Source organism: Streptomyces scabichelini, assembly GCF_011045015.1.
Taxonomy (GTDB): Bacteria; Actinomycetota; Actinomycetes; order Streptomycetales; family Streptomycetaceae; genus Streptomyces; species Streptomyces scabichelini.
In genome coordinates this window covers 1-54153 of record NZ_JAAKZY010000050.1, presented here as the reverse complement: position 1 = coordinate 54153, position 54153 = coordinate 1, and the positions used below count along the sequence as shown (strand labels likewise).

At 70.6% G+C, this 54153-nt stretch carries 45 protein-coding genes and 1 pseudogene; 13 read left to right on the top strand and 33 right to left on the bottom strand.

The genetic code is table 11. From position 1 onward, the window contains the following. Window positions 1-290: 290 nt before the first annotated feature. The 3 genes from G5C60_RS17985 (at window position 291) to G5C60_RS17975 (ending at window position 5143) form a co-directional block, all read left to right on the top strand. The gene (locus tag G5C60_RS17985) at window positions 291-1709 is read left to right on the top strand and encodes a lipase maturation factor family protein (RefSeq protein ID WP_165260403.1); all 1419 of its coding nucleotides are present in this window, start codon (window positions 291-293) and stop codon (window positions 1707-1709) included. Window positions 1710-1824: 115 nt separating this feature from the next. After that, entirely contained in the window at window positions 1825-2601 is a 777-nt protein-coding gene (locus tag G5C60_RS17980) for an ABC transporter ATP-binding protein (protein ID WP_165260401.1), read from the top strand. A gap of 1 nt (window position 2602) precedes the next feature. Continuing rightward, entirely contained in the window at window positions 2603-5143 is a 2541-nt protein-coding gene (locus tag G5C60_RS17975) for an FtsX-like permease family protein (protein ID WP_165260399.1), read from the top strand. Between the two features lie 20 nt (window positions 5144-5163). Here G5C60_RS17975 and G5C60_RS17970 read toward each other — a convergent pair whose 3' ends face one another. The 22 genes and pseudogenes from G5C60_RS17970 to G5C60_RS17870 form a co-directional block, all read right to left on the bottom strand. Further along, on the bottom strand, window positions 5164-7080 hold the full coding sequence (locus G5C60_RS17970) for a BTAD domain-containing putative transcriptional regulator (protein ID WP_165260397.1): 1917 nt from the start codon (window positions 7078-7080) through the stop codon (window positions 5164-5166). Between the two features lie 280 nt (window positions 7081-7360). Further along, the gene (locus G5C60_RS52165; RefSeq protein ID WP_165260395.1) at window positions 7361-8929 is read right to left on the bottom strand and encodes a S8 family serine peptidase; all 1569 of its coding nucleotides are present in this window, start codon (window positions 8927-8929) and stop codon (window positions 7361-7363) included. Window positions 8930-9047: 118 nt separating this feature from the next. Next, a complete protein-coding gene (locus tag G5C60_RS17960; RefSeq protein WP_165260393.1) occupies window positions 9048-9731 on the bottom strand; it encodes a GAF domain-containing protein in 684 nt (227 codons plus the stop codon). After that, window positions 9728-10561, bottom strand: coding sequence for a S8 family peptidase (locus G5C60_RS17955; protein ID WP_165260391.1), 834 nt, complete (start codon window positions 10559-10561; stop codon window positions 9728-9730). Before G5C60_RS17955 ends, G5C60_RS17960 begins: the two co-directional genes overlap by 4 nt. Next, window positions 10558-13866: an AAA family ATPase gene (locus G5C60_RS17950; protein WP_241266886.1), complete on the bottom strand. Its 3309-nt coding sequence runs from the start codon at window positions 13864-13866 to the stop codon at window positions 10558-10560. Before G5C60_RS17950 ends, G5C60_RS17955 begins: the two co-directional genes overlap by 4 nt. 87 nt (window positions 13867-13953) lie before the next feature. Then, window positions 13954-14001: pseudogene (locus tag G5C60_RS54170) on the bottom strand (hypothetical protein); the annotation flags it as partial. Window positions 14002-14098: 97 nt separating this feature from the next. Then, a complete protein-coding gene (locus G5C60_RS17945; protein WP_165260387.1) occupies window positions 14099-14311 on the bottom strand; it encodes an aroma-sacti cluster domain-containing protein in 213 nt (70 codons plus the stop codon). Window positions 14312-14404: 93 nt separating this feature from the next. Beyond that, a complete protein-coding gene (locus G5C60_RS17940; protein WP_165260385.1) occupies window positions 14405-14608 on the bottom strand; it encodes an aroma-sacti cluster domain-containing protein in 204 nt (67 codons plus the stop codon). Window positions 14609-14627: 19 nt separating this feature from the next. Continuing rightward, entirely contained in the window at window positions 14628-14834 is a 207-nt protein-coding gene (locus tag G5C60_RS17935; protein ID WP_165260383.1) for an aroma-sacti cluster domain-containing protein, read from the bottom strand. A gap of 66 nt (window positions 14835-14900) precedes the next feature. Next, entirely contained in the window at window positions 14901-15095 is a 195-nt protein-coding gene (locus G5C60_RS17930) for an aroma-sacti cluster domain-containing protein (RefSeq protein ID WP_165260381.1), read from the bottom strand. 88 nt (window positions 15096-15183) lie between these two features. Continuing rightward, window positions 15184-16668, bottom strand: a complete 1485-nt coding sequence (locus G5C60_RS17925; protein WP_165260379.1) for an MFS transporter — start codon at window positions 16666-16668, stop codon at window positions 15184-15186. A 46-nt stretch (window positions 16669-16714) separates the two neighbouring features. Then, window positions 16715-17506 carry an iron-containing redox enzyme family protein gene (locus tag G5C60_RS17920; RefSeq protein ID WP_338145853.1) on the bottom strand — a complete coding sequence of 264 codons (792 nt, stop codon included), beginning with the start codon at window positions 17504-17506 and terminating at the stop codon, window positions 16715-16717. Next, window positions 17503-18531 carry a radical SAM family protein gene (locus G5C60_RS17915; protein ID WP_165260377.1) on the bottom strand — a complete coding sequence of 343 codons (1029 nt, stop codon included), beginning with the start codon at window positions 18529-18531 and terminating at the stop codon, window positions 17503-17505. Before G5C60_RS17915 ends, G5C60_RS17920 begins: the two co-directional genes overlap by 4 nt. Further along, a complete protein-coding gene (locus G5C60_RS17910; RefSeq protein ID WP_165260375.1) occupies window positions 18519-19736 on the bottom strand; it encodes a radical SAM protein in 1218 nt (405 codons plus the stop codon). Before G5C60_RS17910 ends, G5C60_RS17915 begins: the two co-directional genes overlap by 13 nt. Before the next feature lie 257 nt (window positions 19737-19993). Then, window positions 19994-20833, bottom strand: a complete 840-nt coding sequence (locus G5C60_RS17905) for an amidohydrolase family protein (RefSeq protein ID WP_165260373.1) — start codon at window positions 20831-20833, stop codon at window positions 19994-19996. After that, window positions 20830-21144 carry an L-rhamnose mutarotase gene (locus G5C60_RS17900; protein WP_165260371.1) on the bottom strand — a complete coding sequence of 105 codons (315 nt, stop codon included), beginning with the start codon at window positions 21142-21144 and terminating at the stop codon, window positions 20830-20832. The genes G5C60_RS17905 and G5C60_RS17900 overlap by 4 nt, the downstream gene beginning before the upstream one ends. Then, window positions 21141-22145, bottom strand: a complete 1005-nt coding sequence (locus G5C60_RS17895) for an aldo/keto reductase (protein WP_165260369.1) — start codon at window positions 22143-22145, stop codon at window positions 21141-21143. The genes G5C60_RS17900 and G5C60_RS17895 overlap by 4 nt, the downstream gene beginning before the upstream one ends. A gap of 5 nt (window positions 22146-22150) precedes the next feature. Then, complete coding sequence (locus G5C60_RS17890; protein ID WP_165260367.1) at window positions 22151-22915, bottom strand: SDR family NAD(P)-dependent oxidoreductase; 765 nt, start codon at window positions 22913-22915, stop codon at window positions 22151-22153. Next, on the bottom strand, window positions 22912-24270 hold the full coding sequence (locus G5C60_RS17885; RefSeq protein ID WP_165260365.1) for an enolase C-terminal domain-like protein: 1359 nt from the start codon (window positions 24268-24270) through the stop codon (window positions 22912-22914). Before G5C60_RS17885 ends, G5C60_RS17890 begins: the two co-directional genes overlap by 4 nt. 107 nt (window positions 24271-24377) lie before the next feature. Then, a complete protein-coding gene (locus tag G5C60_RS17880) occupies window positions 24378-25415 on the bottom strand; it encodes an ABC transporter permease (RefSeq protein WP_165260363.1) in 1038 nt (345 codons plus the stop codon). Beyond that, window positions 25408-26940 carry a sugar ABC transporter ATP-binding protein gene (locus G5C60_RS17875; protein ID WP_165260361.1) on the bottom strand — a complete coding sequence of 511 codons (1533 nt, stop codon included), beginning with the start codon at window positions 26938-26940 and terminating at the stop codon, window positions 25408-25410. The genes G5C60_RS17880 and G5C60_RS17875 overlap by 8 nt, the downstream gene beginning before the upstream one ends. Beyond that, window positions 26937-28010 (bottom strand): sugar ABC transporter substrate-binding protein, encoded by a 1074-nt coding sequence (locus G5C60_RS17870; protein ID WP_165260359.1) that lies wholly within the window; start codon window positions 28008-28010, stop codon window positions 26937-26939. Before G5C60_RS17870 ends, G5C60_RS17875 begins: the two co-directional genes overlap by 4 nt. 186 nt (window positions 28011-28196) lie before the next feature. On the opposite strand from G5C60_RS17870, the gene G5C60_RS17865 reads away from it, so the two are divergent. Together G5C60_RS17865 and G5C60_RS17860 are read left to right on the top strand one after the other, a co-directional pair. Then, window positions 28197-28919: a FadR/GntR family transcriptional regulator gene (locus G5C60_RS17865; RefSeq protein WP_338145852.1), complete on the top strand. Its 723-nt coding sequence runs from the start codon at window positions 28197-28199 to the stop codon at window positions 28917-28919. A 123-nt stretch (window positions 28920-29042) separates the two neighbouring features. Beyond that, window positions 29043-29573 (top strand): MarR family winged helix-turn-helix transcriptional regulator, encoded by a 531-nt coding sequence (locus G5C60_RS17860; protein WP_165260357.1) that lies wholly within the window; start codon window positions 29043-29045, stop codon window positions 29571-29573. A 56-nt stretch (window positions 29574-29629) separates the two neighbouring features. Here G5C60_RS17860 and G5C60_RS17855 read toward each other — a convergent pair whose 3' ends face one another. The 3 genes from G5C60_RS17855 to G5C60_RS17845 all read right to left on the bottom strand — a co-directional run bounded on the left by G5C60_RS17855 (window position 29630) and on the right by G5C60_RS17845 (window position 33942). Beyond that, window positions 29630-30397, bottom strand: coding sequence for a DUF4142 domain-containing protein (locus tag G5C60_RS17855; RefSeq protein WP_206439663.1), 768 nt, complete (start codon window positions 30395-30397; stop codon window positions 29630-29632). Between the two features lie 116 nt (window positions 30398-30513). After that, a complete protein-coding gene (locus G5C60_RS17850; protein ID WP_165260353.1) occupies window positions 30514-32058 on the bottom strand; it encodes an alpha-L-fucosidase in 1545 nt (514 codons plus the stop codon). A gap of 30 nt (window positions 32059-32088) precedes the next feature. Beyond that, complete coding sequence (locus tag G5C60_RS17845; protein WP_165260351.1) at window positions 32089-33942, bottom strand: family 20 glycosylhydrolase; 1854 nt, start codon at window positions 33940-33942, stop codon at window positions 32089-32091. 272 nt (window positions 33943-34214) lie between these two features. On the opposite strand from G5C60_RS17845, the gene G5C60_RS17840 reads away from it, so the two are divergent. Both G5C60_RS17840 and G5C60_RS17835 read left to right on the top strand, forming a co-directional pair. Beyond that, window positions 34215-35558, top strand: coding sequence for an amidase family protein (locus tag G5C60_RS17840; protein ID WP_165260349.1), 1344 nt, complete (start codon window positions 34215-34217; stop codon window positions 35556-35558). A 64-nt stretch (window positions 35559-35622) separates the two neighbouring features. Further along, window positions 35623-36555 (top strand): alpha/beta fold hydrolase, encoded by a 933-nt coding sequence (locus G5C60_RS17835; protein ID WP_165260347.1) that lies wholly within the window; start codon window positions 35623-35625, stop codon window positions 36553-36555. A 106-nt stretch (window positions 36556-36661) separates the two neighbouring features. Here G5C60_RS17835 and G5C60_RS17830 read toward each other — a convergent pair whose 3' ends face one another. Together G5C60_RS17830 and G5C60_RS17825 are read right to left on the bottom strand one after the other, a co-directional pair. Continuing rightward, a complete protein-coding gene (locus G5C60_RS17830; protein WP_165260345.1) occupies window positions 36662-37144 on the bottom strand; it encodes a GNAT family N-acetyltransferase in 483 nt (160 codons plus the stop codon). Window positions 37145-37203: 59 nt separating this feature from the next. Further along, complete coding sequence (locus G5C60_RS17825; RefSeq protein WP_165260343.1) at window positions 37204-37380, bottom strand: hypothetical protein; 177 nt, start codon at window positions 37378-37380, stop codon at window positions 37204-37206. A gap of 389 nt (window positions 37381-37769) precedes the next feature. On the opposite strand from G5C60_RS17825, the gene G5C60_RS17820 reads away from it, so the two are divergent. The 4 genes from G5C60_RS17820 to G5C60_RS17805 all read left to right on the top strand — a co-directional run bounded on the left by G5C60_RS17820 (window position 37770) and on the right by G5C60_RS17805 (window position 41005). Continuing rightward, entirely contained in the window at window positions 37770-38858 is a 1089-nt protein-coding gene (locus tag G5C60_RS17820) for an S-(hydroxymethyl)mycothiol dehydrogenase (RefSeq protein WP_165260341.1), read from the top strand. Continuing rightward, complete coding sequence (locus tag G5C60_RS17815; RefSeq protein ID WP_165260339.1) at window positions 38858-39487, top strand: MBL fold metallo-hydrolase; 630 nt, start codon at window positions 38858-38860, stop codon at window positions 39485-39487. Before G5C60_RS17820 ends, G5C60_RS17815 begins: the two co-directional genes overlap by 1 nt. Before the next feature lie 173 nt (window positions 39488-39660). Beyond that, the gene (locus tag G5C60_RS17810; protein ID WP_165260337.1) at window positions 39661-40107 is read left to right on the top strand and encodes an inositol oxygenase family protein; all 447 of its coding nucleotides are present in this window, start codon (window positions 39661-39663) and stop codon (window positions 40105-40107) included. Between the two features lie 76 nt (window positions 40108-40183). Beyond that, window positions 40184-41005, top strand: coding sequence for an SDR family oxidoreductase (locus tag G5C60_RS17805; protein ID WP_165260335.1), 822 nt, complete (start codon window positions 40184-40186; stop codon window positions 41003-41005). Window positions 41006-41203: 198 nt separating this feature from the next. On the opposite strand, the gene G5C60_RS17800 is transcribed toward G5C60_RS17805, so the two are convergent. The 5 genes from G5C60_RS17800 to glgA form a co-directional block, all read right to left on the bottom strand. Next, entirely contained in the window at window positions 41204-42700 is a 1497-nt protein-coding gene (locus G5C60_RS17800) for an SDR family NAD(P)-dependent oxidoreductase (protein WP_165260333.1), read from the bottom strand. Between the two features lie 114 nt (window positions 42701-42814). Then, entirely contained in the window at window positions 42815-44152 is a 1338-nt protein-coding gene (locus G5C60_RS17795) for a wax ester/triacylglycerol synthase family O-acyltransferase (protein ID WP_165260331.1), read from the bottom strand. 298 nt (window positions 44153-44450) lie between these two features. Then, on the bottom strand, window positions 44451-47078 hold the full coding sequence (locus G5C60_RS17790; protein ID WP_338145851.1) for a PA14 domain-containing protein: 2628 nt from the start codon (window positions 47076-47078) through the stop codon (window positions 44451-44453). A 161-nt stretch (window positions 47079-47239) separates the two neighbouring features. Beyond that, a complete protein-coding gene (glgC, locus tag G5C60_RS17785; protein WP_165260329.1) occupies window positions 47240-48460 on the bottom strand; it encodes a glucose-1-phosphate adenylyltransferase in 1221 nt (406 codons plus the stop codon). A 57-nt stretch (window positions 48461-48517) separates the two neighbouring features. After that, window positions 48518-49666 carry a glycogen synthase gene (gene glgA / locus G5C60_RS17780; protein ID WP_165260327.1) on the bottom strand — a complete coding sequence of 383 codons (1149 nt, stop codon included), beginning with the start codon at window positions 49664-49666 and terminating at the stop codon, window positions 48518-48520. Between the two features lie 403 nt (window positions 49667-50069). Between glgA and G5C60_RS17775 the strand changes: the two genes are divergently transcribed. Beyond that, window positions 50070-51245 carry a DMT family transporter gene (locus G5C60_RS17775; protein ID WP_206439662.1) on the top strand — a complete coding sequence of 392 codons (1176 nt, stop codon included), beginning with the start codon at window positions 50070-50072 and terminating at the stop codon, window positions 51243-51245. A gap of 63 nt (window positions 51246-51308) precedes the next feature. Here the strand turns inward: G5C60_RS17775 and G5C60_RS17770 are convergent, their stop codons facing one another. Then, window positions 51309-52457, bottom strand: coding sequence for a transglycosylase family protein (locus tag G5C60_RS17770; RefSeq protein ID WP_165260325.1), 1149 nt, complete (start codon window positions 52455-52457; stop codon window positions 51309-51311). A 238-nt stretch (window positions 52458-52695) separates the two neighbouring features. Here G5C60_RS17770 and gndA point away from each other — a divergent pair, with 238 nt between their 5' ends. Beyond that, window positions 52696-54135, top strand: a complete 1440-nt coding sequence (gndA, locus tag G5C60_RS17765) for an NADP-dependent phosphogluconate dehydrogenase (protein WP_165260323.1) — start codon at window positions 52696-52698, stop codon at window positions 54133-54135. Window positions 54136-54153 lie beyond the last annotated feature (18 nt).

The following is a 54153-nucleotide window of genomic DNA, read 5'->3' as shown; positions in this document are numbered from 1 at the left end:
CCTGGGTGGGAGATGTTTTTTTTATTTACAAGCAGACGACGGCATACCAGATCTGGGTGGGTCTCGTGGGATGGGAGATGTGTTACCTTGCCAGGGATTGGCCGAATCTTCGACTTCTCGTCACGGCAGGAATGTGAGCGGACTCGACTCGTCAGGGGATCAGGCCGCCGCCGTCGGGTACGCCGAGGCTGTCGGGGATGGTTTCCGGGCCGATGTCCGCGCCGGTTCCGGGCACCCCGCAGGTGAAGATGTCACGCAGCGTCACAATGGGAGGGAAGGGAGCACGCGCGGTGGAGTGGTTCACAGCCCCCGAGTACTGGATGAGCCGGCTGGTCTTCCAGCGGGCGCTGGCCGTCATGTATCTCTTCGCGTTCCTGAGCGCGGCGCTGCAGTTCCGCGCGCTGACCGGCGAGCGCGGCATGCTGCCAGTGCCCCGTTTCGTCGCCCGGGTGCCGTTCCGGCGGGCACCGAGCGTGTTCCACCTCCACTACTCCGACCGCTTCTTCGCGGCCTGGGCCTGGACCGGCTGCGCGGTGTCGGTGGCGCTCATCGCGGGCCTGGACGGTCGACTGCCGCTCTGGGGCGGCATGCTGCTGTGGCTCGTGCCGTGGGCGATGTATCTGTCGATCGTGAACGTCGGCCAGACCTGGTACTCCTTCGGCTGGGAGTCCCTGCTCCTGGAGGTCGGCTTCCTCGCCGTCTTCCTGGGCAACGACGAGGTCGCCCCGCCGGTCCTGGTGCTCTTCCTGCTGCGCTGGATCCTGTTCCGCGTCGAGTTCGGGGCAGGTCTGATCAAGATGCGCGGGGACGAGTGCTGGCGGAAGCTGACCTGCCTCGACCACCACCACGAGACGCAGCCGATGCCGGGCCCGCTGAGCTGGTTCTTCCACCGGCTGCCGAAGCCGGTCCACCGGGTGGAGGTGGCCGCCAACCACTTCACCCAACTGATCGTCCCCGTCTTCCTCTTCGCCCCACAGCCCATCGCGACGGCCGCCGCGTCCTTGATGATCGTCACCCAGCTGTGGCTGGTCCTGTCGGGCAACTTCGCCTGGCTGAACTGGATCACGATCGTGGTCGCGCTGTCGGCCGTGGACTACGGCGTGACGCGGGGCCCGTCGGACGCCCCGCTCTGGTACGAGATCGTGGTCCTGGCCGTCGCCGCGGGGCTGCTCGCCCTCAGTTACCGTCCGGCCCGCAATCTGGTCTCCCGCCGCCAGGTCATGAACCGCTCCTTCGACCCGCTCCATCTGGTCAACACCTACGGGGCGTTCGGCAGCGTCAGCCGTCTCAGGCACGAGGTGGTGATCGAGGGCACGGCGGACGAGGTGCCGCGCGCGGACTCCGACTGGCGGGAGTACGAGTTCAAGGGCAAGCCGGGTGATCCCCGGCACTGGCCGCGCCAGTTCGCCCCGTACCATCTGCGGCTCGACTGGCTGATGTGGTTCGTGGCGCTCTCCCCCGCGTACGCCGGCTCCTGGTTCGGCGCGCTGATGGAGCGGCTGCTGGAGAACGACCGGGACACCCTGCGGCTGCTGCGCCGCTCCCCGTTCCCGGCGGACGAGCCGCCCAGGTATGTGCGCGCCCGCCTCTACCGCTATCGGTACACGAACTGGCGCGAGCTGCGGGAGACGGGCGCCTGCTGGCAGCGGACGTACGTACGGGAGTTCCTGCCGCCGACGCGGCTGGAGGGCTCCGCGCAGAAGGTGTAGTGCCCGAATACCGCTGTCGATACGTGCCCGAATACCGCTATCAAACCGGATGGAAACCCGGCCTCAGAATCATTGTCCCGGCACTTTCAGCCCTCTGCCGGAGGAGACGCATCTCATGGCACAGCCGGATCAGTTGGCAGCCGAGGCCACCGCGGAGCCCAGCAGGGCCGCCGTCAGCCTGGAGGACGTCACCAAGCGGTATGGCAAGGGCCGTGCGGCGGTGGACGCCCTGCGAGGCATCACTCTGTCCCTGCGGCCGGCCACGTTCACGGCGGTCATGGGGCCCTCCGGCTCCGGCAAGAGCACCTTCCTGCGCTGTGCCGCGGGGCTGGAGAACCCCAGTTCGGGGCGGGTGCTCCTGGGTGACATCGATCTGGCCGGGCTGAAGGAGAAGCAGCTCACGCTGCTGCGCCGGGACCGTATCGGCTTCATCTTCCAGGCGTTCAACCTGGTGGCCTCGCTGACCGCGGAACGGAACATCGTGCTGCCGCTGCGACTGGGGCGGCACCGGGTGGACACCGACTGGCTGGATGAGGTGGTGCGCCGTACCGGGCTCGAGAACCGGCTCGGCCACAGGCCGGCGGAGATGTCGGGCGGGCAGCAGCAGAGGGTCGCGGTGGCCAGGGCGCTGGTGACCCGCCCCGAGGTGGTGTTCGCGGACGAACCCACCGGGGCACTGGACCTGACGACCGCCCGGGAGGTGCTGCGGCTGCTGCGCGAGGTGGTGGACGGGCTGGGGCAGACGCTGGTGATGGTCACGCACGATCCGCTGGCCGCTTCGTACGCGGACACGGTGCTGTTCCTCGCCGACGGGAGGATCGTGGATCAGCTGCACGGGCCCGGCATCGACCCCGAGCAGGTGGCGGAGCGGCTGACCCGGCTGGAGGCCTGACGTGCTGCGGCTGGCGCTGAGCTCGGTGCGGGTCCACAGGTTCGGCTTCGTCGGGTCGCTTCTCGCCGTGCTCCTCGCGACCTCTCTCATCACGGCATGTGCGGCGCTGATGGAGTCGGGATTCCGGGCCGTTCCGCAGGTGGACCGGTTCGGTGCCGCGGCTCTTGTGGTGCGTACCGACGACAGCCTCGAGTTGACCACCGTCTCCGACGGCGTGCGTGAGGTCTCGACCGTCGGCCTCGACACCCCTCCCCCGGTGCCTGACGGGACGGCCGAGCGGGTGGCGGCGGTGGACGGGGTGGCGGGCACCGTCGGCGACACCCCCTTCCTGGCGCAGGCGGTCTCCGGTCGCGGCCCGGTTCCGACCGCACCGGACGGCGGACCGTCACACGGGCATGCCTGGGAGGCCGCCGCGCTCACCCCCTACGAGTTGCGCGCCGGAAAGGCACCGGACGGCGACCGGGACGTGGTCCTGGACGTGGCCGCCGCCCGGCGCGGCGGACTGTCCGTGGGCGACGAGGTGACGGTGGTGGCGGCCGAGGGCACCGCGGTCTACACCGTCAGCGGAACCGCCGCACCGCGCGGGCGGGACGAACTGCCCTCCCAGACCGCGCTGTTCTTCTCGGCGGCCGAGGCCGAACGGCTGGCCGGGGAGCGGAGCCAGTACCTGGGAGTGCTGGCCGAGGACGGGGTGTCGGCGCCGGTCCTGGCCGAGCGGATGCGCGACGCTCTGGCCGGTACGGATCTGGAGGTGCTGACCGGGTCCGCGAAGTCCAAGGAGGGATCCCCGGAGACCGCCGACCGGTTGTTCGTGACGACCCTTATGTTCGGCTCGGTCGGCGGCATCGCCGGTTTCGTGGCCGCGTTCGTCATCGCCGGGGCCTTCGGCCTGGCCGTGCTGCAGCGCACCCGGGAGATCGCCATGCTGCGCGCGATCGGCACCACTCCCCGTCAGATCCGGCGGATGGTCAACATAGAGGCACTGATGGTGGCCGTGGTCGCGCTGGTCCCCGGCTGTCTGCTGGCGATCCCGATGGCACGGGCGCTGAGCGCGACGCTGGTGGCCCAGGACGTCGCCCCGCCGGAGTTCCGTGCCGAGTTCACCTGGCTGAGCTTCGTCATCGGGGCGGGCGCGGGGCTCGCCCTCACGCTGCTGTCCGCCTGGTCGGTGACCCGGCGGATCTCGAAGATCGGGCCGGCCGAGGCGCTGGCCGAAGCGGATCGGCCGACGGCCCGGCTGCCCCGTACCCGGCTGGTGATCGGTGTGCTGATGGCACTCGGCGCACCCGCGGTGGCCGCCTACGGGGTGTGGATCGGCGCCGACATGGGGGCCGCTCTGCAGTCCCTGGTCGTGATGATGCTGATGACCGCCGCCGCGCTCCTCGCCCCTCCGCTTGCCCGGCCGCTGATTCGGATGGTGGGCGCCCCGATCACCCGGCTGACCGGCGTCACGGGTGAACTCGCCGACGCCAACTCGCGCTCGGCCGTCCGCCGGGTGGCCTCCGCCTCGTCGGCGGTGATGCTGAGTGTGGCGATGGCGTGCATGACCATCCTGGTCACCGGAGCGCTGCAGAACGGCACGGTCGACCAGAGCCGGGAACGGCTGCTGGCCGGCCAGGTGGTGGTGGGCGCGGGCGGCGGTGAGCTGCCGGCCTCGGTGGTGGAAGCGGTGCGCGAGGCGGCCGGTGCCGGCGCGGTTGTCTCACCCACTCGCTCGGCCTCGTTCATCACCCCGCACATGGGCGGCACCGAAGCGATGGCCGCGCAGGCGGTGGATCCGGCCACGGTCGGCAAGGTACTCGACCTCGGCGTGGAGGAGGGCCGCATCGAGGATCTGGGCGAACCCGGTGCGGTGGCGGTGAGTTCCACGCTGGCCCGGCAGCGTGGTTACGCGATCGGGGACACCGTCATCGGCTGGTTCCCGGACGGGGCACGGGCCGAGCGCACGGTCCGGGCGGTCTATGACCGGGGGCTGGGCTTCGGCGACGTTCTGCTGCCGGAATCGGCCTTCCGAGGGCATCTGGCCGAATCGCTGGTCAGCAGTGTGCTGGTCAAGGGCGGCAAGACGCTGGAGCCAGGATCGCTGTCCACACCGACGGCGGCCGTGCTGAGCGCCGGTGACTACTCGGCCGCGCTCAAGGACGCGTACAAGGACAGCAATCGCGGGACCTATCTCGCGCTCGGCATCCTGGTCGCGTTCACGGCGCTGGCCGTGGTGAACACGCTGGTGATGGGTACCGCGGCACGGAGCCGGGAGCTGGCCATGCTGCGGGTGGTGGGCACCACGCGCGCGCAGATCACGGCGATGGTCGGCCTGGAGACGCTGGTCGTGGTCGTGATCGGTGCCCTGGTGGGCACGGCGGCGGCACTCGTCGGTCTCGCCGGGGCGGGTTCGGCCGTCACGGGTGGCTTCGCGCTGCCGGTGCCCTGGGGCGAGTACGGCCTGGTGGTGGCCGGGGTCGGGGTCCTCGGCGTACTGGCCGCGCTGCTTCCGGCGGCGGTGGCGGTCAGGGCCCGGCCCGCGGAAGCGCTGCGCTACTGAGAGGGGTGCGGGCCGGGCGGTCACAGCTTCGGGAACTCGCTCGGCTTGATCCATTCGCGCAGCGAGGCCGTCACCAGCAGCGGCAGGCGGTAGCCGTGGACCTTTGAGTCTCTGTCCTCGTTGTACTCGACCTCTGCCAGGTGCAGGTCCGTCAGCCGCTCGAGGAGCCCCTCAGCGGTGCCCGCCGGCCGGCTGAGGAGTGTGCCCGCACGTTCCGATGTGAGCGGCTCCGAAGCGGCGCACAGCAGTCGCAGCATCTCGGCTTCCGTGGCCGACAACTGCCGGTAGGCCCGTCGGAGTTGGTCCACGAACGAGAGATCGCCCGCCGTCAGCTCGCGGGCCAGTCGCCGCGGATCCGCCAGCCGGGCGGCGTAGCGGGTGAGCGAGAGGTTCGGCCGGGCGGCGAGCCGGGCCCCGGCGATCCGGACGGCGAGGGGCAGACGGTCCACCGCGTCCACGATCCGCTCGGCCGCCTCGCGTTCGGCGCTGACCCGGTCCGCGCCGATGATGCGATCGAGGAGCCGTAACGCGTCCGCCCGGCCGAAGCGGCCGACGTGGATCACACGGGCGGCCTCCAGGCCTGCCAGCCGGGAGCGCGCGGTGACCACGGTCACCGAGGATCCGGTGCCCGGCAGTAACGGCCGTACCTGTGCCTCGCTTTGGGCGTCATCGAGCAGGATCAGCATCCGCAGCGGCGCAAGGCGGGCCCGCAGCAGGCCGGCCAACTCACCGGTGTCGGTCACGGACGCGTCCGGGTCGGCGCCCAGGGTGCGCAGCAGCGAGGTGAGCACCAGGGACGAGGGACGGGGGGCGCCTCCCGGAGTGGCCAGGTCGACGCTCAACTGCCCGTCGGGGAAGTCATGGTCCAGTTGGTGGGAGAGATGGACGGCGAACGCCGTCTTGCCTGCGCCGAGCGGCCCGGTGACCACCATCAGCGAGGCACCGCCGGTGCGGATGGCCGTGAGCGCGACGCCTAACGCGTCTTCCCGACCGGTGAAGTCGCCGATGGTACGCGGCAGCCGACGGGTCCAGCGGGTGACCGTGGCTCCACGCCGGTCGGACGGCTGGGTGGTGACGCTCTTCCGGGACGGGCGGGTGCGGCCGGTGTGGGCCTCCACATCGGCGGCTTCCGGCTGTGGGGCGGCCAGGGGTGCGGCGTGTCCGTCTGCCGCGTCCGCGTCCGTGGCCGGGACGGCGGGGCGCGCGGTGTGGTTCACGACGATCGTGGCGCGTGGAGCGGGGAGTTCCTCCAAGGGGCCGCCGCCGAGGATCAGCTCCTGCAACTGCTGTAACTGTGACGAGGGTTGCAGCCCGAGCTCCTGGGCGAGCAGCAGACGTACGGCGTCGTACGCCGCCAGCGCCTCGCTCTGTCTGCCGGACAGGTAGAGCGCCTGGATCTGCTGGACCCGCAGCCGCTCCCGGAACGGATGAGTGCGGATCGCCGTCCCGATGGCATCGACGACCTCGGCGTACCGGCGGAGGCTGAGTTCGGCGTCGAAGTGATCTTCCATCACCCCGGCCCGGACTTCCTCCAGATGCACCGACTCCGCCTGAAGGGTGGGGACGGCCAGTAGATCGGCCAGCGCTTCACCGTGCCACAGGTCGAGTGCCGCCGCGAACCGGCCGGCGGCCGGTTCGACCTCGCCTCGGGCGAGGTCGGCACGGGCCTTGCGGACGTCGTGCTGGAACCGGTGCAGATCCAGTTCGCCGGGACGCAGTTCGAGCCGGTACCCGGGAGGTGCGTACTGGAGCCTGCCGGGGGCTTCCTCCTCGTCGAGGAGCTTGCGCAGGTGCCATACGTAGACCTGGAGGTTCTTGTTGGCGGTGCGCGGCGGGGAATCGCCCCACAGCGTCCGGACGAGCCGGTCCACCGAGACGGCGGAGCCGGCCCGGCAGGCGAGCGCAGCGAGCAGTGCGCGTTGCTTGAAGGAGCTCACTCTCACCGGCTTGGCCCGGGACATCACTTGGAGCGGTCCCAATATCCTGATCTGCAGCGCTGGATCCATGGGTTCCCCGATACCCTTGACTGCTACGGGAGCGCTCCCACTGGTCAAGTGGCGCTTGCTCCCCAGTTGTCGATCTGTTCGCCGAGTGATGCTCTCCGCCAAGCCCCGGCCCGCGCACCACCAATCGAATGTTACTCCTGACCCCTCGTCAAGCCGTAGGAACATTCGTTCAACTGGACTTCTGACAGCGGGACTTCCTGCCTGAGGTGGATCAGCGGCGGACGCCTGCCGCCTGTGCCGCGTCCACCATGCCCGCGCCGTAGAAGCCGTTGCCCCACCGGGTCTGGCAGACCGCGTCCGGCTCGCCGTTCCCGTCGAGGTCGTACCGATCCGGGCAGGCCAGCCGGTCTGCCTGGGCGAGAAGCCCGCCGGTCAGCAGCAACGGACCCCATCCCGGATGACGGGACTTCAGCAGTGCGGCTGTGCCCGTCACATGCGGGGCCGCCATCGATGTGCCCTGCAGCCACTGGTACTGGTCGCCCGGGAAGGTGGACAGCACCGCCCCTGTGGTGGCCGGTGGCACGGGGGCCTGCAGGAGGTGGTCGCCGCCAGGTGCGGTGAGCTCCGCGACGCCGGTTCCGTAGTTCGAGTACGACGACTTCAGGTCCTTGGGGCCTGTGGCCGTGACCGTCAGCACTCCGGGCAGCTCGTTGGGCAGGTCCAGGCAGGAGTTGTCGACCGGCCGCGCGCTCGGCTCGGAGTCGGTGGGGCTGGCCCTGTCCACCGTCTTGTCGGCCAGGTCCAGGTGCAGGTTCCCGGCCGAGGCTATGTTCAGCACACCACGCAGCTGGGCGTAGCCGGTGGCCCTGCGCAGCGCCTCGCTGATGGCCTTCTGGTCGGGCTGGCCGGGGCAGTTGAAGTACCAGGGGTCGACGAAGTAGCTGTTGTTGGTGATGTCGAAGTCGTGCTCGGCGGCCCATATGAACCCGCACAGGACGCTCTCCGGGTAGAAGTAGCCGCCCTGTCCCTCGGCGACCTTGACGGCGGCGATCCGCACGCCGGGGGCCACGCCCGCGACGCCCTTGCCGTTCTTCGCGGCGGCGACGATCCCCGCCACATGAGTGCCGTGGTACCAGCCGGCGGTGGACGGGTCGGGGCGCCAGGCGCCGGCCTTACGGTCCGGCTTGCCGCCCACGCAGTTCACGGAGTTCGCGGCGTCGAAGTTGGCGGCCAGGTCTTCGTGGGTGTCGTCCACACCGGTGTCGATGACGCCGACCCGGACACCGGGGCTGCCGACCGTGACACCGTGTGCCTTGTCGGCACCGATCCGGCGGAGGTTCCACTGCTCGGCCGAGAGCGGCTCCTCGCCCTTCGCGGAGCGGGCGGCACCTGCCTTCGGCGCGGTACCGACGGGCTGCTCGTACGCGAGGGCGCCGCGCTCGGCGGCGGTGCCGGGACTCGCGCCGATCGGGACCGTACGCGTGGCTCCGGCGGAGGCGACGCCCGACCTGCCGCGGACGCGGTATGCGAAGCCGGCGCGGTCGGAGTGCGCCACCACGACACCGATCTGCGGGTAACTGGCGATCACCGTGCCGCCCTCGGCGGTGACGGCTCGCACGGCCGCCGACGTGCCCAGTGGGCCGCCCTTGGCGTTCACCAGATAGCTGAGCGTGCCCGGTGCGTCGGAACCGGCTGACGCGGCGGCGGATTCCGCTCTCGCGCGGCCTGGTTCGGCGGCGGTGGCGGTCGGCGCGGACACCGTGGCCGCCGCGACGAGGGCGGCGGCGACGAGTAACGCCGGTGAGCGGTGGGCGAGACGGTTGAAGAGCGTGCGATGCACGATCGGAGTCCCCTTCGGCTCGGTGGTGGCTGGTTCGTGGGCGTGTGAGGGGCGCTGCGCCGGGTCGGATGCGGTCGGATGCCGGTCGGATGCGTGGCGGCGGATCGTGGTGCGAGTGTCAGTCGACGGGGCGCAGCAGTTCCTCCAGGCCGTCGATGACCCGCAGGCCGGCGGCCCGGCGCGGCTCCGCGGCGGTGTCCAGGACCCGCGCGAGGCCGAGCACCGCGGCGAGCCCGGGAGCGGCGGCGCCGTCCGCGCCGGCCGCGAGCAGTTGCTGGGCCCGGCGGCTGCGCTGGACCAGACGCAGCGCCACGGCCGCCTGCCCGGCGAAGAGTGCGAGCAGGTCCATGGCGACCAGCGGGGTGCGCAGTTCGCGGTTGCGGTCGAGGACTTCGAGCACGCCGAGCACTTCCTCGCCGTGCAGCAGTGGGGCTGCCATCAGCGCCTGCGGCACATAGGCGGTGGACTCGGCGAGGTCGCGGGCGAAGTTGCGGTCCGCGGCCACGTCGTCCACCTCGATGGGCTGCCGGGACTGCAGGACCCAGCCGGCGATGCCCCGGTCCGCCGGGAACCGCCGCCCCACCAGGTGGTCCTCACCCTTTCCGGACACCGCCTCGAAGATCAGCGCGCTGCGGCCGGCGCTCTCGTCGAGGAGGAAGATGGAAGCGGCCTGGGAATCGAAGATCGCCCGTGCCGTTTCCACCACGGACTGCAGCAGGCGGGCGTGCTCGCGCTCGGACTCGATCAACTGGGCGGTCGGCGAGGCGGCCGGAGATCCCGGTGACTGAGGCGGAAGGCTCATGAGTGTTCTCTCCTGACGTTCTCGGAGGCGAGGAACAGCGCCTGTTTGACCTGGAACGGGGTGAACCCCGGATGCTTCGCGAGAATGCGCGCGCACATCCCGGCGACATGCGGAGTGGCAAAGCTGTTGCCGGTGCACCGCCGGGTGGTGCCGCCCGTCCAGGCCACCGGTACCTCGACCCCGGGGGCGAAGAACTCCACCGGCGGCGCGGGGTTGTAGAGCAGCAGCTCGGGGTCCTCCTGGTCGTGGGAACCCACCGAGATCACCGAGGAGAACCGCCAGGGATAGCTCTCGACCGGCATGTTGTGCGCGGAGGCGACCAGGAGCACCCGGCCGAAGTAGGCGTGGTCGGCGATCTCGTGGAGGGCCTCGGCGAACTTCCGGCGGGTCGTCGAGAGGCTCATGTTGATCACGTCGTAGCCCTGCGCGACGGCCCAGCGGACGCCGGCGATCAGGGCGTCGCCGCTGCCGCGGAACCCCGAGCCCAGCACTCGTATGCTGTGCACCTCACAGTCCGGTGCGAGACGGCGGATGACGGAGGCGCAGGCGGTGCCGTGCCCGCAGGCGTCGCCCTCCTCGTCCTCGACGAGCCGGTAGCCTTCGTCACCCTCGCCGCGGTGCACGGCGTGACTCGAGGCCAGTGCGCCGATCGCGGGGTGTCCCGCCTCCACCCCGCTGTCCAGGACGCACACGCGGACGCCGCGTCCGGTGGAGCCTCCCCAGGCCCACTCGGCGCCGCCCGCGACGTCGGCCCATTCGGTGACCGTCTCGATCTCGGCCCGGTCGCGGCCGACCAGATTCCAGGTGAGAGTCCGCGTCGCCGTGGTCATTCTCGGCTTCCTCCGTCGCTCCCGGGCGGCCCGGCCGGTCCGCTCCTGTCCGAATCCAGGGCGGCCCACAGCGTCTCAGCGCGCCGGATGCCGACCAGATGGCCCTTCGCGGCGAACCCGTCGCGGGCCGAGTGCAGTGCGTCCAGGGCGTCCTCCGTGCGGCCGAGTACTGCCGCGACGTGCGCCCGGTCGATGTCGACGCCGGCCCGGCAGACCGGCGAGTCGGTGCTGCGGGAGGCCTGTTCGGCCAGCGTCAGATGGTGTTCGGCGGCTGCCGCGTCCCCGTGTACGGCGGCCAGCCGGGCCTGCATGCCGTGCAGGTCGGCCGCGGCGCCCGGGCGTGACTGCTCTTCGGAGAGTGCTGCCAGGAGGGGCGCGATGAGTCGCCGGCACTCCTCGGCCGACGCCGGATCAGCGGGTCCGGCGGTGTCTGCCGCGATGCGGTCTGCGCCACTGCGCAGCAGCAGGACCCGGGCCAGGTCGCGCACCGCGTTGGCGTGCAGTTGGCGGTCGCCCAGCCGGTCGAGGTCCTCCGCGGCGCCGCGGAGCAGGGACTCGGCCTCCGGCAGTCGGTCCGCGAGCACCTCCGTGGCCGCTGTGAACAGCCGGGTCGCCGGTACGGCGAAGAGGTGGCCGAGGTCGGTGAGCGTCTGCTCGGCGTCCGCGAGCCGGCTGCGCGCGTCGTCGAACCGGCCCCGCATGGCGAGCAGTACGGCCATCGGGCAGGAGATGGTGGCCCTGGCCAGTCGGCGTCCTGCCAGGTGGCCGCCCATGAACTCCCGGCAGCGACGCAGTGCCGCAGGGGTGGGCTCGGGTCCCAGCCACAGCGAGACGGCGAGCGCGCCCAGGATTCCGGCCTGGTCCAGCTCGGCTCCGGCCCGCACCGACTGGTCCAGCGCCTCGTGCAGATAGCCTGCGGCCTCGGCGTACTGCCCCAGGCCCTGCTGGTGCTGGCCGAGCCGGAGCAGCGCGCGGGCCCGGCCCAGCGGATCGTCGTCCGCGGTGCAGACCTCCAGCGCCTCCTGGGCCGTCGCCGTGGGGTCGGGGTCGGTTTCGGGTACCAGGTAAGCGAGTTGCAGCCGCGCCCGGGCGGCGGTGGCCCGATCCCCTGTACCACGGGCCTCCTCCAGCACAGCGAGCAACTCTGCGACGGCGTCCTCGGTGTCCCCGGAGGCGAGGCGGGCCTCCGCATGGGCGACACGCAGGTCGAGTCCCGCGCCGGGCAGCGCGATGGCGCGCGCCAGCAGCTCCTCCGCCCAGCCGATGTCACCTTGCCGCAGTGCGGTGGTGCCGGCCTTCGCGAGATGCCCGGCTGCCCGCACACCGACGTCCCGCGCGCCGCTGTCGATGGACCCGAGTTCGAGCCGCAACCGGTATGCCTGCTCCATGTGGGTCCCGATTTCCGCGTGCGGGATTCCGCCCGGGAGCGCGGCGCCCACGGCGCCGGGTATGCCCGGCTGCCCGTCCCCGCGGGGGGGCACAGCGTCCAGGGCACCTGCGGCACCCGGCAGATGCCCGGCGGACGAACCCTGCGGACCGGCGGTGACACCGGCATCCGGCGGCGCACCGAAGGCAGTGGCAGCCGCGCTGCCCGACACGGACGGCTGCCCGGCCGCCAGGCCCTCCAGGTGCTCTGCGAACCGTTCGTGCCGGCCCGCCCGCACGAGCTTCGGCATCCGCTCGTAGGCCACGTCCCGCACCAGTTGGCTGGCGAACCGCAGGCGCCCGTTCGGCTCGTTGCCCGCCTCCACCAGCCGGCGTCGCAGAAGTGCCCGTATCACCGGCTCCAGTTCGAGGGACGCCGCGGCGTCACCGGGCCGGTCCCGCAGTACGGCGACGTTCGCTGTCGTGAAGTCCGTGCCGATCACCGCGGCGGCCTCGAGGACGGCCCGTTCCTCCGGGGCCAGCCGGTCCAGACGAGCCTCGATCACGGCGCGTACCGACAGCGGCATCCGTTCCGCGTCGCCGCCCTCTCGCAGCATGCCGGTGATCTGGGTCAGGAACAGCGGGTTGCCTTCGGAGCGGGCCACCAGCCGGTCGAGGTCCATCGTGGCGTGGCCGACCACATCCTCGCCAAAATCGCCGCCCTCGCTCACGGCGTCCGCGGTGACCAGGGCCGAGACGAGTTCGCGGCAGTCGTCCGGGGCCAGCGGCGGCACCACCAGAGACGTCGCGTGCAGTTTGCCGCTTCCCCAGCTGGTGCGCTGGTCGAGGAGTTCCGGCCGTGCGCCGCACACCAGCAGCAGCGGCACGCCCTGTACCCAGTCGGCGAGATGGTCCACGGCGGCGAGCAGGTCCCGGTTCGCCCACTGCAGATCGTCCACCACGGCGACCAGCGGCCGATGCCCGGCCAGTGCGGTGAACAGGTGCTGCAGTGCCCAGCAGGTCTCCTCCAGTGTGGTCCCTGACACCCCTGTCCCTGCCAGCCGCAGCAGCACCGCCGAAGCTGTCGCGGCCGTCTCGCCGGTGCCGAGCACGGTGGCGAGGCGGTCGCGCGGGGACTCACCGAGCAGTGTGTTCAACAGTCCGGCCAGCGGGGCGAGACCGCCGACGCTCCCGTACGGCAGACAGCGGGCGCCGGCGACCTGGGCGCCGCGTCCCCCGGCTTCCTCGGCGAAGGCCCGCAGCAGCCGGGTCTTGCCGACACCGGGGTCGCCGAACAGGGTGACCAGATGGCAGTTACGGCCCCGCTCGACCCGGCCGAGCACCAGCCGGAGCTGCGTCAGTTCGTCGCTGCGGTCGACCAGCGCCGTGGTCGACCGGCGGTCCGGGTCCTGTGTGTCGGAGACCACCGAGCGCAGCGACCAGACCGGGACAGGACCGGCGATGCCCTTGACGGTGATCGGCTCCAGAGGGTCCGCCTCGATGGCCGCGGCGGCCAGACGACGGGTGGCCGCACCGATCAGCACCTGCCCGGCGGGGGCGTGCTGCTCCAGGCGGGCCGCGATGTTCACCACCTCGCCGGAGACGAGTGTGTGTCCGTCCGAAGGGCTGCCGGAGGCCACCACCTCGCCGGTGTGCACTCCGATCCGCACCGCGAACCTGGTACCGACCTCCCGCTCCAGCTCGTCACCGAACGCGGCGACGGCCTCCAGCATGTCCAGTGCGGCGCGGCAGGCGCGCAGGGCGTCGTCCTCGTGTACCGCGGGCACTCCGAACACCGCCATCACCGCGTCCCCGATGAACTTCTCCACCGTGCCGCCGTACCGCTCGAGGCAGCCGCGCATCAGGGCGTAATAACGGAGCAGGACATGGCGCAGCGCCTCCGCGTCAAGGCGCTCGCTGAGTGCGGTGGAGCCGACCATGTCGCAGAACACCACGGTGACCGTCCTGCGGGTCTCCGGCGGTGGCGCGGCCACGGTCAGCCGCTGGCCGCAGGACGAACAGAACCGCGCATCCGCAGAGTTCGGCGCCCCGCACTCAGGGCACTGATTGTCCATACGCCCAAGCCCCCCGGATGTCTGGGACCTTGAGGTCCGTCGGATCGTCGGAATCGGCCGGGCCGACCGGACATCGGCCGGCCCGGAATCGGTCGGCTCAGAACAGCACGCCGCCGATGATCGGTTCGGCACTGTGAGCCTGTACCTCGGGAACTGCTTCCTGCAGCCGCTCCTGAACGGCGATCAGCACAGAGACCTCGCCTGCCGTCAGGGAATCGAGTACGTGCCGCTGCTCCTGGGCGATCGAGTCGACGGGAAAGCCCGCCGCACGCAGGGCATCCAGGTTGGGATGCCGCTCAACGTCGCTCATCGTCCACCATCCTTCGCTCGGTGCGCCGCACTGCGCGACGCCGTCGGCGTGCGGGCCGCCGTGGGAGTCGGCAGCCCACACACAACTGGCGGACTACCAGACGATGATGCCCATCTCGGCGCCCTCGGCGCCGTGCGCCTGAACGTCACTGACCGCCTCGAGCCGGCCCTTGACCGAGGCCAGCACAGCGATCTCCTGAGGGGAAAGGCGGGACAGCTGCTCACGCTGCTCGTCGGTCAGCCCGTCGGTGGGGATGCCGGCCGCGGCAAGAGCGGAAAGTGCGTCGTTCTTGGCCATTGCTTCGTCTCCCCCCGCGCTACCAGATGATGATTCCGGTGCCCTCGGCACCCTCTGCGCCATGCGCCTGGACGTCGGTCACCGCGTCGAGACGGCCCTTGACGGCGGCCAGTACGGCGATCTCCTCAGTGCTGAGCTGAGCCAGCTTGCTCTTCTGCTCATCGGTCAGCGAGTCCATCGGGATGCCTGCCGCCGACAGTGCTGCCACTGCGTCATTCTTGCTCATGCGGTTCCTCCTGGTTGCTCATCCGGTTGATCGGTCGGTCGTCGGTGGGGGTCGCGCGGGCGGAGGTCACCAGAGGATGACGCCGATGCCCTCCGCGCCCTCGGCGCCGTGTGCCTGTACGTCCTGGCCGAGCCTGTCCTTGAGGCCCTTCAGAACGCCGACCTCGTGCTCGGACAGGTTGGCGAGCACCTCGCGCTGCTCTTCGGGGATGCTGTCGACGGGGACGCCTGCGGACCTGAGCTCCTCAATCGGGTTGGGCATGGTGGTACTCCTTCGTGTCGAATTCCTGTCGAACGAATGGTGCGGTGCGTGTGTGGTGCGTTCGCCGCCGGCGGCCGGGCCACCGGAGCTACCAGAAGAAGCCCTGGTGGAGCGCGGCGCCGCGGACGTATGGGGCGGGGGCGAGGTCCGGCGCGCGGGGCGCCGGGGTGACGACGGGCTCGGCGATGTGCGCCACGACCTCCGCTTCCTCTTCCTCCTCGGCGAGTTCGGCCGGAGTGTCGGGGACCGTGGTGTCGAGGAGGGGGCCGGGCGGCGCGGCAGGGGTGGCGCTCTTCGGGGACGCTCCTGGCGCCCTGCGCGCCGTGCGCCGTCCGTAGAGCAGCACGACGATGCCGAGTACGACGAGCGCGGGTCCGGCGGTGTTGAACGTGAAGTCGATGCCGTAGCGGCCGGCCAGCCAGGCGCCCAGTGGCGGCGCGGCGAGCTGGAGCACCACCGGGACCGAAGAGGCCGTGGAGGTGACTCGGCCGATCAGTTCGTCCGGGGTCTCCCGCTGCAGCACGTACGGGAAGACGATCATGATGCCGGCAGAGCCGAAGCCGAGCCCGAAGCCGACCACCGCCCAGAGGGCGGCCACTCCGCGGATCTCCATGCCCAGCGAGGCACCGATGTTGGTGACGAGCAGGCCTGCCATCAGCTGGGCGGCGCCCATCAGCACGAAGGGGTTGAGCTTGCGCCCCCATTGGCTGACCACGAGGGTTCCGCTGACGGCGCCGAGTCCGACGGCGGCCACCACCAGGCCCAGTTGGGTCTCGCTGACGCCCAACTGCCGCATCGCCAGCGGCGAGAGCGTGTCGAAGGTGAAGACCAGGAAGACCGTGGCGCTCATGCTGAGGATCACCATGACCAGGGCGGGGGTGCGCAAGATGAAGCCGAACCCGTCGGTCAGATCCGCGCGGAAGCCACCCGCCCGTGACGCCCCGGAACCGGTCGAGGCCGGGGCCCGACCGCTGCCGTCGGGAGCAGGGTCCGGGGCGGCAAGGCGCAGGGTGCTCAGCAGTACGGCGGAGAGCAGGAAGGTACCGGCGTCCACCAGGAACGCGGCGTCCACTCCCCAGGCGGCGACCAGCAATCCGCCCAGCGCGGGCCCGGCCACCTTGGCGGCCTGATTGGTGAAGACCGTCAGCGACATCGCCGACAGCATGTCCTCGCGCGGCACGGTGAACCGGATGGTGGTCTGCTGGGCGGGCACGAACAGCGTGCCGAACGCCGACTTGAAGAAGACCAGGACCAGCAGTACCCACAGCTCGGGTGCCACCAGATAGCCGAGCACCAGCCCGGCCCGTGCCACGTCGCAGCCGACCAGCACGCGTTTCTTGTCGGTGATCCGGTCTGCCAGCACCCCGGCGACCGGGGACAGGACCACCCAGGGAAGCGCGATGCTGACGCTCAGCGCGGCCAGTGCTCCGGCGCCGTGCTGCCAGGTGTACGTGACCAGCACGATGACGGCCAGATAGTCGAGCCAGTCGCCGATCGCGGAGATGGCTTGACCGGCGAACAGGGTCCGGAACCTGCGGTGCCGGAGCGGTACGGCGATCTCGATACGCGCCATGCTCGTCCTCCTCCTTCCAGCGAGCGTTCTGGGCGCAACCCTGGGGCTACGGAGTGTGTCCGGCCGGTTCGGGAAGGGCCGGCACGGTGCAGCGGCGGCCCTGCTCGAAGGGCTCGGCCAGTTGCTCGAACATGTCGATGAGCGCCTGCAGGGTGTGCAGCGCGGAGAGCCCGATGGAGCCCTCGAGGCGTGCGTCGAGCGGCAGTTCGTCGATCAGCGCGCGCAGATCGGCACGGTGCTTGATGTCCAGAGCGGCGTGCCGGTGCAGGGTCCGGAAGCCCTCGGCCGGATAGCCGGTGCGGGCGGCCAGTTCCTCGCCCACCCGACGATCGGGCGGATTGCCCTCGACCACCGCGATGTGCCCGAGCAGGCAGGCCGGATGGTGGTGGTGGATCCAGTAGTACTGGGCGCCGACCAGAGCCGCCACCGTGGCCGGCGGAACCCGCCGCCACACCTCGGCCGGATCGCGGCCGATGGCCGCCAGGTCCTCGCACAACCAGTCGTCGTGCCCGGCCTCCTCACGGATGTGCTGCTCCCAGTACGGGACCAGAGCGGCGGCCACCGCATCGGTGGCGGCCAGTTCACGGCAGCGGGCCAGCGCGGCGTTCATCAGGGGCACGGTGGAGCGGATCACCTGGTGCATCAGGCACAGGTACTCGGGGTAGATCTGGTCCGGCTCGGGCACCGACCAGACCCGGCCGCCGACCCGCCGGAAGGCGGGCAGCAGCAGGTCGATGCGAGCGTCCAGGGCGGCACTTCGTGACGCGGCCGCGGGGGCGCCGGCGGCGGAAGTGGTGGCAACGGTGGCTCCGGCCGGGGTGGTGGCGGGTGCGGTCACGACGTCTGCTCCTTCCTGTGGCCGGCGAGCACCCGGATGGCGTCGACCAGGCCGTCCTCGCTGCCGTCCTCCGGCAGTCGGCGGGCCATCACCCAGCACAGCTCGCAGATCGAGCCGTACTCGCGGCCTGCCAGGTCCTGGAACCGGGGATGGGCGGTGAGCATGCCGGGCCCGACCGTGCCGACGGCTCGGAACAGCGGGTCGTCGCGGAGCCCGTCGATCGCGGCGGTCACCTCGTCGGCGGTGGTGGTCCGGCGGCGCATCCGGCGCGGCCCGGCACCCATGATCACCGTCTCGTTGCAGCAGGCGGTGGCGGTGCCGTCGTAGCGGATCACTTGGACGTTGGCGGTCGGGCAGGTTCCGAACGCTTCTGCGGGGAATCGTTTCCGCGGGCCGAACCACGGGTCCTCGAGATCCCGGGCCCGCCCGTAGTTGAGCGGCGGTGCCGTGGCGATCTCGGCGTGGTCGGACCAGTTCACGCCGAGTGCTCCGCGCAGCAGTTCCTCGGCCCGCTCCACCATGCCGGGCCCGTCCATCACCTGCACCACGAGCCAGACCTGCTCCTCGGCCACGGCACGGGCGGCACCGGCGAAGCGGCGCTCGTGCACGGATGCCTCGTGGTAGGCGTCCGTGGACAGGAAGATCGCGGAAGCGCGGCGGATCACCTTTCGCGCCCACTCGGGTGCCCCGTGGCCGGCCTCGGCGTCCGGGCCCCAGAAGCCACTGGTGTAGATGATCATTTGCTTGCCTGTGGCCGCGATCCGCTCGGTGGCCAGGGACAGTCCGCGGCGTTCCACGAAGGGCTCGCCCCCGGAGATCCCGATGATCCGGTCGGCCGGCAGGGCACACAGCCCGTCGACGATCTCCTCGAAGAGCTCGAAGTCCCTGATCCGCGGCGAGTCGGGACGGGAGTCCACGGAGCAGTGGGCGCAGCCCACCGGGCAGTTGTCGGTGATGAACAGCAGGGCCAGGGTGCCACGGGCGAGCCGGCCGTCCTGCAGATCGGCGAAGGTCAGCCGGCGCATTTCAGCACCTCCTCGCCGGCCTGGGCAGCGCCCGGTCCGGCCTTGCCTTCCGCCGTGTACTGGGCCTGCAGCTCCGCCGAGTCCGGGTGGCCGAGCAGCAGCAGGTGCCCGTAGCGGCGGGTGCCGTAGCGGCGGGCGAAACCAGCCGGTCCGACCTGGTCGACCATCCTGGTGATCTGCTGCTCCATCAGCACGGTGGACGGACGGTGCATCAGGGCCCGTACGCCGGCGGACGTGGCCGGGTCCGCGGACAGCTTGAAGCAGCTGGCGCAGTAGCCCTCACCGCAGCCCGCGCCCGCCTGGTCGGCCAGGTACTGGGGGCCGAACGCCCGTATGCCACGCAGCAGATGCCGGTCGAGATGGCGGCGTCGCAGCTCCTCCCACGGATCCTCGGCCGCATGGCCGAGGCGCAGGTGCGCAGGCAGCCGACCGCCCAGACCGTCCACCACATCCTGGTTGCAGCAGGCCACCACGGTGCCGTCGAAGCTGACCAGCGGCCAGGCCGCGAGCGAGCAGGGTGCGGGCAGCAGCCGGTGTGGATCGACGGCCGGAGAGCCGGACCCGTCCTGCTGGGCGCGGGTCGGCCGCACACCGCGCCGGATCAGCTCGTCGTCCAGCCATTCCTTCGCCCGGCCGCCGGCCTGCACCAGGGAGACCCAGATCGGTGCGCGATCGTCGAGGGCCTCACGGATGTCCCCGGTGGCCTCCACGAGATACGGATCCTCCTCGTCCAGGCCGACCACCTGCAGGCTTACGTCCTTGCCCGCGTCGAGGAGTTGTCGCAGAACCCGCAGTACGTCCTCCCGCGGCACCTCCTCCTCGTGATAGGTGTCCAGGCTCGCGGAGAAGTGGTCCACCGCGTCTATCGCCGCCATGATGCGGTCCGGGACACGAGCCGACCGGGCGAAGAACATTCCGGAGAGAATGTGGGTCTGTGCTCCGACCTCTCGGCAGCGTTCCGCGATCCGCTGCACCAGGCGCGGCCGCAGCAGCACCTCGCCGCCGGACATCAGTACGTAGTCCGGACGATTCTCAGGGGTGAAGCCGGCCACGAAGTTCTCGAAGATCTCGGCATCGTGCTGCTCGCTGTTCATCAGCGACTCGGTCGAGCAGTGCCGGCACTTCAGCGGACACCGCCGGGTCAGGGCCAGCATGACCGCCGCGGCGGGCCTGCTGCGGACCTCGAGTACGTCCAGGAGATGCACGAGACACTCCGATCCGGTCGTGGGCGGCTCCCAGGCCTTCGGAGGACCAGCATCAGGCGCGCCGCCTTACGTCCGGTTATCGACCGCTATCGGAGTACTTGCTTCAGCATCAACCCGCAGACAGGAGGCGTGAACCGGCGCATGACAACAGCGATTCGCGACATCTTCGAGCCCGCGCACACGACCTGACCCACTCGGGCGCATGCCTGCCACCGCCGCAATGGCCCGATGTTTGTCTGCGCCCGCGGGACGCCCGCTCAGAGCCCGTAGACGCGGGTGGCTGTCCCCGCGAAGACGTCCTCCCGCTCGCTGCCGCTCAACCCCGCCGTCAACTCGACCGCCGTCTCCAGCACTTGGGCGTACGTCGCGGCCAGCGTGCACACCGGCCAGTCCGAGCCGAACATCAGCCGGGACGGCCCGAAGGCCTCAAGCACGGTGTCCGCGTACGGGCGCAGGTCGTCGACCGTCCAGGTGGCGTGGTCCGCCTCGGTGACCATGCCGGACAACTTGCACACGGTGTTGGGGAGTCCGGCGAGGGCCCGCACGGCGCCGGCCCAGGGCTCCTGCGCGCCCGAGGCGATGGGCGGCTTGCCCAGGTGGTCGAGGACGAAGGTGAGTCCCGATTGGTCGGCGGCCGCCTTGACGCAGGCGGACAGTTGGTGGGGCAGGACCACGAGGTCGTAGACGAGCCCGGCCTCGGCGACGGCGGTCAGCCCCCGGTGCACGTCCGGGCGCAGCAGCCACTCGGGGTCGGGCTCACCCTGCACCTGGTGGCGGATGCCCCGCAGGTGCGCACCGCCCGGGAGTTCCGCGAGCCGCGCCAACTCGTCGGTGACGTCCGGCCGGGTCAGGTCGGTCCAGCCGACCACTCCCCCGATCAAATCGCTCTCCGCCGCGAGGGCCAGGAACTCCGGAGTCTCCTCGGGCACGGTGATGGTCTGCACGAGGACGGTGCGGCCGACATCGGCGGCCCGCGTCTTCGGTCGGAGGTCCGTGACGGTGAAGTTCCGTCGCAGCGGCTGGAGTTCGGGGCCGGTGATCCAGTCCTGGTCGCGTACGGAGAGGTCCCACACGTGGTGATGGGCGTCGACGATCACGGCAGCTCCCAGACGACCGGCAGTCCCGCCTCCGCGCCCTCGGCCGAGTAGTCGTGCACCACGTCGAGGAGGTCCGCCATCCGTGCCTGCCAGGCGATGTTGACCGGCAGTTTCTCCAGCTCGGCGAGGAGCCGGGAGTAGTCCTCGCACTCCAGGACGTGGAAGAGATCGGTGCCGCTGCGCCAGATCGTCCAGGAGGTGGCGCCGGCGGCGCGGATCGCGTCCGTGAGCTCTACGGGGACCTCGCGGTGCGCGGCCTCGTACTCGGCGATGCGGTCCGCGCGGACCTTGGTGTGCAGGGCGATCCTCACGAGGGTTCCTCTCCGGTGACGGCCACGGGGACCGGTGCCTCCTCCGGCAACAGCTTCGCCTCCCGCAGCTCCTGCCAGAACTCCGCGGGTACGTCCGTCGTGAACTGCCGTACGGTGTCGCGGACTTCGTCCGCCGAGCGGGTGCCGACGAGGACGCTCGCGACGGCGGGGTGCGCGAGCGGGAAGGCGAGGGCGGCGGCGCGCAGGGTGGTGCCGTGGCGTTCGGCGACCCCCTTGATCGCCAGGGCCTGGTCCAGCAACTCCTGAGGTGCTGACGCATAGTTGTACGTCGCTCCCGGCTTCGGGTCCGCCAGGAGACCGGAGTTGAAGACGCCGCCGATGACGACGGACGTACCGCGTTCCGCTGCGGACGGCAACAGCTCGGTGAGGGCCCGCTGGTCGAGGAGCGTGTAGCGGCCCGCGCACAGCACCACGTCGACGTCGGTGTCACGCACGAAGCGCGTGAGCATCTCGGCCTGGTTCATGCCGGCGCCGATCGCGCCGACGACGCCTTCGGAGCGCAGCCGTTCCAGGGCGGGGTAGGCCTCGTCGAACGCTTCGGAGGCGTGATCGTCGGGGTCGTGGAGGTAGACGATGCCGACGCGGTCGAGGCCGAGCCGTTCCAGGCTCTCCTCCAGGCTGCGGCGGACGCCGTCGGCGCTGAAGTCCCAGACGCGGCGGTGGGTGGCGGGCACGGCGAAGCCGTGGGCGAGGTCGTCGCCTCCCCCGCTGAAGGGCTCCAGGAGGCGCCCCGCCTTGGTGGAGACCGTGTACCCGGACCGCCCGCGCAGCATCGCGCCGACGCGCCGCTCGGACACGCCGATCCCGTAGTGCGGCGCCGTGTCGAAGTAGCGGATCCCCGCGTCCCAGGCGGCGTCGAGGGCGGCGTACGCCTGCTCCTCGCTCACCGGCGTGTAGAGCCCCGCGATGCCCGCGGCGCCGAAGGCCAGCTCGGTGACCTGGACGCCGGACCGTCCCAGGCTCCGGGACCGCACCGGCATGCGCATCACTGCCCCGCGGGGCGCAGCCGCAGCCCCTGCATTCCGCCGTCGACGGCGAGCGCCGTACCGGTGGTCGCGCCGGACAGCGGGCTGGCCAAGTAGGCGATGGCGCCCGCCACTTCGGACGCCGAGACGAGCCGCCCTGTGGGCTGGCGGGCTTCGAGTGCGGCCCGTTCGGCGGCGGGATCGTCCGCGGCGTCCAGGAGGCGGCCGACCCACGGGGTGTCCGCGGTGCCGGGGTTCACGCAGTTGACGCGGATGCCCTCGCGGACGTGATCGGCGGCCATGGCGAGGGTCAGCGACAGTACGGCGCCCTTGGACGCGGAGTACAGGGCGCGCTGCGGGAGGCCCGCGGTGGCGGCGATGGAGCAGGTGTTCACGATGGCCGCGTGCGCGGAGGCGCGCAGGTGGGGCAGGGCCGCGCGGGCCGTACGCACCATGCCGACGACGTTGACGTCCAGGACCCGGTGCCACTGGGCGTCGTCGTTGTCCTCGACGGTGCCCTGGGCGCCGATGCCCGCGTTGTTGACCAGCACGTCGAGTCCGCCGAGGTCCGCGACGGCGGCGGCCACGCTCTGGCGTACGGAGGTGTCGTCGCTGACGTCCGCCTGGAATCCGAGCAGGGGCTTGTCGACGCTCGACGGGTCCAGGTCGAGGACGGCGACCTGGGCGCCGCGGGCGGCCAGGAGTTCCGCGGTGGCCCTGCCGATGCCGGACGCGCCGCCCGTCACCAGCGCCTTGAGACCCGCAAAGTCCTGGGTGTCGGTCATGCCGCTGCCCCCTTCTGGTCGGTGAGTGCCTGCTGGGCGAGGTCGGCGGCCCAGAACGTGCCGCCGGGGAACGTGAACTCCGCGAGCGACTCGGGTTTCATCGTGGCCGAGAAGCCCGGCGCGGTGGGTGCCATGTAGTGACCCTCCCGGATCACCACCGGGTCGAGGAAGTGGTCGTGCAGATGATCCACGTACTCGATGACGCGGTTCTCGGTGGTGCCGGAGAGTGCCACGTAGTCGAACATCGAGAGGTGCTGGACGAGTTCGCACAGGCCGACGCCGCCGGCGTGCGGGCAGACGGGGACGCCGAACTTGGCCGCGAGGAGCAGGATCGCGAGGTTCTCGTTGACGCCGCCGACGCGGGCCGCGTCGATCTGCAGCACGTCGATGGCCCCGGCCTGGAGCAGCTGCTTGAAGATGATCCGGTTCTGCACATGCTCGCCGGTGGCGACCTTGACCGGCGCGACGGCCTCACGGATCGTGGCGTGGCCGAGGACGTCGTCGGGGCTGGTGGGCTCCTCGATCCAGTACGGGTTGAACTCGGCGAGTGCCCTGACCCAGTCGATGGCCTCGTCGACGTTCCAGCGCTGGTTGGCGTCGATGGCCAGGCGGATGTCGGGACCGACGACTGAACGGGCGACTCTGCAGCGGCGTACGTCGTCGTCGAGATCCGCGCCGACCTTCAGCTTGATCTGGGTGAAGCCGTCGTCCACGGCCTGGCGGGCCAGCCGGGTGAGCTTCTCGTCGGAGTAGCCCAGCCAGCCGGGCGAGGTGGTGTAGCCGGGGAAGCCGCGCTCCCTCAGCGTCCCGGCTCTCTGCTCGGCACCCTCTCTGCCCCGGTTCAGCAGTTGGAGCGCGTCCTCGGGGGTGAGGACGTCCGCGATGTAGCGGAAGTCGACCTGGGACACCAGGAACTCGGGGGTGGCGTCGGCGAGCAGCTGCCACAGCGGCTTGTCGGCGCGCTTGGCGGCGAGGTCCCAGACGGCGTTCACGACGGCGCCGATCGCCATGTGCATCACGCCCTTCTCGGGTCCCAGCCAGCGCAGTTGGCTGTCCCCGATCAGGTCCCGGCCCAGCGATCCCGGGTCCGCGCACAGCTCGTCCACCGGCCGCCCGAGGACATGCGGGCGCAGCGCCTCGATCGCGGCGACCTGGACATCGTTGCCCCGCCCGATGGTGAAGGTGAATCCGTGCCCCTCCAGGCCGTCGGCCGCGTCGGTGCGCAGGATGACGTACGCGGCCGAGTAGTCGGGGTCCGGGTTCATCGCGTCGGAGCCGTCGAGCTCACGCGAGGTGGGAAAGCGGATGTCGAAGGTGTCGACCGCGGTGATGCGGGGGGCGGCAGGTGAGGACACAGAAGTGCCTTTCGATCAGGGACAGGGGAAGCGGACTGCCGACGCCCCCTTAGGGGCGCGGGGAACTGCGCGACCAGCCACAACGGACCCGCAGCTTCGAACCGCACTCAGTCCTGCGCACGGCCAGTCGTCACACGGGCAATCATGAGGGCAACCAGGATGATTCCTCCGTAAATGGCCTGGATCCAGAAGGACGGAACCTGCGCAAGGGTGAGCAGGTTCTGGACAACGCCAAGAAGGAGGACGCCCGTGAGGGCGCCGAACATCGTGCCCCTGCCGCCGTCGAGGCTGATGCCGCCGATGACCGCCGCCGCGAACACCGTGAAGATCATGTTCTGGCCCTGGTTGGCGTTGATCGCGCCGACGTAGCCGGTCTGCATCAGTCCGCCGACCGCGGCGAGTGTTCCGGCGACGATGAACACGCCGAGCATCACGCGCTCGACGCGGATGCCGGCCGCACGCGCCGCGTCCGCGTTTCCGCCGATCGCGTACAGGGCGCGTCCCCAGCGGTGGTACTTGAGAACGAAGCCCGCGACACCGAACGCGGCCGCCGCCAGCCACACCGAGATGGGCACGGTCAGGAAGGTGGAGGTGGCCAGCGTGTAGAAGGCGTCGGGCATGCCGAACAGCGTCTTGCCCTTGGTGGCGCCGACCAGCAGGCCGCGCAGGACGATCAGCATCGCGAGCGTCACGATGAACGCGTTGAGCTTGAACTTCACCACGAGGACGCCGTTGAAGGCGCCGATGGCCGCGCCCACGAGAAGGATCGCGAGCAGAGCGAGCCCTGCCGGGAGTTCCTGGCCCCACCCGGACTGGGCCGCGGGCAGCACGAGGAGCGCGCCGACGGCGGGCGCGATGCCCACGACCGACTCCAGGGACAGGTCGAACTTGCCGGTGATCAGGACGAGCGATTCGGCGAGCACGACCATCGCGAGGGCGGCGGAGGCACCGAGGATGGAGATGATGTTGCGCTCGGTGAGGAACGAGTCGTTGACGAACGCGCCGAGCACGAGGAGCAGCAACAGCGCCGGTACGAGGGCGAGTTCGCGGGCCCTTCGCAGGAGTACGGACTTGGCGCTGGTGGCGATCTTCTCCGGCTTCACGGCGGTGGTGGGCGAGGCCGACGGGGCCTTCGTGTCAGCCATGGTCCACTCCTTCTGTTCTGTCAGTTCTTTCAGTTCCCTCGACTCCTTCGATGGAGGCGATGAGCTCGTGGTCGCCCCAGCCCGCCGCGTGCTCGGCCACCACGCGGCCGTGGAAGAGGACGAGGACGCGGTCGCAGCGGCGCAGGTCGTCGAGTTCGTCGGAGACGACGAGGACGGCGGTGCCGTCGTCACGGGCCGAGTCCATCCGCGCGAGCAGGGACTCCTTGGACTTCACGTCGACGCCCGCGGTGGGGTTGATGAGGACGAGCAGCCGAGGGTCGGAGGCCAGGGCCCGGGCCATGACGACCTTCTGCGCGTTGCCGCCGGAGAGGTCGGAGACGGGCTGGTCGGGGCCCTCGGTGTGGATGTCGAGGCGTTCGATCAGCTCGGTGGCGACGCCGCGTTTGCGTTCGGTGCCGACGAACCCGTACCGGCCGAGACGGTTGAGGACCGTCATGGTGGCGTTGTCGCCGATGGTCATCCCGAAGACCAGGCCCTGGTCGTGCCGGTCGCGGGGGACGCAGCCGACACCGGCGCGCAGGGCGGCGGTCACATCGCCGAACGGCAGCGGCCGGCCCTCGATCCGGGCCGTGCCACCGGTCGGTGTGTGCAGTCCGGCGAAGGACTCGGCGAGCTCGATCTTGCCGCTGCCGCTGGATCCGGCGAGACCGACGACTTCGCCGCGCCGGACGGTCAGGCCCACCTTCTCGTACGCCGGGGACGTGAGCCCCTCGGCTTCGAGGACGACGGGCCCCTCCTCGTGCACCGCCGCACGCGCGGACGACTCCTCGGCCGTGATCGACTCCCCCGCCATGGCCTCCACCAGCGCCGGCCGCGGCAGCTCGGCGACGGGCGCCGTGGTGATCCAGCGGGCGTCACGCAGGACCGTGACGGTCTGGCACACCTCGTACACCTCCTGGAGGTGGTGCGAGATGAACAGGAAGGTGACGCCGGACTCCTGGAGCGCTCGCATACGGGTGAAGAGGCGCTCGATCTCCCGGTTGTCGAGCTGCGCGGTGGGCTCGTCGAGGACGATGAACCGGGCGCCGAAGCTCAACGCCCGGGCGATCTCCACCATTTGGCGGTCCTCGACCTTGAGGTCGGCGGTACGTGCCTCCGGGTCGACGTGCACGTCCCAGGTCTGAAGAACCTCGGCCGCCTCGGCCTTCAGCCGGCGCCAGCTGATGAAGCCGCCGCGCCCGGTCGGCTGCCGGTTGATGAAGAGGTTCTCGGCGACCGTCAGTTCCGGGACCACCGTGGGCTTCTGGTAGACGCAGGCCACCTTGCGGCGCCAGGCGTCCCGGTCGGCGAGCGGGGGCGCGGGCTCGCCGTCGAAGCGGACCGTGCCCTCGTCGGCGGCCTGGAGTCCGGTGAGGATCGTGACGAGCGTGGACTTGCCCGCACCGTTGCGGCCCACCAGGGCGTGCGACTCGCCGGGCAGGACGGTGAGCTGACCGTCTTGGAGGGCGACGGTGGGACCGTACCGCTTGGTGATCCCCCGCGCCTCCACGAGTGGTGTGCTCATCCGACGGTGTTCCCCCAGAGCTTGGGGTCGTCGACGTTCTCCTTGGTGACCAGCGGCGCCGGCAGTTGGTCCTCGAGGATCCCGCTGGGCAGCTTCACGATCTCGGAGTCGTGGTCGGTCGGACCCGGCTTGAACGTCTTCCCCTGCATCGCCGCCTTGATGTAGTACATGCCGTACTTGGCGTACAGGTCCGCGGGCTGCGACACGGTGGCGTCGATCTGGCCCTTGCGGATGGCGTCGTACTCCTGCGGGATGCCGTCGTTGGAGACGATCGAGATGTGGCCCTTCTCGCCGGCCTTCTTCAGCATTCCCTTGGACTTGAGGGTCTGCAGTGTCGGCGCGAGGTAGACGCCGCCCGCCTGCATGTAGATGCCCTTGATGTCCGGGTTGGCGTTGAGGAGCGTGTCCAGCTTGGAGGCCGCGGTGTCGGACTCCCACTTGGCGGGGATCTCCAGGACCTTCAGATTCGGGTAGTTCTTCTTGACGCAGGAGCGGAACGCCTCGGAACGGTCGCGGCCGTTGACCGAGGCGAGGTCGCCCATGATCTGCACGACCTTGCCGGAGGGGATCTGCTTGCCCAGGTATTCGCAGGCCTTCTCGCCGTACGAGACGTTGTTGGCGCGTACGACCATCGCGACCTTGCCCTTCTCGGGCGCGACGTCGACGGCGACCACCGGCACGCCCTTGCGCTCGGCCTGGTCGAGACCGGCGGAGATCGCGGCACTGTCCAGGGGGGCCACGACGAGGCCTTTCACGCCCTGGTTCAGCTGGTTGTTGATGTCGGTGATCTGCTGCGAGGGGTCGCTGTTGGAGTTGACGGTCTTGAGGGCGTCGACGTCCTCGGACTTCGCCATCTTCGGCACGTAGTCGTTGTACGACTGCCAGAACGGCGAGGTCAGCAGCGGCAGGATCACCCCGACCTTGCCCTCGCCGCCCTCGTCGCCGGAGGCGACGCTGTCCTCGGTGCTGCCGCATGCCGCCAGCACGAAGGTGGCGCAGGCGGCAGCAGCCGCCGCACGCAGGGGGATACGCCTCTTCCGCAGTCTCGTACTGGCTGTCCGTGGACTCATCCGTCGGCTCCTCATCGAGCGAGATCTAGCAGGTGCCTCGCATATTTATCAGACCACTTCCCTCTGACAACACCCTTAGGCATCAAATCTTCGCCGTTTTGCGCCGTAGTGGTAGGACCACTGGTGTAGTGGTAGGACCACTCTGCTGGTTAGACTGCGGCGCACCCGGTGACAGGAGGAAGTGGCGTGGACGAGACCCTGCCCAGGCAGACGGCGCCCGCCCCGCAGAAGGGCACCGTGACGCAGCGCGCCATCGAGCAGATCAAGGCGATGATCGGAGAGGGCCGTCTGGAGCCGGGCGAACGGCTGCCGACCGAGCGCGATCTCGCGGTCCAGCTGGGCATCTCACGCAGCTCGATGCGCGAGGCGATCCGCGCGCTGACCGTCCTTGGCGTCCTCGAGGCGCGGCACGGGTCCGGTATCTACGTCACGCAGCTGGAGGCCGGCGATCTGCTGGAGACCTTCGGGGTGGTCGCGGACCTCTCCCGCGGCCCCCAGCTGGTGGAGCTGCTCGAAGTGCGGCGGATCCTGGAGTCGACGGCGACCGCGCTGGCGGCTGCCCGGATCACATCCGGTGAACTGGCCGAGGTCGAGAAGCACTTGGCCGCGATGAACGCGACGGACGATCCGGAGGAGATCCTCTCCCATGACCTGGCGTTCCATCGCGCCATCGTGACGGCCGCCGGCAATGACACCATGGCGGCGATCCTGGAAGGCCTGTCCTCGCGCACGTTCCGTGCCCGGGTCTGGCGCGGTTACCAGGAGGAGGGCGCCTTCGAGCGCACCCGCCGCGAGCACGCGGCGATCCATCGCGCGCTCGTGGCCCACGACCCGGAGGCGGCACGGGCGGCTGCCGCCGCGCACGTGGGCGAGGTGGAGGAATGGCTGCGGACACAGCTCAGGCAGTAGGGGCGCCGGCGGGGCGGTACCCGGCGAGGGCAGTCAGGGATGACGGTAATGGAAAATGAAAATCCGTTCTCATCGGCTGGGCGCGCAGGTGGTTTCGCGCGAAGGACACGATAGAAAGGACCCATGCCGGAGCCTGAGGCCCCCGTGCGGGGTGTGGACGACGTGGACGAGGTGACCCGCGCGGTGCTGACCGCGTCGCGGTTGCTGGTGGCGGTCTCCGCCCGTTCACTCTCCGCGGTCGAGGAGCGGGTGACGCTCCCGCAGTTCCGGATGCTGGTGGTGCTGTCCACGCGGGGTGCCACCAAGCTGGTCGCCCTGGCCGAACTGCTGCACGTGGCGCCGTCCACCGCCATGCGCATGGTGGACCGGCTGATCACGGCCGGTCTCGCCGACCGGCAGACCAATCCCGACAATCGCCGGGAGACCCTGTTGCGGCTGACCGGCGAGGGCCGGCGCACGGTGCGGGAGGTCATGACCCGGCGCCGCGCCGACCTCGCCGAGATCGTCGAACGGCTCGACCCCGGCCAGCGGGTGGCGCTCGTCGAGGCGCTCACCGCCTTCAACGAGGCGGGCGGGGAACCTCCTGATCCTGCGGACGACCGCGAGTCGCATCCGTTGGGCTGGGCGGACGCCGAGCTGGGAAGCGGAGCCTGACCACTCTGCCGGTACGTGGTCGGTCTCGTAGGAACCGAGGGGCAGTCAAAGGGCCGTCACCCCAACGACGGGTTGGACGTCGAGTTGGCCGTCGCATCGGGCGTCGGCGGGCCGGGCGTCTTGATGTTCAGGTCCGGACGGGGCTTGAGGACCACGACCGGTGCTCCTGGCTGAGGCGGGGGCGGGGTGGTGTCGTCCTTGGGAAGCTTCGGCGGGGCGGTCTGCTGGAAGTTGTTCTGGTCGAAGTTCACCAGCTCGGTCTTCTCCAGGATGGTCATGTGGTCGAGAACGGTGGCATTGGCCAGGTCGGCGAGCTGACGGATCATGCTGTTCTGGGTGGAGGCGCGGATCTTGGCGATGACGGGGAAGATCTGCCCATGCGTGACGCGCATGATGCTGACGGCGGTGGAGTCGAACTGCTTGCCGCTGCTCCCGTCCACGGTCGCCACGAACTGCTGCTGCTGCGGAGACGCCTGGTTGGGCAGCGTGATGCCCAGCTCCGGGGCGATCTGACGGCACATCTCATCGAGGTTGCCGTGCCCGACGACCAGGTGCTTGCCGGCCTCCTTCATGGCCGCGGTCGTGCCGCGCTCCATGGCCAGCTCACCGAGGGGGTACTCCCACAACCCGGCCGCGCGCACCTTGACGACGAAGTCACGGTCGGCCTCGGTGATCGGCCCGTACCGGGTGTTGGCGACGATGCGCTCCGTGTTCGTGGACGCGTTCTCCACTCCCAGCATGGCCGGGTAGGCGAGAGCACCGAGGGTCAACGTCAGGCCGCCCACCACGAAGACGGTTCCCGCTACGTTCCGTGACATGCGCATTAATTCCTCCTGGCGTGACTGGCTCGGACGACAGGAGGTACGGATACGGCACGGGGTGCGATCATTGCACCGGGTAAATTTTGCCGTCCCACGCGTGATTTACGCCACACGCGTGTTCAGAGTTGCGAGCGGTACAGCGCGAACTGCGCGATACGCGCGGCCCGGCGCGACCGCGTGACCCGCAGCCGCCAGCGCCGCGCCCGCACCGGAGCCGGCAGCAGCAGGATCCGGCTCGCACCGAGCGTGCCCGCCTCGGTGACCCGCTGCCAGGTGCCACCTCTTTGGGCCTCGATGACGACGCTCTCCACCTGCTGCCCGTACCGGATGTCCTCCGCGAGCCGTATCCGGTCCACCTCACGGGCCGCGCCCAGGTCGACGGTGACCGTCCCCGGCGAGGTCGTCACCCGCGCCCCGCGCGCCAGATCCTCCGGCAGCTCCCGGTCGACGCGCTCGCGGAACTCCCGCAGCCGGGCCACGTCGGCGGCGGGCAGCAGACCCTGGGTGTCCGGCGGGATGTTGAGCAGCAGCACCGAGTTGCGGCCCACCGAGCGGAAGTAGATGTCGGTCAACTGCTCGACGGTCTTTGGCTGTTGGTCCGCGTGGTAGAACCAGCCGTCCCGGATGGACACATCACTCTCGGCCGGCCACCACTGCAGGAAGTCCGCCACCGGCTGCGCCGCGACCAGCGCGTCCCGGCCGCCCATGTCGGGCGCGTCGTAGGAGAGCGCGAAGTCCATCCGCCCGTTGTCCTTCTCGGTGACGGGTACGACGCTCCACTCGTTCTCGCGGGCGCTGCCGCCCTCGTTGCCGACCCACCGGACGTCGGGCCCCGACACGGCGATCGAGGCGTCCGGCGCGAGCGCCCGCACCAGCGCGTACCAGCTGTCCCAGTCGTACTTCTCTACCTTGTCCGGCGGTATGCGGCCCTGGGCGCCGTCGAACCACACCTCGTCGACGGGCCCGTACTCGGTGAGCACCTCGTAGAGCTGGTTGAGCATGTGGGCGCCGTAGTCGGTGGCGGGGAGCGTGAACTGGGGCCCGCCAGAACGGTCGTCGTCGGCCACCGGCGTCGGGATCGTCCGCTCGTAGCGCGCGCTTCCGTTGGCGTACACGCCGTCCAGGTACTGGTTCTCGTCGGCCGGGGAGATGTAGACGCCGACCTTGATGCCGTACCGCCGCATCGAGTCGGCGAACGAGCGCAGCACGTCACCCTGTCCGTCGCGCCAACTGCTCGACGCCACCGTGTGGCTGGTGTAGCGGGACGGGTAGAGCACGAAGCCGTCGTGGTGCTTGACCGTGAGGATCGCGAGCTTGAAGCCGCCGTCGCGCAGGGCACGGGCCCACTGGTCGGTGTCGAGGCCGACGGGCTGGAAGACGTCGGGGTCCTCGTCCCCCATCCCCCATTCGAGTCCGGTGAAGGTGTTCACGCCGAAGTGCAGGAAGGCGGTGCGTTCGAGGCGCTGCCAGGCGATCTGCCGATCGGTGGGCCGCACTTGCGAGGCCTTGGCGACCAGTTCCTCGGGGGTGTCGTCAGGACTGACGGGGATGCGGTGGTCCGGTTCGGCCGCCGGTCCGCCGGGGGCCGCGAGGGCGAACGAGGTGCTGCCGGACGCGGCGAGAGTGGCGGCTGCCGTGACGAAGAGACGTCTGGAGAGTGGCATGGGGCTGGAACTCCTCAGGTCATAGGAGGGTCAAGGAGTGTTCAGGGTCCATACGGCGGGGCTCTGCCGGTCCGGCGGGTACTGCACGAGCCGTCCGTCGTCCGTCACGTGCACGGCCATCTGCGTGATCGCGTTGACGAGCCGGTAGCCGCCCTGCGCGGGCACCAACTGCCAGCGCTGGAGGGTGTTCGTGGCGTCGCAGGTCTGCTGGGTCACTTCGACGCCGGGCTGGAGCGGCACGTTGAGGGTGAGCTTTCCGCCGCGTACTTCGAGACAGCCGTTCGCGGACTTCAGTGTCACGTAACCGTCCGGGGTGCGCCGCACCTGGGCGTCGAAGGACCTGAGGGCCGTACGGAAGGTGTACGTCCCGTCCGCGACCGGCACCCGTGTGAGGTCCCGCCAACCGGGTGCGTGGCCCACGGCCGCCGCGCGAGCGGTGAAGTCGGCGTAGGTGGCGTCGGGATGCGGGCTGCCCCAGGTGGCCTGCGCGATGTGCCGCAGCGCCGGATCCGTGTCGACGGCGACCTCGTTCTCGGTCTCACCGCGTCCGTTGTCCGGCCAGAGGCTGATCTTCGCGCCCGTGATGCCCTCGCGCGAGGTGAGCTGCTCGCCCTCGAAGATGCGCGGGTCCCAGCTCTGGTCGTACAGCGCCTCGGTGTCCGTGTGGAAGCCGCCGCGCACGAGATAGAGGGCGTACGCCGCGTTCATCAACGGGTAGCCCTGAGCGACGAGTTCGCTCGGCTTCACCGCCACGTTCAGCCAGTGCTCGACCGTGGTGCCCGCGGTGACCGGCACGGTGTTGGCGCCGGTGAGGCCGTCGTTCCAGATGCGCAGCTTCTTGCCCTTGCCGGCCGTGTAGGCGTGGACGCGGTTGACGAAGTCGATGAACGCGTCCTGCGGGGTGGCGTTCGCGCCGTACTTCGCCCTGGCGTACTCCAGAACGTGCGGGTACTTGGCGAAGTCCGAGCCGAGCATGTACTCGTCTGCGCCCATGTGCCACGACTTGGACGTGAAGACCTGCGCGTACTCGTCCATCAGGCTCGTGTAGTAGTCGAAGGCCTCAGGCTTGGTGATGTCGAGCCGCGACGGCTGCTTGTTCCCGTCGGAGTCGGTCAGTTGGAGATCCGGACGGTTCTCGATCCAAGGGTCCATATGTCCCGGGGAGTTGATCTCCGGGATGATCGTGACGTGGTACTTCTCGCCGAGCGCGACGAGGCGGCGTATCTCGTCCTTGGTGTAGTAGCCCCAGGTGTTGGCCTCGGGGTGCGCGTCGCTCTTCACCTTCAGTTCGAGGAGCAGCTGGTTGAGCTTGTGGTACGCCATGTCGCGTACGAGGTTCTCGAGCCAGGCCGTCGTGATGTGGATGTAGCAGGCGCAGACGCCGACACCGCGTTCCTTGTACTGCGGGACATCGACGGTGCGGCCCGCGGGCACGCGGTCGCTCTGGGCGAGGAGTTGGAGAATCGTCCGGGTGCCGTAGAAGGCTCCCGTCTCGGTTGCGCCTGTCACCGACAGTCTTTTGCCCGCGCGGAGTTCGTAGCCCTCCTTGCCCAGCGCGGACTTGGACGGCGCGATGTCGACAACGATGTCGCCGGTGCGGGCGCTCCCGCTCATCACCGGGATGGAGCCGTGACCCGCCGCACGCAGATCGCCGGCGAGCGTGTCGGCGACACGGCGCTCCACGGGGCTGTCCGCGATGAGGCGGGCAGAGCTGCCGTACTTATAACTGCCGGATTCCGCCGTCCAGTCGGACAGGGCGGGAACGGTGACGGGAGGCTCCGCCTCGGCCGCCTGCGCCGCCGGGACGGGCGCCGCGAGCAGCAGCAGAGCCGCAAGGACTCCGAGGACCCGGCGTCTTGGATACCTACTCAAGGACGACCTCATGGACGACTCCAATCATCGGACGTCTGAGCATTGGGCTGCCCCCAGGGACTGTCAATGGGGTGGGCTACCAGCCGAGTTGGGCGAGTGGTCGGATGACCTGGCGCTCTGTGGACATCACGGGCAGAGCGGCGCACGAAAGTCCAAGAAGCCCGCCCGATTGTCCAAGGCCGACAGCCCCTCGACGCGGCGCCCCGACCCGGGGCACAGTTGCTCTTCATACTCGCGAGTAAGTTCAAGCGTCGTCCGTACTGGACCACCGACAAGGAGCGCCCGTGACCAGCTGGGTCGGCCGCACCGCCGCCGAGATCGCCACAGCCGTACGCGAGAAGCGGGCCACACCCCGTGAGGTGGTGGCCGAGCATCTCGCGCGGATCGAACTGCTCGACGCCCGCGTGGGCGCCTTCCGGCAGCTGCGCGCGGCGGCGGCACTCGCCGAGGCCGACGAGGTGGCGGCCCGGGCCGACCTGGCCGAACTCCCGCTCGCGGGCGTGCCGGTGGCGGTCAAGGACAACCTGGCCGTACGCGGCGAGTCCACCCGCCTCGGCTCCGCCGCGACCCCGGACACCCCGGCCGCCGACGACCACGTCACGGTGGCCCGGCTGCGCGCCGCGGGCGCGGTCGTCGTGGGCCTGACGAACGTGCCGGAACTCGGCGTCTTCGGCACCACGGAGGGCGTGCACGGCACCGCCCGCAACCCGTGGGACACGACGCGCACGGCGGGCGGCTCCTCCGGCGGCAGCGCGGCCGCGGTCGCCGCCGGGCTGGTGCCCCTCGCGCTGGGCAACGACGGGATGGGGTCGCTGCGCATACCGGCCGCCAACTGCGGGCTGATAGGCATCAAGCCGGGCTCCGGTGTGGTCCCGGCGGGCATCGGCCACGGCGACTGGTTCGGCCTGGCCGAGAACGGGCCGCTCGCGACGACGGTCGAGGACGCCCGGCTGATGTTCTCGGTCCTGGCCGCCACCGACGCCGTATCCGCGCGGAAGCCCGCCAACCGCAAGATCGCCGTCTCCGTGCGCAGCCCGCTGGTCGGTGTCACCATCAGCCGGCCCTACGTGACCGCGACCAGGGAGGCTGCTCAACTGCTGGCCGGGGCAGGGCACCGGGTGCGGCGCGCCGATCCGCCGTACCCCCTGTGGCTGGGTACGACCGCGCTCGCGCACTGGACGGCGGGGACGGCGCTGGAGGCCGAGGGCCTCGACCGGCGTCGGCTCACGCGACGGACGCGCGTCCACGCGGCCCTGGGGCGGCGCTTCATCGGCTCGGTGCGCGAAGGCACACGCAGGGAGCAGCTCCGCACGCGTATGGAGCCGTTCTTCGCGGAGCACGACGTGCTGCTCACGCCGGCCCTCGCACGGCGGGGGCCCGCCGCCGCGGCCTGGCACGAGCGGGGCTGGCTGCGCAATCTGCTGGCCAACACGAACTACTCGCCGTTGACTCCGCCGTGGAACCTGACGGGCTGGCCGGCGATGGCGGTGCCGTTCGGGACGCTGCCGTCGGGTGCCCCCTGCGCCGTACAGCTGGTGGGCAGGCCCGGCTCGGAAACGGATCTCCTGGAACTGGCCGGCCAGTTGGAGGAGTTGCGCCCGTGGCGACGCACTGCGCCACTGGCGTAGGCAGGGTCCCACCCGGCGGCTAATCGGCTTGCTCGGGGCGTCTCCTGATGACGAGGATGGCGCCATGCCTGCCTTCACCGCCGACGACGGAACCGAACTCGCCTTTCATGTCATGGGTGAGGGCGAGCCGCTGCTCTGCCTGCCCGGCGGTCCCATGCGCGCCTCCGCCTACCTGGGCGATCTCGGAGGGCTGTCGAGGCATCGGCAACTGGTCATGCTCGATCTGCGGGGCACCGGTGACTCCGGCGTCCCGGCCGACCCGGCCACGTACCGCTGCGACCGGCAGGTACCCGACGTCGAGGCCCTGCGCCGCCATCTCGGCCTCGAACACGTCGACGTGCTCGCGCACTCGGCGGCCGGGGACCTCGCCCTTCTGTACGCGGCCCGGCATCCCGAGCGCGTACGAACCCTCACGCTGGTCACCGCCCGTGCCCGCGCCCTCGGCGTCGACTTCACCGACGAACACCGGCGGGAGGCGGCCGCCCTGCGCGCGGCCGAGCCGTGGTACGGCGCCACCCGTGACGCCTTCGAGAGGACGTTGGCCGGTACCGCCACCGACGCCGACTGGGACGCCGTCGCCCCGTATTTCTACGGGCGTTGGGACGAGGCGGCCCAGGCACACGCTGTGCTGGACGTCGCCCAGACCAACGAGAAGGCCGGGGAAATCTACCCCTCGCCCGACGCCTTCGACCCGGCGACCACGCGCGCCGCCATCGCCTCTCCGGCGGCTGAGCGGGGGCGCCTACCGGGAGGGTGGGTTCGGTTCGTGGGCGACTGCGGGTCCGTCGTGGCTGGTCGCGCAGTTCCCCGCGCCCCTGAAGGGACGCTCCCGGCGCCGTCCGCCATCATGCTCGCCAGCCCCGACGAACCCCGCACTTGCCCACCGGCGGGAGGGGGCGTGGGCCGGTGCGTCGTACGCCCGTCGCGTAGGTTCGGTCTCAGGCCACCCGCACCGTGTACCAGCAAAGGGCCGTATGCCCACCCTGCGACGGGCTGACGCACCGGCCCACGGCCCCGCACCCACCACTAACCCAGGGGCGCGGGGAACTGCGCGACCAGCCACAACGAGTCCGCAGCCGACCGACCGCCGGAGGCAACCCGCGTCAAAGCGCCCGGTACATGACGTGCAGTCCGACCAGCCCGTGTCGTGGGTCTTCGTACGCGTCCGGGACGGTGCCAAGGACGGTGAAGCCGAGCGAGGTCCACAGCTTCACGGCGGGGTTGGTCTCCACGACGGCGTTGAACACCATGCCCCGGTAGCCCTCGGCCTTCGCCGTGGTCAGGACGTGTTCGGCGAGGCGGCGGCCGATGCCGCGGCCTGCGTGGTCGGGGTCGACCATGAAGCCGGCGTTGGCGATACGGGCCGCGGGGCCACCGTAGTTGGGCGTGACGTAGGCCGAGCCGACGACGGCTCCGGTGTCGTCCTCGGCGACGTACACGCGCTTGCCCGGCGCCATCCACAGGGCGCGGGCGTCCTCTTCGGAGGTGTCCGGGTCCCAGGCGTAGGTCTCGGCGGCGGCGACGATGCGGTGCCAGAAAGGCCAGATCCGCGGCCAGTCGTCGGCCGCGGCTTCTCTGATCAGCATGGGCGTGAGTCTGGCACGCCCATGCTGTCAGCGATCGCGCTGATCCCTAGGGGAACGTCTCAGTCCACGCTGGGCAGGATGTGGGGCTCCGCGAGGTCGTCCTCGTAACCCGCCAGGCGGATCGGGGCCGACCTGGACCACACATCGAGGCTGCCGAGCGTCTCCTCGGGCCCGCTGCCTTCGCGCTCCGTGCGTTCCTCGGGGCGTTGATCGCTGTTCGTCGTCTCCGGTGTCACCGCGCACTCCTTATGTGTCGGGTCACCCTCGGGGCGTGCAGGGCCAGTCTGCTGCCGGTCGCTCGACGCCCGCTCGGGTCTGGTTAGGCAGTACGGACGCGGTGGCGCCGGTAACTCATGTGAGAGCAGGCCGTGGTGACCGGCTTGTCCCGGGACGGACCGTGGGTGTGGTGGGACCCAATTATGCTGTCCGTCCGGTACAGGGTACCCAAATGAGCGGGGGTCCGCTCGATGGGGCTGAAAACAAGAGGTAACTGTTTCGAGTCGATCGGCGACAAGGGGCCATCGGGCACACCGTTTTCCCGTGGTTGTCCACAGGCACGGAGCCACTCGTCCGGCCCTGTGCCAACATGATCAAACGCACCCATTGTCATGCGAAGGAGCCCGACATGGCCGCCCAGCAGGTACGCGGGGTCATCGCCCCCGGCAAGAACGAGCCGGTTCAGGTTCGCACGATCCTGATCCCGGACCCGGGTCCCGGCGAGGCCGTGGTCCAGGTGCAGGCCTGCGGGGTCTGCCACACGGACCTGCACTACAAGCAGGGCGGGATCAGCGACGAGTATCCGTTCCTGCTCGGCCACGAAGCCGCCGGGATCGTCGAGTCGGTCGGCGAGGGCGTGACCGAGGTGGCGCCCGGCGACTTCGTGATCCTCAACTGGCGTGCGGTGTGCGGCCGGTGCCGGGCCTGTCTGCGCGGACGGCCTTGGTACTGCTTCGACACGCACAACGCGCGGCAGAAGATGACGCTGGAGGACGGCACGGAGCTCTCCCCGGCCCTGGGGATCGGCGCCTTCGCGGACAAGACGCTGGTCGCGGCCGGGCAGTGCACCAAGGTGGACCCGGCCGTGTCCCCCGCTGTCGCGGGTCTGCTCGGCTGCGGGGTGATGGCCGGAATCGGCGCGGCCATCAACACCGGCTCGGTGGGCCGCGGCGACTCGGTGGCCGTCATCGGCTGCGGCGGCGTGGGCGACGCGGCGATCGCCGGGGCCCGGCTGGCCGGTGCGGCGCGGATCATCGCCGTCGACATCGACGACCGGAAACTGGCCACCGCCCGCACGATGGGCGCCACCCACACGGTGAACTCGAAGGAGACCGACCCGGTCGAGGCCATCCGCGAGCTGACCGGCGGTTTCGGGGCCGACGTGGTCATCGAGGCGGTGGGCCGCCCTGAGACGTACAAGCAGGCGTTCTACGCCCGCGACCTGGCGGGCACGGTGGTCCTGGTCGGCGTCCCGACACCGGAGATGAAGCTGGAGCTGCCGCTGCTCGACGTCTTCGGCCGAGGCGGCGCGCTCAAGTCGTCCTGGTACGGGGACTGTCTGCCCTCGCGCGACTTCCCGATGCTGATCGACCTGCACCAGCAGGGGCGTCTCGACCTGGCGGCCTTCGTCACCGAGACGATCGAGCTGGACGCGGTGGAGCAGGCCTTCGACCGGATGCACGAGGGCGATGTGCTGCGTTCGGTGGTGGTGCTGTGATGGCCGCCCGCATCGACCACCTCGTCACCTCCGGCACGTTCAGCCTGGACGGCGGCACATGGGACGTGGACAACAACGTCTGGATCGTGGGCGACGACTCCGAGGCCGTGGTGATCGACGCCGCCCATGACGCCGACGCCATCGCCGAGGCGCTCGGCGACCGCCGCCTCGTGGCTGTCGTCTGCACCCACGCCCACAACGACCACATCGACGCGGCTCCGGCCCTGGCCGCCCGCACCGGCGCACCGATCCTCCTCCACCCCGACGATCTCCCGCTGTGGAAGCAGACCCATCCGGGCCGGCTGCCGGACGGCGAGCTGGCCGACGGACAGCGGCTGTCGGTGGCGGGCACCGAGTTGACCGTCCTGCACACTCCGGGCCACGCCCCGGGGGCCGTCTGTCTGCACGCCCCGCAGCTGGGCACCGTCTTCACGGGCGACACCCTTTTCCAGGGCGGTCCTGGCGCCACGGGACGTTCCTTCTCCCACTTCCCGACGATCATCGACTCGATCCGGGAGCGGCTGCTGGCCCTGCCGCCCGAGACGACGGTCCGCACGGGCCACGGCGACTCCACGACGATCGGCGCCGAAGCCCCGCACCTCCAGGAGTGGATCGACCGGGGGCACTGATGCTGCCGCGGGTGCTTGGGACGGCCGCGGGTCCTTGAGACGGCCGTGAGCCCTTGGGACGGCCGTGGGGCGCACTCGGTTCGCAGTTCAGATCCTGTTGGTTCGGTTGAAAGCTGGCCATGATCTGCTGGCGCCGGACAACGGCCTTTCTCGCCCGCAGGGAGGACTGGCGCATGGAGCTGCGCAGCGTCGATGAGCTGATGGATCTGCTGCACGCCTGCCAGGGGGTCAGAGGCGCCCCGGGCCCCAGCGGCAAGGGGGTCGATCTGCACGATCATGCGCTGCAGACCGCGGCGCTGCTGCGGCGCGGCCATCCCAGTGACAAGGAACTCCAGGTGGCCGGCCTGGTGCACGGCATCGGGCAGCTGCTGCACCCCGGCGACAAGGCCGGTCACGCGGACCACGCGGCGGACGCCGTACGTTCCCTGCTCGGCGAGCGGGTGGCCCGTCTCGTACGCCGGCAGGCCGCCCCGTGGGACGACGGTCCGTTCGACGACGACCTGCTGTCCCTGCGGCAGGCGGACGAGGCGGGCAAGGTCGCCGGGTTGAACGCCGGAGTCCTTGAGGACTGGCGCACGGTCCTGGAACTGGTGGCGGCGCGCGCCACCGTCCGCCGCTGACACTGATGCTGACGCGGAGGACGCCTGGTGCCGTCGAGGTCTGGTAGCTGACGGTCCGTCATGAGACCGTACGCGGATGACATCGCCGTACGGGCTTGCGGGCAAGGCCGCGATCGTCACCGGGGCTTCGCGCGGGATCGGGCGGGCGGTCGCGGAGGCGCTCGTCCAGGCGGGCGCGCGGGTGTGTGTGACCGCGCGCGATCCGGGCGGGGTGAGCCGGGTCGCCGAGGAGCTCGCAGTCGTCGGGCTCGCGGGCTCGGTCGCCGAGCCGGCGCATCTGCGGGAGGTCACGGAGCTGGCGCTGCGCGAGTTCGGGCGGATCGACGTCGTGGTGAACAACGCGGCGACGAACGAGCCGTACGGACCGCTCATGGACGCCGACCCGGACCGCTGGCGCGAGGCGTTCACGGTCAACGTCGAGGCGCCGCTGCGACTGGTGCAGTGCGCCTGGCGGGCGTGGATGGCCGAGCACGGCGGCGCGGTCGTGAACGTCTGCACGGAGGGCGCCGCCCACGTGGGCCCTCAGGTGGGCGCGTACGGCACGAGCAAGGCGGCCCTGCTGCACCTCACCCAGCAGCTCGCGGGCGAGCTGGCCCCGAAGGTGCGGGTCAACTCGGTCTCCCCCGGCCTGGTCCGCACCGAGATGGCCCGCTTCGTCTGGGAGCGGGCCGAGGACGAACTGGCCGCCGGGCTGCCCCTCGGCCGCATCGGCGAGCCGGAGGACATCGCCCGGGCCGTGGTGTGGCTGGCCTCGGACGCGGCGGAGTGGATCACGGGCGCGGACCTGCTGGTGGACGGCGGTACGCGGGTACGGGCGGCCCACACGGCGACGGCGTACGCCGTCCACGAGCGCCTGCGGTCACAGGCGCCGTCGGATGCCGACAGCCGCGCGTCCTGACACGGCCGAGCACGACACGATGTGCACAGGGGTGCCCGAGATCAAGGCGGCGACGCGATTGCCCCCAATAGGGCAACAGGCCCGCGGAGGGCCTGCACGGAGTCGAACCACGAAGAACGCGTTGCCATCGCACCGGGCACCCTCACGGTAGGACAGCGGCTCCCGCACGGGCCACCGGATTACCGCGGGCGGGCGGCCCTACCACTTGCCGGGCGCGTAGTCCTTCAAGAACACCCCGTACAGGTCCTCGCCCTGCTCCCCCCGCACGATCGGGTCGTACACCCGGGCCGCCCCGTCGATCAGGTCGAGCGGGGCGTGGAAGCCCGCGTCGGCGAGGCGCATCTTGTCCGGGTGGGGGCGCTCGTCGGTGATCCAGCCGGTGTCGACGGCGGTCATCAGGATGCGGTCCTTCTCGAACATCTCCTGGGCGCTGGTGCGTGTGAGCATGTTGAGCGCGGCCTTGGCCATGTTGGTGTGCGGGTGCCCCGCGCCCTTGTAGCCGCGGCTGAAAACACCCTCCATGGCGGACACGTTCACGATGTACGTGCGATGGGCCCCCGAGGCCGCCATCGCGGCGCGCAGCCGGCTGATGAGGATGAACGGCGCGGTGGAGTTGCAGAGCTGGACCTCCAGCAGCTCGACCGGAGTGACCTCCTCGACCGCCTGGATCCAGCTGTTGGTGTCGTGCAGGTCGGGCACGAGACCGCCCGCGTCGATGGCCGTACCGGCGGTGATGCGCTCCAGCGAGGCCGAACCGGAGACCAGGGCGAGGTCGGTGACGTCCTGGGCGGTCAGCGCGCCGCCCCCGGCGGCCGGCAGCGCGGCCACGGCACCGGAGCCGAAGGTGCCGATCACCTCGGCGGGCGGCAGCTCGCCCGCCGGGAGCGGGGCGGACTCGGCGGCGAGCAGCTCGCTGTAGGCACCCGGGGAGCGGCGTACGGTCTGGGCCGCGTTGTTGATCAGGATGTCCAGCGGGCCCGCGGCGGCGACGGAGTCGGCGAGCGCGACGACCTGGGCGGGGTCGCGCAGGTCGATGCCGACGATCTTCAGGCGGCCGATCCACTCGTCGCTGTCGGGCATGGCCTTGAAGCGGCGGATCGCGTCGTTCGGGAAGCGCGTGGTGATCGTGGTGTGCGCGCCGTCGCGCAGCAGTCGCAGCGCGATGTACATGCCGATCTTGGCGCGGCCGCCGGTGAGCAGCGCGCGCTTGCCGGTGAGGTCGGCGCGGGCGTCGCGGCGGGCCCGGTTCTCCGCGGCGCACTTCTGGCAGAGCTGGTGGTAGAAGTAGTCGACCTCGACGTACCGCGTCTTGCAGATGTAGCAGGACCGCGGCCGCTGGAGTATCCCCGCGACCTGCCCGGCCTCGATCGCGGACGACGGCAGGATGCCCTCGGTCTCGTCGTCGATGCGCTGCGCTGAGCCCGTCGCCGTCGCCTCCGTGACCGCCTTGTCGTGGGCGGTCTTGGCGGCCCGCCGCTCCTGACGGCGGCGCTGCTTCACCGTGCGGTAGATCCCCGCGGTGGCGCGGCGCACGGCGACGGCGTCGGGGTGGTCGACCTCCAGCTTGTCGAGTTCCTCGAGCACGCTGAGGCAGACGGCCAGCCGCTCCGGGTCGATGCCGGGACCGTACGAGGCCTGTGCCACCTCTGCCGCGTCCACGGCGGGGGTCGCCTGGCTGTCCTCTGTCACCGTCATCACTGTTGCCGTTTCTCGGGTTCCGCGCCGCGCTCGAACCGCGCTCGCTTTCGAAGGCGGAATTTTACGGAGCGCGGGGCGAAGTAACCAAACCCGAGGTGATCACCGCCCTTTTCAGGGTGCGCAGGCGACGTTCAGCGCCTCCACCTCCGCGATCACCGCCTTGGCCAGCCGGTCCAGGTCCGGCACGGCCTCCGCGTCGGCGACGAGCCCGTAGTGGACACGTCCGCGGAATGTAGAAACCGCGACCGCCAGGGACTGGCCGCGGGCGAGCGGGGCGAGCGGATAGACCTCGGTGAGCGGGCAGCCGCCGAGCTTCAGGCCGAGGCTGGGCAGCGGCACGCTGGTGACCAGGATGTCGAAGAGCAGCCGGGCCGCCTGGCCGACGACGGGACCGCCGAGCCGGTGCCCAAGCGGCAGCACATGGTCGGCGAGCAGGGCGACGGCGCCGGCGCCCCGGTTGGGGCCCGCGTCCTTGTTGTGGTTCATGGCCGTCCGCACCGTGTCGAGGCGGCCGAGCGGGTCCGGATCGTCGACGGGCAGCCTGATCAGATAGCCGGAGAGCCGGTTGCCCTGCGGTTGCGCGGTGCGCGGGCGGCGCTTGGAGACGGGGATCAGGGCGCGGGGCGCGACGCCCTCGCTGCCGTCGCCGCGCTCGTCCAGCCAGCGGCGCAGGCCGCCCGCGACGATCGCGATCAGGACGTCGTTCACGGTGCCGCCGACACTCTTGCGGATCTTGTGCACCTCGTCGAGATCCAGGTTCACGCCCGCGATGCGGCGGGTGCCGGTCGGCTGCGAGACCAGGGCGGACGAGGACCGTACGCCCAGGGTGGCGCGGGCGACGGAAGCGCCGATGTCGAGGGCCCGGCTCACGTCGGAGAGGGTGCCGCGGACGAGGCCCGGCAGTTTGCGTACGTCCGGGAAGAGGCCCCGTGACGGCTCCTCGGGACGTGGGCGGGGCGCCGGCAGGTCCATTGGGTCCATGATCGCTGCCGCGAGCGTCAGCGCCCGCAGTCCGTCGGCCAGGGCGTGGTGGAACTTGAACAGCACGGCGAACGAGGTGCCGTCCACGCCGGGCAGCACATGCGCCTCCCACGGCGGCCTGCCGCGCTCCAGAGGGCGCTGCATGAGCGCGCCCGCCGAGTCGTGGAAGTCCGCGGTCGGCGCGTGCAGCCGGACATGGTCGAGCGGATCGAAGTCGGGGGCGGGCTCGCGGGCCGCGCCCCCGAAGGCCAGCGGCTGCCCGAAGGAGAGCGGCTGCCATACGTCACGGATCCGCATCCGCAGCCCCGGTACGCCCGCGGCGCGGGCCGCGAGCAGGTCGGCGGCGTGGGCGCCCGCGGCGGGCGAGTGGGTCTCGAAGACACCGAGGGCGCCGAGGTGCATGGGGTGCTCGGCGGACTCGATGTTCCAGAACGCCAGGTCGAGTGGTGCAAGCAGGTCAGAGGTCAATGGCTTGCTCTCGCGTCGACGACGGGTGAGCAAGCAGTCAACCCCCCACAACCGATTACGGTCAAGTACGATCAAGCTACGCACAGTTAACAGCAGATTAAGTCCCACCCCTCTGAGAGGGGTGGGACTCATGTGGTTCATGAGGTCGTTTCAGCGCAGGTGAAGCGGCCTGAGCGGCCGCCTCGGGGCAGGCGGCCCGCCCGCTCACCGCGATGATGAGCGGGCGGATCAAGCCCCGCGCGTCGGTCGCGGAATCAGCCAGAAGGCCGTCGCCCGGGCTGACGCGTCCGCCGTCGGGTCACGCGGCCGGGCAGCCCGCCGGAGCCGCCCGGGACGCGTCCTGGATCAGTGCCTCGTGCGCCGCCTTCAGACGGGGCACATCGGGCTTGATCACCTTGCGGTCGTACGTCAGGAGACCGTTCAGTTCGCCCTCCACATCGGATATCTGGGTGTAGACGGCGCCGTTGCTGCCCCGGCAGACCAGTGCGCGCACCTCGTCGAGCTTGGCCAGATAGTCGTCGGTGTAGGTCGCCGGGTCGACGTCGACGTACGACTGCTGGACCGACCAGGCGTGTCCTGGCACGGCAAGGCCGAGACCGCCGTACTCGCCGCTGACCAGCGCCCGTTTCCCGTCGGGGGCGGGTGGCAGCGCCGGGCTCGGGTAGCCATGCTCGTCCATGAGGTCGCCGGCGTTGCCGTCGGCCCCGAGGTTGAGGCCCGACTGGCCGTTGACCAGGCGCGTCGGGTCCCAGGACTTCGCCTGGTCGGCGATACGGCCCATGTCGTACTGGCCCCAGCCCTCGTTGAAGGTCACCCACATGACGACCGACGGGCTGCTGATGTGCTCGTCGATCATCTGCTTCATCTCGCGCTCGTACTGGGCGCGGGACGCGGCATCGGGATTCACTCCGGCCTCCATCGCGGGCATGTCCTGCCAGACCAGCAGCCCGAGCCGGTCGGCCCAGTAGAACCAGCGGTCGGGCTCCACCTTGATGTGCTTGCGGACCGAGTTGAAGCCCATCTCCTTGTGCATTCGCAGGTCGTACGCGAGGGCCTCGTCGGTGGGCGCCGTGTGCAGGCCGTCGGGCCAGAAGCCCTGGTCGAGCGTGGCCATCATGAAGACGGGCTCGCCGTTGAGGACGGTGCGCGGGGTGCCGTTCACCCGCTCCACGGCGATGGACCGCATCCCGAAGTAGCTGCTGACGCGGTCGCGGCCGACGCTCACCTCGAGGTCGTAGAGGAACGGGTCGTCCGGCGACCAGAGCCGAGGCTTCGGGATCTTGAGGCTGAGGGGCCCTCCGGTACGGCCGCTCACCGTGGCGACCTTCCGTTTCCCTTCGTACGCCGTTGCCGTGACCGGTACTCCGTCGCGGACCCCGCCGACGTCGACCGTGAGCCGGCCGCCCGCGACGTCAGGGGTGAGCTTGAGCGAGTCGACGTGGTCGGCGGCGACCGGCTCCATCCACACCGTCTGCCAGATGCCGGAGGACGAGGTGTACCAGATGCCGCTCGGGTCGAGGCGCTGCTTGCCGACGGGCGGGTTCTCGCCGTTCGCCGAGTCGGTCGGGTCGTAGACGCCGACGATCAGCTCCTGGGTGCGGCCGGGCTTGAGCGCGTCGGTGATGTCGGCGCTGAACTTGTCGTAGCCGCCCTTGTGCTCGGCGACCTTGACGCCGTTGACGTAGACCTCGGACTGCCAGTCGACGGCCCCGAAGTTGAGCTGAAGCCGCTTGCCGGAGCCGATCTTCCAGTCGGAGGGGACGCTGAAGGTACGGCGGTACCACATGCGGTCCTCGTGCCGTTCGATACCCGAGAGCTGGGACTCCACGGGGTACGGGACGAGGATCCGCTCCTTGAGGTCCTTGCCGACCGGGGGGCGCTCGCCGGCCTCGGCCGCGGCGAACTGCCAGCGCCCGTTCAGGTTCCGCCAGGCGTCACGCGTCAGCTGCGGCCTCGGGTACTCCGGATGGGCGTTGCCCGGACCCACTTCGTCGGCCCACTCGGTGCGCAGCTGGTACGTGGAGCGGTTGGCGCCGCTGCTCCAGAAGGCTCCGACGACGTTGCCGTCCGAGCCGGCCAGACCGCCCTCGCCGTCGTAACGGAGGTCGACGGTGCCGCGGGCGGTGCCGGTCTTGTTGCCGACGACGGGTTCCTTGAGCGCGACGAGGAGGGCTCTCGGGTCGGCGGGGTCCACCGTGGCCGTCCCAAGAGGCCATGCGGCGCCGCCGATGACAGCCTCCAGGTGGTCGGTCAATCCGGCCGGGGGCGCGGCGAGGTTCTGTGCGAAGTCGAGCCTGAGGGTGCGGCCGTCCTTGAGGACCGTGGTCGCGACGGCTCCGTCGTAGTCGTATCCGTCCGGGAGCCGGAAGGCGGACTGCGGAACGGCCTCCTTGCTGCCGCCCGGCGGGGTCCAGCGGAGGTGGAGATTCGAGCCGCCGTAGTGCTCGAAGTACTCGACCTTGATGTCGTAGGCGCGCCCCGCGGTCAGCTCGACGGGCTGACCGGTCTGTTCCCTGTCCCAGTCGTCGACCCAGTGGTCGATGACGAGCTTCCCGTCGACCCACAGCCGGAAGCCGTTGTCGCCGATGACCGAGAAGGTGTGAGGGCCGGTCTTCTCCGGCACGATCTTCCCGGTCCAGCGGACGCTGACGTCGTCGGATCGTCCGGTGGCGAAGTTCAGCCGTGGTTCGAGGTTGTCGAAGTCGAGCTTCGGGTCGAATCCGGTGGCTTTGAGCTCGTGGAAGTCGAAGGCTCCGGGGGCGGACTGGGTGTAGTACTCGCCCTTCAGGCCGTGGATCTCGGCGGGGTCGTCGGCCGCGGTCGCGGCGGGCGCTGCGGTGAGTCCCGCGAGGGCGAGGCCCACGGCGAGGAGTAACGCGAGTCGGTCTCTGAGTCGTCCGGGTTTTCCGGGTCGTCTGATGCGCACGGGTTCCTCCTTGGTTGAGGAAGGTGGCGGCTCGTCGCTCCAGGCTGGATAACGTTGTCAGGAACGGCAGTTGGCATGACAGCACGGATCCCCGCACTTTGTCCACGGACATGACAAACGGCCCCGGCGCGTGTTCCGCACCGGGGCCGTCTCCGTGATCGTCACGACACCTGCTGGCCCTTCCCCAACGCGATCACGCCGCCCTTCGAGACCGTGTACAGCACATGGTCACGTTCCGGGTTGACGCCGATCGTCGCTCCAGGGGGCACCTGTACGTTCTTGTCGAGGACCGCGCCGCGTACGATCGCGCCCCGGCCGATGTGGACGTTGTCGTGCAGTACCGAGCCCTGGACGACGGCGCCCGGGTCGACGACCACGCCCGGCGAGAGGACCGAGCGGGTGACCTGGCCACGGATGAGGCAGCCGGCGCTGACGATCGACTCGCTGGCGATGCCGCCGGCGTTGAAGCGGGCGGGCGACAGCTGGCCGGAGTGGGTGTAGATGGGCCAGCTGCGGTTGTAGAGGTTGAAGGCGGGCCGCTCGGCGATCAGGTCCATGTGGGCGTCGTAGTACGCGTCGAGGGTGCCGACGTCACGCCAGTACCCCTGGTCGCGCACGGTCTCGCCGGGCACATGGTTCTCACTGAAGTCGTAGAGCTGGGCCTCGCCGCGTTCGGTGAGCATGGGCAGGATCGAGCCGCCCATGTCGTGCACGGAGTGCTCGTCCTCGGCGTCCCGTTGCAGCGCCTCGATCAGGGCCTTGGTGGTGAAGAGGTAGTTGCCCATGGAGGCGAACACGCACCCGGGGTCGTCCGGGAGACCGGGCGGGTCGGCCGGCTTCTCCAGGAAGCTCTCGACGGTCTGCCCGTCGGATCCGGGGGCGATGACCCCGAAGGACGACGACTCGCCCCGCGGCACACGTATCCCCGCGACGGTCACGCCCGCCCCGCTCTCGATGTGCTGCTTCAGCATCTGCCGCGGGTCCATGCGGTAGACGTGGTCGGCGCCGAACACCGCGATGTACTCGGGCTGCTCGTCGTGCACGAGGTTCAGCGACTGCAGGATCGCGTCGGCACTGCCGAGGTACCAGCGCGGGCCGAGCCGCTGCTGGGCCGGGACCGGCGTGACGTAGTTGCCCAGCAGGCTGGACATCCGCCAGGTCGTGGTGATGTGCCGGTCCAGCGAGTGCGACTTGTACTGCGTCAGCACGCAGATGCGCAGGATGTCGGCGTTCACAAGATTGGAGAGCACGAAATCCACGAGGCGATACGTTCCGCCAAAAGTCACAGCGGGTTTCGCGCGGTCGGCGGTCAGGGGCATCAGTCGCTTGCCCTCACCGCCCGCCAGTACGATTCCCAGCACCGAAGGTCCACCGCGTCGCATGCCGCCGCCCCTCTACCGCCCGGTTGTGCCGCTTTCTTTTACTCCACTGTCTGAGGACTACCCCTTGAGGAGCTCCTCGTACAGCTGGACCGTGCGCCGGGCCACCGCGTCCCAGCCGAACTCCCGCACCGCCCGTTCCCGCCCGGCCTCGCCCATGCGTCGGGCGGCCGTGGGATCGGCGAGCAAGGAGTCGAGGGCGCGCGCGAGCCGGGCCTCGAAGTCGTCGTCGGCGGAGACGAGTAAACCGGTCTCGCCGTCCTCAACGACCTCGGGGATCCCGCCGACGCGCGAGGCGACCACGGCCGTGCCGCACGCCATCGCCTCCAGGTTGACGATGCCCAGCGGCTCGTACACCGAGGGGCACACGAACACGGCGGCGTGCGTGAGGAGCTGGATCACGTCCGGGCGCGGCAGCATCTGCGGGATCCAGAACACGCCCGCGCGTACGCGGCTGAGTTCCTGGAAGAGGCCGCGGAACTCCTGGTCGATCTCCGGCGTGTCGGGGGCGCCCGCGCACAGGACGACCTGGGCTGCCGGGTCGATGTCCCGGACCGCGCGCAGCAGGTGGGGCACGCCCTTCTGGCGCGTGATGCGGCCGACGAACAGGACGTACGGGCGGTCGGGGTCGATGCCCACGCGCTCGAGGACGTCCGTGCCGTGGTCGGGCTGGTAGAGGGAGGTGTCGATGCCGTTGTGCACGACGCGCACCTTCGCCGGGTCCAGGGCCGGATAGCAGCCGAGGATGTCCTCGCGCATGGCTCCGGAGACGGCGATCACGGCGTCGGCGGCCTCGATCGCGGTGCGTTCGGCCCAGCTCGACAGGGCGTAACCGCCGCCGAGCTGCTCGGCCTTCCAGGGGCGCAGCGGCTCCAGGGAGTGGGCGGTCATGACGTGCGGGATGCCGTACTGGAGCTTCGCCAGGTGGCCGGCGAGGTTGGCGTACCAGGTGTGCGAGTGGACCAGTTCGCGGCCTTCGAGGCCGGCGGCCATCGAGAGGTCCACGGAGAAGGTGCGCAGCGCGTCGTTCGCGCCGTCGAGCGAGGACCAGGGCCGGTGCCGTACGACTCCGCCCGCGACGCCCTCGCCCCAGCAGTGCACGTCCAGGTCGGTGAGGGGCCTCAGCTCCCGGGCGAGGAACTCGACATGGACGCCCGCGCCGCCGTACACGTCCGGCGGGTACTCCCGGGTCAGCAGGCCCACTCGCACCCGGTACCCCCTGTCTCAGCGGCTGGTTCCCACATGGTCACCCAGAACAGGCCTCCTGGGGAAGAGCGCAGTGACAGCAGGGTCAGGATCGGCGCGATGGACGGGCGCGACCTGCGGACACGCGACCTGACGAACACGGAAAGTGACCGGGGTCGGGATCCATGGAAATCGAGTAGACCAAACGGGCATACCGGCTGGAGCATGGGAGTTGTACGCGGTGTCACCCAACCTGGGGAGGACGGGGCGAAGGTCGTACTCCATCGGCAGTAGGACCCAATGCCTTCTCCAGCATGACGACGCGAGCGCCTTGGAAGGGCATCGTTATCACCATGAACACCGACCGATCGCCGCGCCGGACACCTCGTCGACCGGAGCGCGCCAGCCTGCCGCAGAGGAGGGTCCCATGAGCGCCCTCGCTTTGTCTGTGCTGCTGTCGCTCGTGTCCGCCGTCGCCTACGCCGGCGGCGCGATCGTGCAGGAGCGGGTCGCCGAGGCGACGCCGGAGTCGTACGCCCCCATGCGTCGGCCGGCCTGGTGGGCCGCGGTGGGCCTCAACGGCCTCGGCGGACTGCTTCATGTCGTGGCGCTGGCCTTCGGACCCCTCAGCCTGGTGCAGCCGCTGGGCGCGCTGACCATAGTGTTCGCGCTTCCCATGGCGGCTCTCTTCGTCCGCCGCAAGGCCGGTGCGACAGCGTGGCGGGGCGCCATCATGGCGACGGTCGGCCTGGCCGGACTGCTGTCACTGGTCGGCACGGCCGACTCGCAGTCTCTGGACAACTCCCAGCAGCTGGCGGTGGCCCTGGCCACCGGCGGTGCGGTGGTGGCGCTGATGACGGCCGCCCGCGCCGCACACCGGCACCCGGCGGTGCGCAGTGTGCTGCTGGCGGTCGCATCCGGTGTCGCGTTCGGTATGTCGTCGGTGTTCACGAAGACCGTCGCGGTGGACTGGACGGGCGGCATCTCGCTCGGCCTCCTGCCCACTCTCGCGGTGATCGGCGTCCTCGCGACGGCGGGCATGCTGCTGTCGCAGGCCGCCTACCGGGGCGCGGGACTCGCGGCGCCGCTGGCCACGCTGACGGTCGTGAACCCCGTCGTGGCGGCGGCGGTCGGCATCACGATGTTCGGCGAAACCTTCCGCTACGGCTCGACGGGCACCGCCCTCGCGCTGGGCTGCGGTGTCGTCGCCGCGGGCGGCCTCATCCTCCTGACGACGGAGCGGATCAGCGGCACGGAGCGTACGGAGCCGGTCCCGGCCCAGCCCGCCACGGCGGCCTCGGCCCCGGCTGCCGACGAGGCAGTCGTACTGCCCGAGCAGCAGACCGCCGAGGTGGAAGGACTGGTCGCCGCCACCGCGGTGGTGCGGGACGAGGCGCCGCTCGCGCCCGCCGCGGTCGTGGTGCCGACACCCGTGGTCGCGCGGGAGGCCGCCCACCTGGCGCGTACCGGGTCCAACGGACCCCCGCCCGGCGATACGCCGGACGGCGGAGACGAACGGCCCCGGTACGGCCCGTACTACGACGGCCCGTACATGCCGCTGATACCGGTGCCGCTCGTGGTCGGATCCCGCGTCAAGTCCTGACATCGGCCGTACTCCGCCGTGCGCCGTACGGAAACTGATGTCCGGCGTCCGCGTCAGAAGCCGTCAGAGACTGACGCCACCCGCGCGCAGATAGGCGACCGGATCGATGTCGCTGCCGAAACCGGGCCCCGTCCGCACCTCGAAGTGCAGATGCGGGCCCGAACTGTTGCCCGTGGAGCCGGAGCGGCCGATGCGCTGTCCGCTCACCACTCTCTGCCCGTCCTTCACGGAGATCGCCGACAGATGGGCGTACTGGGTGTAGCGGCCGTCAGCGTGCCGGATCACCACCTGGTAGCCGAAGGATCCGCCCCAGCCCGAGGTCACGACCTGGCCCGCGGCGACCGACTTCACCGAAGTGCCGGTGGGCACCGGGAAGTCGACGCCCGTGTGATAGCCCTTCGACCAGGAGGAACCCGTCGCGCGGTAGGCAGTACCGGTGCCGGCGTCCACCGGCGCGGTGAGGGTCCTGGCCGACTCGCGGGGCTTGGTCTCGGCCTTCTCTTCTTCCTTCTTCTTCGCAGGGGCCGTGTCGGACACCGGTGTGCCGGAAGGGGCCTTGTCCGGGGCCTTGGCGCGCAGGCTCAGCTGCTGGCCGGGGACGATCATGTTCGGGTCGGCGCCGATGGTCTTGCGGTTGGTGTCGTACAACTGCCGCCAGCCGCCCTGGACTTCACGGGAGCCGGCGATGCCGGAGAGCGTGTCGCCGCGGACGACGGTGTACATCTCGGCGCTGCCCGCCCGGGACTGGGGCGTGGTCTGCGGCTGTACGTCGCGGACGGTGCGCTGAGGTTTCCGGTCCTGGGTGCCCGACGGGTTGATGTCGGGGGTGTCGCCGCCCCGGGTGAGACCCGCGCGCACCGAGCACACCGGCCAGGCGTTGGGCCCCTGCCCCTTCAGGACCTTCTCGGCTATGGCGATCTGCTGGTCCTTGGTGGCCAGGTCGGCGCGGGACGCGTAGGCCGTTCCGCCGAACGCCTCCCAGGTGGACTGGCTGAACTGCAGTCCGCCGTAATAGCCGTTGCCGGTGTTGATGTCCCATTTGCTGCTGGACTCGCAGGCGGCGACCTTGTTCCAGGTGTCCACATCGGCCGCGTCGGCTACGCCGGTGGCTATGAGGGGCATCGCCATTCCGGCGCCGCCCGCCGTGACCGTGAGCGAGGCTCGGTTGATCCTGTTCGGCTGATACCGGCGGTGCCGGCCCCGTACGGCCATGGAATAGCCCCCTCGACATACGTCAGCAGCGGCAAAAGTAGACGCCGCGAACAGGCCATGACAAGGCGGCAATCAGCCGCTCTGTCCGGCCAAGTGACCAGTAATGCACCCTGGTTGCTGTGGCGGCTGAGGCAGAACGGCTCGCCGTGCGTACACACCGTCGGCAAGTCAGGATGGTCAGTGGGGCGATACTGACGGGCACCACCGTTCTTTTTCAGGACCTTTAGGAGCCAACCGTATGAGCACTTCAGCGCAGATCGGCGTGACGGGTCTCGCGGTCATGGGGCGCAATCTCGCCCGTAACTTCGCACGCAACGGGTACACGGTCGCCCTGCACAACCGGACGGCGTCACGGACGCATGCGCTGGTGGAGGAGTTCGGCAGCGAGGGCGACTTCATCGCGGCCGAGACCGCCAAGGAGTTCGTGGCGGCACTCGAGCGGCCGCGCCGCCTGGTGATCATGGTGAAGGCCGGCGAGCCGACCGACACGGTGATCCGGGAGTTCGCCCCGCTCCTGGAGCCCGGCGACATGATCATCGACGGGGGCAACGCCCACTTCGCGGACACCCGGCGCCGGGAGCGCGAACTGCGCGAGCAGGGCCTGCACTTCGTCGGCGCGGGCATCTCCGGCGGTGAGGAGGGTGCGCTGCACGGGCCGAGCATCATGCCGGGCGGTTCGGTCGAGTCGTACGGATCGCTCGGTCCGATGCTGGAGAAGATCTCCGCGAAGGCGGCCGACGGGACGCCCTGCGTCTCGCACGTCGGCCCGGACGGCGCCGGTCACTTCGTGAAGATGGTGCACAACGGCATCGAGTACGCGGACATGCAGCTGATCGGCGAGGCGTACCAGCTGCTGCGGGACGTGGCGGGCTACTCCCCCGCTCAGATCGCGGACATCTTCCGCACCTGGAACACCGGGCGCCTTGACTCCTACCTGATCGAGATCACCGCCGAGGTGCTGTCCCACGTGGACGCGGCCACGGGCAAGCCCTTCGTGGACGTGGTCCAGGACCAGGCCGAGCAGAAGGGCACGGGCCGCTGGACCGTGCAGATCGCGCTGGACCTGGGTGTGCCGGTGTCGGGTATCGCGGAGGCGGTCTTCGCACGGTCGCTGTCGGGCCACACGGAGCTGCGCGAGGCCTCGCGCGGGCTGGCCGGGCCGAAGGCGGCGCCGCTCGGCGAGTCGGAGGCGGGTGCCTTCGCCGACCAGGTGGAACAGGCGCTGTACGCCTCGAAGATCGTGTCGTACACGCAGGGGTTCCACAAGATCGCGGCGGGCAGCGCGGAGTACGACTGGAACGTCGATCTGGGTGCGGTGTCCTCGCTCTGGCGCGGCGGGTGCATTATCCGCGCGGCGTTCCTTGATCGGATTCGGGCCGCGTACGACACCAGGCCGGATCTGCCGAGCCTGCTCTCCGACGCGACCTTCGCCCAGGAGATCGGCGCAGCCCAGGACGACTGGCGGGCGGTCCTTGCCACGGCCGTTCAGCAGGGCGTTCCCACGCCGGGCTTTGCCGCGGCTCTCTCGTATTACGACGCGTTGCGTGCGGAGCGGTTGCCTGCGGCGCTTACGCAGGGGCAGCGGGACTTCTTCGGGGCGCACACGTATCGGCGTGTGGACCGGGAGGGGTCGTTCCACACGCTGTGGGGTGGGGATCGGTCCGAGGTGGCTGGCTAAGAGCTCGGGGGGTATGGG

Coding starts and splice junctions, on each gene's coding strand:
- G5C60_RS17915 (WP_165260377.1), bottom strand. CDS start 18,531: ATGCGCCGGCTGACCTTCGCCGATCTGCAGGACGGCCGGCTCGCCCGT.
- G5C60_RS17810 (WP_165260337.1), top strand. CDS start 39,661: ATGGAGCTGCGCAGCGTCGATGAGCTGATGGATCTGCTGCACGCCTGC.
- G5C60_RS17800 (WP_165260333.1), bottom strand. CDS start 42,700: ATGACGGTGACAGAGGACAGCCAGGCGACCCCCGCCGTGGACGCGGCA.
- G5C60_RS17850 (WP_165260353.1), bottom strand. CDS start 32,058: ATGCCACTCTCCAGACGTCTCTTCGTCACGGCAGCCGCCACTCTCGCC.
- G5C60_RS17815 (WP_165260339.1), top strand. CDS start 38,858: ATGGCCGCCCGCATCGACCACCTCGTCACCTCCGGCACGTTCAGCCTG.
- G5C60_RS17890 (WP_165260367.1), bottom strand. CDS start 22,915: ATGACCGACACCCAGGACTTTGCGGGTCTCAAGGCGCTGGTGACGGGC.
- glgC (WP_165260329.1), bottom strand. CDS start 48,460: ATGCGACGCGGTGGACCTTCGGTGCTGGGAATCGTACTGGCGGGCGGT.
- G5C60_RS17855 (WP_206439663.1), bottom strand. CDS start 30,397: ATGCGCATGTCACGGAACGTAGCGGGAACCGTCTTCGTGGTGGGCGGC.
- G5C60_RS17935 (WP_165260383.1), bottom strand. CDS start 14,834: ATGAGCAAGAATGACGCAGTGGCAGCACTGTCGGCGGCAGGCATCCCG.
- G5C60_RS17960 (WP_165260393.1), bottom strand. CDS start 9,731: ATGAGCCTTCCGCCTCAGTCACCGGGATCTCCGGCCGCCTCGCCGACC.
- G5C60_RS17770 (WP_165260325.1), bottom strand. CDS start 52,457: ATGGCCGTACGGGGCCGGCACCGCCGGTATCAGCCGAACAGGATCAAC.
- G5C60_RS17980 (WP_165260401.1), top strand. CDS start 1,825: ATGGCACAGCCGGATCAGTTGGCAGCCGAGGCCACCGCGGAGCCCAGC.
- G5C60_RS17830 (WP_165260345.1), bottom strand. CDS start 37,144: ATGCTGATCAGAGAAGCCGCGGCCGACGACTGGCCGCGGATCTGGCCT.
- G5C60_RS17925 (WP_165260379.1), bottom strand. CDS start 16,668: ATGGCGCGTATCGAGATCGCCGTACCGCTCCGGCACCGCAGGTTCCGG.
- gndA (WP_165260323.1), top strand. CDS start 52,696: ATGAGCACTTCAGCGCAGATCGGCGTGACGGGTCTCGCGGTCATGGGG.
- G5C60_RS17875 (WP_165260361.1), bottom strand. CDS start 26,940: ATGAGCACACCACTCGTGGAGGCGCGGGGGATCACCAAGCGGTACGGT.
- G5C60_RS17845 (WP_165260351.1), bottom strand. CDS start 33,942: ATGAGGTCGTCCTTGAGTAGGTATCCAAGACGCCGGGTCCTCGGAGTC.
- G5C60_RS17950 (WP_241266886.1), bottom strand. CDS start 13,866: ATGGTCGGCTCCACCGCACTCAGCGAGCGCCTTGACGCGGAGGCGCTG.
- G5C60_RS17860 (WP_165260357.1), top strand. CDS start 29,043: ATGCCGGAGCCTGAGGCCCCCGTGCGGGGTGTGGACGACGTGGACGAG.
- G5C60_RS17955 (WP_165260391.1), bottom strand. CDS start 10,561: ATGACCACGGCGACGCGGACTCTCACCTGGAATCTGGTCGGCCGCGAC.
- G5C60_RS17930 (WP_165260381.1), bottom strand. CDS start 15,095: ATGCCCAACCCGATTGAGGAGCTCAGGTCCGCAGGCGTCCCCGTCGAC.
- G5C60_RS17820 (WP_165260341.1), top strand. CDS start 37,770: ATGGCCGCCCAGCAGGTACGCGGGGTCATCGCCCCCGGCAAGAACGAG.
- G5C60_RS17895 (WP_165260369.1), bottom strand. CDS start 22,145: ATGCCGGTGCGGTCCCGGAGCCTGGGACGGTCCGGCGTCCAGGTCACC.
- G5C60_RS17775 (WP_206439662.1), top strand. CDS start 50,070: ATGAGCGCCCTCGCTTTGTCTGTGCTGCTGTCGCTCGTGTCCGCCGTC.
- G5C60_RS17870 (WP_165260359.1), bottom strand. CDS start 28,010: ATGAGTCCACGGACAGCCAGTACGAGACTGCGGAAGAGGCGTATCCCC.
- G5C60_RS17940 (WP_165260385.1), bottom strand. CDS start 14,608: ATGGCCAAGAACGACGCACTTTCCGCTCTTGCCGCGGCCGGCATCCCC.
- G5C60_RS17880 (WP_165260363.1), bottom strand. CDS start 25,415: ATGGCTGACACGAAGGCCCCGTCGGCCTCGCCCACCACCGCCGTGAAG.
- G5C60_RS17945 (WP_165260387.1), bottom strand. CDS start 14,311: ATGAGCGACGTTGAGCGGCATCCCAACCTGGATGCCCTGCGTGCGGCG.
- G5C60_RS17835 (WP_165260347.1), top strand. CDS start 35,623: ATGCCTGCCTTCACCGCCGACGACGGAACCGAACTCGCCTTTCATGTC.
- G5C60_RS17805 (WP_165260335.1), top strand. CDS start 40,184: ATGACATCGCCGTACGGGCTTGCGGGCAAGGCCGCGATCGTCACCGGG.